The organism is Pseudoalteromonas sp. CO342X (assembly GCF_004208915.1).
Taxonomy (GTDB): Bacteria; Pseudomonadota; Gammaproteobacteria; order Enterobacterales; family Alteromonadaceae; genus Pseudoalteromonas; species Pseudoalteromonas maricaloris.
This window is the reverse complement of record NZ_SGPH01000041.1, coordinates 115344-162668: the sequence shown is the minus strand read 5'-3', so window position 1 is coordinate 162668 and position 47325 is coordinate 115344. Positions and strand designations below refer to the sequence as shown.

Sequence of the window (47325 nt, the reverse complement as noted above, 5' to 3'; positions counted from 1 at the left end):
TGGAAGTGAATTCAACGCAGTTAGCGCTAAAACTGGCTGCTAGAAAGGCATTAATTATCCGCAGCTCAGGTTATTTACTCTCACCTCATTCATTGTTTCGGATCAAATTGCTCCTAGTTATAGCTGCTAAGCTACTCTCGACTCAATCAAGGAGCAAAAAGATGAAAGCAGCGTTAGTGCACCAATTTAAACAACCGTTAGAAATTCAAGAAATTGAGAAACCGCAACTTACTCAAGGAGCGGTCATCGTTGAAATAGCCGCCTGTGGCGTTTGCCACACCGACTTACACGCCTGTCATGGCGACTGGCCAGTTAAGCCTAAATTACCATTAGTGCCTGGTCACGAAGGTGTGGGTACCGTTATCGCAAAAGCTGACGATGTTAAGCACCTAGCCGTTGGTGATAGAGTGGGTGTACCTTGGCTTCATAGCGCCTGCGGTCATTGTGAACACTGCCTAAAAGGCGACGAAAACTTATGTCCAGAGCAGTTAAATAGTGGCTATTCCGTCGACGGCGGTTACGCACAGTACTGTAAAGCCGATGCCAACTACGTGGTAAAAATCCCCGAAGGCTTATCATTTGTCGATGCCGCACCTCTATTCTGCGCGGGTGTCACCACCTATAAAGCACTAAAAGTATCAAAAGCCAAACCTGGTGAATGGGTTGCCATTATTGGTGTAGGTGGCCTTGGTCACTTAGCAGTGCAATACGCCAAAGCAATGGGGCTGAATGTAATTGCAGTTGACACTGGCGAATCAAAGTTAGCACTAGCAAAAGATCTTGGCGCCGATTTATGTATCGACTTTAAGCAGAGCGATCCCGCAAAGTTGATGCAAAATAAGCTTGGTGGAGTCCAAGCCGTGGTTTGTACCGCGGTCTCAAAGCCAGCCTTTACCACATCATTTAACAGCGTAAAGCGCGGCGGTACTTGTGTGCTCGTTGGCTTACCACCTGAAGAAATGCCTATTCCTATATTTGATACCGTTCTTAAAGGTATTAGTGTTGTTGGCAGTATCGTTGGTACTCGTCAAGACCTCACTGAATGCTTACAGTTTGCTGCTGAGGGCAAGGTAAAAGCCATTATTGAAACCAAGCCACTTGAGCAAATCAACGATATATTTGACGATATGCTCAATAGCGACATTAATGGCAGGATCGTACTAACATTCGACTAGACCCATCGAGCAGCCAAATACTTGTTATCCATTTGGCTGCTTTCTCACTTCGGCAAAGTGACAAAAGCCGAGAACGACCAACCAGAACGTGGGATGACAACGGGCCAGAGAACAAATTGTTATTCCGAGCTTAGGTTAACTATACTTTGTGTATTCGAGTCTTAACAACGTTGAATACATGGCAGCCAGTCAAAGCAACATACTTCACCCAAGTCAGTCGTTTAGCTTTAAGTACTTCTACCATATATCAGCGCTCTCCATGCTGCTTTTTTTTCTTTCTGTGGTGTTCACATTTTTGGCATTCGTCAATAAGGAAGCGCAAGAGCAAGAAATAGAAAGAAATTTTAATCTTGTTCGTTTATCCCAAGAGTTGAGACTCAGCTCAGATCAACTCACCATGATGGCTCGGGCTTATGCCGCCACGGGCAACCCCAAATTTAAGCAATTTTTTGATGAGATCTTAACGATCCGTAACGGCACTTCCCCCCGCCCTAAGCATTTGCACCGCGTCTATTGGGACATGTTGCTGGTCAAAGAGGGTCAAGCACCATTTGAAAAAGAAGCACCAAAAGCGCTACTGACATTATTATTAGAAAATGGGGTTTCTACGGATGAATTAACTATGTTGCGAAATGCAGAGGATAAAAGTGAAGCACTCGTGTCACTTGAGCGTGAAGCCTTTGAACTCGTGGCAGCAGGGAAAAATCAGCAAGCCCTAAATACTTTGTACAGCGAGGCTTACCTCCAAAGTAAAGTACAAATAATGACGCACATCAATGCCTTTTTAGAACGCAGAGAGCTGGATTTCAGCTCACTTCTTGCAAGCAGCAATAAAAAGGTAAAGTCCTATTATGGCGCCGCGTTTGTTTGCTTTATCTTGCTATTACTTAGCCTCATCGCGTTGTACAACTCTCGCTCGGCCATCCGTAAAAGTATTATTGATTATCTAAATACGGAGGTAAAAAGCCAAACTGAAGAGTTAATAGAAAAAAACAATGCACTTAATCACGCGATCAGTGAACTCAGTGAGACTCAAAAGCGCCTGATAAACGCCGAAAAGTCAGCAACGCTGGTGCGATTGATCCCAGGACTTGCCCATGAGATTAACACGCCGATTGGCGTCGCGATGACCGCTTCCAGTAACCAACTATTGCTTGTCGAAGGAGTAAGACAAAGGGTCAATAAAAATGAAATCGCCAAGTCTGCTTTATTGCATTCGATAGAAAATATCGAGAGTTGTGCCAAGCTCGTCGTCAATAGTACCGAGCGGATCACAGGTATTATCGACAAGCTCAAAATCATCACTAATACTGGATTTGAAGGAGAAGTAAAGCCTGTTTACTTACAGCCACTTATCACACGATGTGTGAGTGAGCTTGCCAATCAACACCCACATATTGATATTACCTTAGATATTCCCGAAGCACTTGCTATCACCGCGCCTGAAAGGTTGTTACAGCAGGTTTTCCAACCTGTAATAGAAAATGCGTTTTACCACGCCTTTGCTGATAACTCAATGCAAAGCCCATGTGTGATTATATCAGCTCAAGCCTCAAAACTTGGATATACGATTAAAGTCACGGACAACGGCAGCGGTATTCCACATGAAATCAAAGATAAAGTATTTGATCCTTTTGTTGTCGGTAATCGCACCCAAAAAGGCTTGGGTTTAGGGCTAAGTGTTGCACTCGCTATTGTCACTCAGTATTTTAATGGCGTAATTGAGTGTGAAACAGAATCTAATTCCGGAACATGCATCATTATCAAGTTACCGAGCTAGTCGCGCTAACGGACCCAGCCGATACTTTGGTTTACTTTCCATAAATGCACACTTCAAGCTTCCCTATTATTGTGGCAATGCTTTGTAAATAGAATACAGAGGAACAACGCACTGCCACTCTTCCTGAGATATAGAGTACACAGCAAGGTTGAAGCACTCGTTCCGATAAACACCTTCACGACGTAATATGCCGTCAAAGTGCGCACCAAGTTGCTCAACCAACCGGCGTACTAAATCATTACGCTCGTCGACTCTAAATTCAACCAAAGCGAAGCCTAGAGTATTCAAATACTCTGTCACGAATAAACAAAACACCTTGTCGAACAGAGTATCGTGAATAAACCAACTCTCTTCTACCAATACTTTTTTGGCCGCTGAGTCATCGACTGTAATTAAGATCATGCCAAGCATTTCGCGCGTTTGAGTTTGCCGTACACAAATACAGTGCTTTGATTTATCTTCAGCTGCTTGTAAAAAAGGTACTAGCACTCTTTGTTGTCGTAACTTTAATAACTCTTCGGCATCGTACTCTGCACCATATCTAAGCGAAAACAGGTGCTCCAACCGTTGATATTCACCCGCTCTTAACGTTCTCAAAGCAAATGCCGAGTCCGAAAATTCAACACGGATATCACTTATGGGGACGTTGTTTTCATCTGGTGGGGCGATCATTGGCTTTTCTGAGTGACGGTTACATAACTCAGATTATTACATCTATTCAAGTCTAAAAGCTATGCCTGTGACTTCCCATCAACCTCAAACGACAAATAGCCCGTAAAGAACGAGCACAACCAAAGTCAACGCAAAACCAATTCGGATCCGTTTAAGTACGGTCTCATCATTCAGTGTTTTAAAAATCACACCACCTAATACCAGCCACATTGTGTCGATCACTATCGCCACAATGTAGCACACGCTAGCGGCAAGTACCGTAGCAACTAGGTTTGAGCTTGCCGGCACCGAAGCCGTCGCAAAAATAGCGATACAAGCCGCGTAGGCTTTGGGGTTGAGGAGGTTAAGAATAAACCCATCTTTAAAGCTCGGTAGCTGCGCACCTGCACTACCAAGCGCCGCGTTGTTTGCTGCAATTTTGTAGGCAACATAAATTAAGTAGGCGGCTGCAAGCCATTTGAGCACGAGCGTCACTTGGGGATGGCTAACCAGTAACCCTGCAACCCCTGTGGCTGCAAAGATCACCGCAACAAGCAATCCCGCCAAAATACCAGCTAAGAACGGGAAACCTTTTTTAACACCTTGACTCGCCCCCGCCGCAGCCAGTGCAAGTGGCGCAGGACCGGGTGAGCCAAGTAATACCGCGGTTGTGATTGCCACAGAAAGTAAAGCTTCAAACATCATATCGTCCTTATGAATTACAAGTCTGCATGGTGGAAATCAAAGAAGAAGCCGAATGGCAGGCACACCTTCACGACCAAGCAACAACTCGGGAGTTTTCTTATGTAGAGAATAAGGCTCTTGGGAACAGAGCCTTTAATTTAGTATGGAGCTACGCCTCTGGGACGCGAACTCGGCCTTCCATTAGCACGCGAGCGCTGCGGCTCATGACGGCTTTTTTAGCTTGCCAGCGGCCAGACTCTTGTAGCGCTTCCGCGCCAACCTTTAAGGTGCCTGACGGATGTCCAAAGGTCACGGAGTTAAGATCGCCACCACCAGCGGCTTCGTTAACTAGGGTGCCAGGAATTGCCGCCGCGGTTGCTATCGCCACAGCGGCAGTGCCCATCATCGCATGGTGCAGTTTACCCATAGATAAGGCGCGAACGTTTAAGTCGATGGTATTGGCTTCCACCGCTTTACCGCTCGATGCTGCATAAGATTTAGCAGGTGCAACAAAAGCAATCTTTGGGGTATGTTGGCGAACTTTCGCTTCGTCAATATGACCTATTAAACCCATTTTAACTGCGCCATAAGCACGGATCTTTTCAAATCGCTCTAGTGCAGCGGAGTCTCCATTAATCGCTTCTTGTAACTCTGTACCTTCATAACCTAAATCGGAAGCACGGAAGAAAAGCGTTGGGATCCCGGCACTTATCATGGTCACTTCAAAAGTGCCTTCATCAGGCACAGTTAACGTATCGACGAGGTTGCCCGACGGAAACATATCAACGTCTGGGTCGCTTGGATCCATAAACTCAACCACCACTTCTGCTGCAGGGAAAGTTACGCCATCCAGTTCAAAGTCGCCCGTCTCTTGCACTTCTCCATTGCTGATTGGAACATGCGCCACTATGGTTTTTCTAATATTCGCCTGCCAGATTTTAACGACAGCAACACCGTTCTCTGGCACTTTATTCGCGTCGACTAAGCCGTTGCTGATTGCAAATGCCCCCACCGCAGCCGTTAAATTGCCACAGTTTCCGCTCCAATCAATAAATGGTTTGTCGATAGCAACCTGACCAAAAAGATAATTCACGTCATGGTCGGCTTTGTCGCTTTTACTTAAAATCACGGTTTTGCTGGTACTGGAAGTTGCACCGCCCATGCCATCGGTATGTTTACCATAGGGATCTGGGCTGCCAATCACACGTAGCAGCAAGTTATCTCGCGCTTCACCCGGTTGCTGCGCGTACTCGGGTAAATCTGTTAAATTAAAGAACACCCCTTTAGAGGTGCCGCCACGCATATAAGTGGCGGGAATTTTAATTTGCGGCTTAAATTGACTCATGGTTATACGCCTTCCGCTTCGAGGAAGTCTTGAGCAAAGCGTTGTAACACGCCACCTGCAGAGTAAATAGATACTTCTTCAAAGGTATCTAATCGACAAGTCACAGGCACCTCTACACGCTCACCACTTTGACGGTTAATCACGAGAGTTAATGTAGCACCTGGTGCTGGTTCACCCTCAACGTCATAGGTTTCTGTACCATCGAGTTCAAGCGTTTTACGGGTAGTGCCCGCTTTAAACTCAAGCGGTAGTACACCCATACCGATTAAGTTAGTACGGTGAATACGCTCAAACCCTTCTGCTGCGATAACTTCAACTCCAGCCAAACGCACACCTTTTGCAGCCCAGTCACGAGACGAGCCTTGGCCGTAATCTGCGCCAGCAACGATGATCAGCGGCTGTTTACGCTCCATATAGGTTTCGATGGCTTCCCACATTCTGGTGACTTTGCCTTCAGGCTCAACACGCGCCAGTGAACCTTGTACTACTTCACCGTTTTCTACCACCATTTCGTTTAACAGTTTGGGGTTGGCGAATGTCGCACGCTGCGCCGTTAAGTGATCACCTCGGTGTGTCGCGTATGAGTTGAAATCTTCCTCTGGTAAGCCCATTTTGGCCAGATATTCACCCGCCGCACTGGTTGCTAAAATCGCATTCGATGGCGATAAATGGTCAGTCGTGATGTTGTCCCCTAAAATCGCTAATGGACGCATGCCTTTCATGGTACGCTCGCTCGCGAGTGCCCCTTCCCAATAAGGAGGGCGACGAATATAGGTACTCATTGGACGCCACTGATAAAGAGGGTCGTTGTCTTCACCATAGTCTACCGTGAGGTCAAACATTGGCTCATAAACGGCGCGGAACTGCTCTGGTTTTACGCTTTCTTTGATCACCGCATCGATTTCTTCATCGCTTGGCCAGATATCTTTAAGCGTGACTGGATTGCCCTCTTGGTCGCGACCTAAAACACCATTTTCAATATCAAAACGCACGGTGCCTGCAATTGCATAAGCCACAACCAACGGCGGTGAAGCTAAAAAGGCTTGTTTTGCATAAGGGTGAATTCGACCGTCAAAGTTACGGTTACCCGATAATACTGCCGTTGAATATAAATCGCGGTCAATCACTTCTTGTTGAATTTTCGGATCAAGTGCGCCACTCATGCCATTACAAGTCGTACAAGCAAAGGCAACAACACCAAAACCGAGCTGCTCAAGCTCAGGTAGGAGCTTTGCCTCTTCCATATAAGAACGTACCGCTTTTGACCCCGGTGCAAAAGACGTTTTCACCCAAGGTTTACGAGCAAGACCTAATTTATTGGCATTACGCGCCAGTAAGCCTGCGGCAACGACGTTACGTGGGTTACTGGTATTCGTACAGCTGGTGATAGCAGCAATGATCACGGCGCCATCTGGCATCAAACCATCTTTTGGCGCTTCAATCTCTTTAACGATACCTTGATTAGCAAGGTCATTAGTTGCAACACGGCGATGCGGATTTGAAGGACCTGCAATATTACGCGTCACCGTAGACAAATCAAACTTAAGTACACGCTCGTACTGCACGTTTTGTAAAGAATCAGCCCAAAGCCCTGTCAGCTTAGCGTATTTTTCCACCAGCTTGATTTGCTCGTCATCACGGCCTGTGAGCTTCAAATAATCAATGGTTTGCTCATCGATGTAGAACATGGCCGCGGTTGCGCCATACTCTGGTGTCATGTTTGAAATTGTCGCACGGTCACCTAAATTAAGGTCTTGCGTACCTTCACCAAAGAACTCTAAGTAGCTAGAAACAACGCGCTCTTTACGTAAAAACTCAGTGATCGCCAGTACGATATCTGTTGCGGTGATCCCCGGTTGGCGTTTGCCAATGATTTCAACCCCAACAATATCCGGCAATCGCATGTATGAAGCACGGCCAAGCATCACGCTTTCTGCTTCAAGGCCACCCACACCAACGGCAATAACACCAAGTGCATCAACGTGTGGCGTGTGGCTGTCGGTGCCAACAAGCGTATCAGGGAAGGCAACACCGTCGCGCGCTTGAATAACTGGCGACATTTTTTCCAAATTGATTTGGTGCAAAATACCGTTGCCTGGCGGGATCACATCAACGTTTTTAAATGCCGTTTTGGTCCAGTTGATAAAATGAAAACGGTCGTCATTTCGACGGTCTTCAATCGCGCGGTTTTTCTCAAATGCATCTTCTTCATAACCGGCGTGCTCTACAGCCAAGCTGTGATCCACAATCAGTTGAGTCGGTACGACTGGATTGACTTTAGCCGGATCGCCGCCTTTTTCAGCGATAGCATCACGCAAACCCGCAAGGTCGACTAGCGCAGTTTGACCCAAAATATCATGGCAAACCACGCGAGCAGGAAACCACGGAAAGTCTAAATCGCGACGACGCTCGATAATTTGTTCAAGATAATCATTGAGTTTTTCAGGCTCAGCGCGGCGTACTAAGTTTTCAGCAAGGACGCGTGAGGTATAAGGTAAAGTCTCGTAGCTACCAGGTTTGATGGCTTCTACCGCTTCTTTTGTATCGTAATAGCAAAGCTCAGAATCAGGTAAACGTTTACGGAATTGAGTATTCATAACAACTTCCAACAATCGGTGACGGAGAACAGGCGGCCATGGCGACCGCCAGAATAGATTCGAACAGTGTTCGATTAACGCTCAGAAATGGCAGGAACTGGACGTAGCTCCTCGCCGGTGTATTCCGCCGATGGACGAATGATACGGTTATCTGCGCGCTGCTCCATAACGTGTGCAGCCCAACCTGTTAAGCGTGACATAACAAAGATTGGTGTGAACAATTTAGTCGGGATCTTCATGAAGTTATAAGCTGATGCATGGAAGAAATCGGCATTACAGAATAGTTTTTTCTCGCGCCACATGACTTCTTCACAGCGTACAGATACAGGGTAAAGTACTGTATCACCCACATCTGCTGCTAGCTTCTCAGACCAACGTTTTATGATTTCGTTACGAGGGTCACATTCTGAATAGATAGCGTGACCAAAGCCCATGATCTTTTCTTTACGCTCAAGCATACCCATCATTTCTTGCTCTGCGTGATCCGCAGATTCAAAGCGCTCAATCATTTCCATTGCCGCTTCGTTTGCGCCACCGTGAAGTGGACCACGTAGAGAACCAATTGCACCAGTAATACATGAATGCATATCAGAAAGCGTTGACGCACAAACACGCGCTGTAAAGGTTGATGCGTTAAACTCGTGCTCTGCATAAAGAATAAGTGATACGTGCATCACACGCTCATGTAGCTCACTTGGTTTTTCGCCGTGCAATAAGTGTAAGAAATGTGCACCGATTGAGTCGTCATCCGTCTCCACATCGATACGAACGCCATCATGGCTAAAGCGATACCAGTAACAAATAATGCTTGGGAAACTTGCTAGCATGCGATCGGTTACTTTACCTTGCTCATCAAAGCTTGCTTCACCTTCAAGATTGCCAAGCATTGAACAACCCGTGCGTAATACGTCCATTGGGTGTGCATCAGCAGGAATACGTTCTAATACTTCTTTTAACGCCTGCGGCAAACCGCGCATTGCTTTTAGCTCGCTTTTATAAGCGTCCAGTTCAGCTTGATTTGGTAAGTTACCTTTAAGGATAAGGTGAGCAACCTCTTCAAACTGACAACTTTCAGCTAGTTCCTTTACATCGTAACCACGATAAGTCAAACCTGAGCCCGACTTACCTACCGTTGATAGTGCTGTTTTTCCTGCTACTTGACCACGAAGGCCCGCGCCACTTAGTACTTTAGCCATATTATTATCTCCTGAATTTTTTACCTGCTGGGTATTAATATTTTGTGCTGCTGAGCAACCCTGAACAGCTTTAATTTTTACTTATTTTTACCTTCGGCGAATAATGCATCGAGCTTTTGCTCATAATCGTGATAGCCAAGGTAATCATACAAATCCATTCGGGTTTGCATGGTATCGAGTACCGCTTTCTGGTCCCCATTTTCTAAAATAGACTGATACACTAGCTCCGCCGCTTTGTTCATCGCTCTGAACGCACTCAGTGGGTAAAGCACCATATCTACGCCCCACTCACCCAGCTCAGCTTTGTTCCAAAGTTCTGTCTTACCAAACTCAGTGATATTCGCGAGGATGGGCACATCAAGTGCTTCGCTGAATGCGCGATAGTGTTCTTCAGTTTGTACCGCTTCTGCAAAAATGCCATCAGCGCCTGCCGCAACATAAGCTTTTGCACGCTCAATTGCCGCTTCTAGCCCTTCTTGTGCAAAAGAATCTGTTCTTGCCATAATGAAGAAGTCAGGATCGGTGCGTGCATCAACTGCTGCTTTAATACGGTCAACCATTTCTTCGGTCGACACGATTTCTTTATTTGGACGGTGACCACAGCGTTTTTGCGCAACTTGATCTTCCATATGTACCGCAGCTGCACCTGCTTTTTCCATATCTCGGATGGTTTTTGCAATATTGAATGCGCCGCCCCATCCAGTATCAATGTCGACCATTAAAGGTAGATCACAAGCTGAGGTAATGCGACTTACATCTGCAATTACATCATTTAGAGATGTCATTCCTAAGTCAGGTAAACCATAAGATGCATTAGCAACGCCACCACCAGAAAGATAGATAGCTTGATGACCAATTTTCTTTGCCATCATCGCGCTATATGCGTTAATAGTACCGACGATTTGAAGCGGTTTGTTGGCTTTTAATGCTTCACGAAATTTTTTTCCTGCGCTCATGATGATGCTCTCTCTTAAAAATGTGATTGATTGCTTGCTAACTTGGTTGCGATATTATTTTTAGAATATTGAATATGTCGACGCATCAGTATTTCTGCCAGTTCTGGGTCGCGGTTACTGATCGCACGAACGATATGTTTATGCTCGTCAAATGCCGTGGTGACGCGGGGACCGGCCATCCCTAACTGCACACGATACATACGTACCAAGTGGTACAGTCCATTGACTAGCATAGAGATAAGACTCGCATTTTTACTGCCAAGAATAATGCGGTAATGAAAATCGAGATCGCCCGCTTCTTGATAATAAGAATGTTGGTTTTTGACTTCATCGAATTGACTCGACAACAAACCTTCTAAGTCTTGAATTTCAGTGTCAGTCATGTGCTGCGCTGCAAGCCTTGCCGCCATACCTTCTAGTGCTTCACGGATCTGATAAAGCTCCATTAACCCTTCCGGTGTGAGAGTAACAACGCGCGCCCCTACATTGGCTTTACGTTCAACTAGGTGACATGACTCCAAGCGATTAATTGCCTCGCGAACAACCGCTCTGCTGACTTCATACTTTGTCGACAATTCCATTTCGCTGAGCTTAGAACCTGCCGCTATTTCACCTTCTACAATTTCCTTTCGCATACGAAAGAATGCTTTATCAGAAGAAGTAACCGCTTGCTCGTCAAAAAAGCTCATCATTAGTTAGCCAGTCTTAGTAATTTAAGTTGTAGACAATATAGTGCTGGTTGACGCGCACGTCAACCAGCCTCGCCGCAAATTGTCGACAATTTTCAATATAAACAATATTCACCATATTTATAGCTTGTGACAAATAATCACTCTCATGTATTTATCTCGATACGGTATCAGGAAAGGATTAATTGCATCGCTTAAAAATCATGCATATTATGAAGATACCTTTACTTTAGCCTGAAGATTACGATGCGGTGTTTTCAAATAGTAATGCTTTCCCTGCTGCTAATAACCGGCTTAGCACAGGCGAACACCTATACCGTACTGGTCTATCACGGTGCCAATCCTCCTTACTATTTTGAAGAACAGGGAAAACCCAAAGGTATTTTTGTCGACATTTTTCAAGAGTTGGCAAAACTGACTTCACACCAATTTGAGTTTATGCCGCTCTCTGTCGCCAGAGGACAGCGCTATTTCGACCAAGGAAAAATAGATATTGAACCTGGGATCAATAAAGCGTGGCGGGCCGAAGCAGACGTCCCAGGGATTTACAGCATCGACTATGCCTTCTCAACCGAAGTACTGCTTGGGTATCAATCTCGCTGTGTGGGCAAGCATAGGCCCGAGCAGTTTTATGGCGCATTAGTCGGCAAAGTAAGAGGGTATCGTTACGATAATTTTGAAGCGCACTTGGGTGAAGACAAGATAGTAGTTTATGAAAATGTATCGGAGAAAGAACTACTAGCACAGCTTGAACATGAGCGTTTAGACTACATCATGATTGGTTCGGTGACAGCAGACTACTATATTTCACAACAACCAAAGTATCGCAAATTTCAGTCTTGCTATGAAATAAGCCGATTACCCGTACATATGCGCTTGCAGCCTCATCTAACTGAGTTACAAACGGAAATAAATATCGCCTTGCAACGAATGGTTAATGACGGAAAAATAAAATCCATCTATGCTAAATATAGATTAACGCATTAACGTGTGGAGTTGTTTGCTAATGACGAATGCTGTTGTTGGACGTCTACTACTGTTTATTTTACTGATTAGCCCGTTACCTTTATGGGCGAAATTACAGGTTGTTACGGAACTTTCTCCACCCAATCAAACCATAGAAAACCACCAAGTTGCAGGCTCAAGTACCGATCTGGTCAAAGCGATTTTAAAAGCGGCTGAACTCGAGGGACAGTTTTCTATTTACCCTTGGGCTAGAGCTTTTAAATTAGCGCAGCATGACAAACATACCTTGATTTATAGCATCGCAAAGACCCCCACGAGAGAAGACAGCTTTCATTGGATTGGTCCTGTTGCTGTGTTTCATTTAGGGTTTGTTACCAATCGCTATCGTGAGGACATAAAAATCCAATCACTTGAGGATGCCAAACAATACAAAATAGCAGTTCAGCGTGGTGATATCGCCGAAGGCACACTTAAAGCACTCGGGTTTAACTTTGTTCAAACCAGCGACATCGAAAAGTCATATGAATTGCTCGTTGCAAATCGCGTTGATTTAGTGATTGATGATCCGCGTTATATCAAAACCATGGCCACGGAGCTTAACCTTCCAGCCGACCACTTTACCTTTTTATACGATGTGGAAGCACTCTCGGTCAAAGGTTACCTTGCAACGAACAACCAGTTACCTTTAGCGATCGTTGAGAGACTACGTAGTGCATTTACTAAGATTAGTAAAACAGAAGCTTACCGACGCGTTTTAGAGCTGTAGTACAGCATTTATGGGGCTCTCATTTTACTATCTAAACCGTTTAGACAATCAAATACCTCCATACTGGCATTTTCCATATTTGCTAACATAGAGATCAGTGTCTCTTTGTCACCTCGCGCACTAGCTCGCAATGCGCTAATTCCCGATTCATGCACTTTGGCATGAGGTGATTCTAGACGTTTATAATCACCGTAATTAGAAAAATCAGCCTTACCTTCTCCCTCGTAATACCACTTACCTAAGCGGCATTGATGATGATCGGCAAATTTGCTTTCATCCCCCTCCTTACCTTCTCGAATCGCCTTGTAAATGTTTACTTTCCAAACTAAGTGATCAAGCTTCACCGTTTGCACAAACGTGCTCATGCTGGCTGCTGAAATTACATCGGCCATCATTTTTGAGGTTGAAGCCATAGATCCGACGGATTCATTGATTTCTGAGGCTGTATTAGATACTACCAGCGTCTCTTCTGTACTTTGCTTAACATGTTCAAATGCATTATCAGTGTGCTGCGTTGTCACGTTAGTTAAACTAGAGATTTTCTCAGCCGCTTCTGATGAACGACCTGCAAGTGTTCGTACTTCGTCTGCTACTACAGCAAACCCTCGGCCCTGCTCACCGGCTCTGGCTGCTTCAATTGCCGCATTTAAAGCCAGTAGGTTGGTTTGCTCAGCAATACTCTGTACTTGTGAAACAAATGAATTAATTTCTGATGCTGACTGCGATAATTGCTCAAATGACGTGTTTAAACGTGTAGATTGTTCTGTTAAGCCGCACAAGACTTGAACACAATTTGTTAGCCCTTCACTGATCCCCTGAAAATCTTTTAAACTACCCGTTAACCTCGTTTCCTCACCTTTCAGTAGATCAGCCGAAGTAGCCACATCGTGCCTCACAGCATCAAGCATTTCTAAAGATAAAAAGAAGTTTTGTACTATAGTTCGCTCAATTTCAACGGCTTTTGCCACCTCTGCAGCTTCTTCATAGGCAGTATGTAATCTTCGTTCAACATCATCCAAGCGTACTTGAAGTAATGTATTATCATTTTTAACAGAATCCAGTTCTGCCAGCAGCTGTGTTACGTTATCCTTTTTGAAAAACATCAAACACTCCTACAAAAAAAGAGCAAAAGAGAATGGTTTAGTGAAACTGGTTTACTAGTGTAAAGAGTAGCCCATATCTTTGAAAAGGGATAAAATTTCGCTATTAAACCTGCTGATTACAGTAACGATTAGAGAGGAAAAACAGTGATTGAACGAATTGACACCAAACAACGAATGAGCCGCATTGTAAAACACAATGGTACTATTTATTTATGTGGCCAAGTCTGTAAAGACGCCGAGCAAGGAATTAGGGCACAAACTGAAACCATGCTTGAGAAAGTTGATGAGCTACTTATTCAAGCAGGCAGCGACCGCAAACACATTCTTTCTGCGACAATTTATATTAAAGACATGAAGTATTTTGCAGAAATGAACGAAGTGTGGGATGCATGGGTGCCTGAAGGTTATGCACCAGCTCGCGCTTGTGTAGAAGCGAGCATGGCTCGTGATGCATTGCTTGTTGAGATTTCGGTGGTTGCTGCAGAAATCTAGTCTAAAAAAATATAAGCCTAGTTTAAACAAGGCTGACTGTTAATCTGTCAGATTTGGTTTTTAGATATTGATCAAATTTGACAGCCGTATTTGACGCAGCAGTGTCAGGTGGTAATGATATGTACTAGCTCAGACTTGACCTGACAGTTACCCGTTTTTCCGTCATTACCTATGGCTTCTCTGCTTTGCGTGTCTGTGACTCCAGTGACCTTATGAGCGCTAACTTTCGCAGCGGTCAATGGCGCTTTAAAACTCCATAACCTCTGAACACTTATCCACTTAAGTATTTGCTTTTTTCACAAATTTCGCCGTAACCATCATTTCGCCAACACCATCAACTTTGCAGTCAAGTTCATGGTCTTTTTTATCGAGCACGCGCCTTACCAAAGCCTTAGTGCCAATCTTAATGACTTGTGAGCTGCCTTTAATCTTAAGATCTTTAATCACAGTGACTTTATCGCCATCCGCTAATAGTGTGCCATTGGCATCTTTTACTTGAATGTCGTCCTCGGTAGCAGTCACGCTTGGATCCCATTCGTAAGCACATTCAGGGCATACTAGCTGACTTTGATCTTGATAAACATATTCAGAATTGCACTTGGGGCAAGGTGGTAAAGACATAATTAACCGTATCACTTTTAAGACTGTGTATCATGGGCATATGATACTGTAAAAGTGAGTAGGGCGCCCTCTATATTCTTCTTTAACTCGCTATTGAATTAAGAATGGCCACCCAAAATGGTACGGCACGACAATTGCTTAGTTATTAATCTGCATTTCATCATATAAAGGATTACCTATGCTTGTTAGTCAAACCCAAAGGGTTGGATCACCAACAATTTATAGCGGCCATAGCCAGAATCAACCAAAAGAGGCTGAAGCAGTACAGAAAGACACCCAAGTTTCCATTAGCCAAACCGCAAACAATGCCGAACATAATTGGCAAAATATTGCCTCTAAATACAACGTTCACAACATTTCAGCGACAGAAGTACGAGCTATGTCTCAAGAGCTATTCGAGGGAGGATTTATTGATTCAGGCCAAATGATGGCTATCGGCGCGCCGATATCAATGACTGAAAACCCTCACGAAAAGATCAATTTGCTTGGTGATATGAAGCGTACATTTGAAATTTCAGCAGCCAGCGGTGGGCTCAACAAGACATCGCGAGAGATTTATGCTTCTGCGATCAATACGCTTGAACAGCTCGCCAAGACACATAGAAATACCATACCAACTTGAGGGGTTAAATCTGTCTAGCCGTATTATACCAATTTGCCTTAATACTTGCTCAATTAGAGGGAGCAAATAGCAAAATTTTAGCGAAGCTAATATGTTATTTCAGGCACAAAAAAAGCAAGCCTTAGCTTGCTTTTTCTTCATCAATTAAGCGATTAAAGCTTAACGATTTTCTCAGCTTGAGGACCTTTCTGGCCGTCAGTAACTGTGAATTCTACTCTGTCGCCTTCAGCTAGGGTGCGGAAACCGTCACCTGTAATTGCGCTGAAGTGTGCGAACACATCAGGGCCATTTTCTTGAGCGATGAAACCAAAACCTTTAGACTCGTTAAACCACTTAACGGTACCTGTAAGAGTGTTAGACATAATACTAATCCTGATATAAAAACAAAAACCAATGCTGCGCATTGATGAGCTATGCCCATGTGGGCGCATAGACCTAAATTTGTAGAGTGGATAAAACTTCAGGACGGTACTACTACAAGCAAACACTTATACAACAACGTAATGGAGATTTTAAAACACTGACTCAAATTCTGTCTATGAACATCATATAGGGATTCCGCCCTAAGTCAATGTATTTTTAATCATCAATATGACTTGCTAATGACAAATATCAATATTTTTTTGGCGGCTTTTTCAACGCCCTATTTTTAAACACATTATTCCCCTAACCCCGTGTAAATAATAGAGATTGAAATAAAATATTCATAAAACTACAGGGGCTTTTTTGACTCTAACTTTCGAATTAATTGCACCACTTGCTCCACGACCACTTGCGGGGCATTCATAGGTACGGTGTGGTCACTTCCCTTGGCTATAATTAGCTCAGAATCACAATGTGATGCCAACGCTTCTTGTCCTTCTCGCCATGCTTTAACATCGCGCTGAGTTGGATCAAATGGTCTTTGGGCAACGATAACACGACACGGTATATGATCAGGTGCTTGATGCGCCCGAACACTCGCAACGGTTTCACTTAGCGCTTGAGTTTCCCGGCGCAGAGCTTCACCGAAGGTATTTTCTGGCAGAGTACTCAAGGGTTTAAGTAGCTTATCCTGCGCTAAGGCGTGGGTTTTATCGATGAAGTAAACGGTCACAGGGTCAACATACAACAAGCCTGCAACTTGCTCTGGATAATAGGTGATGTAGTTTTGCATTACATAGTATGCGTATGAATGACCGACATAAATAAATGGCGGCCGAATATCAAGCGTTCTCAACACTTCACGAAGATTACGATTATCCGTATCAATACTATAGGCTCTGCGACTAAGCTCGCTTTTGCCATAACCTTCACGGTTATAGGCCACCAATGCATTGGGTACTTGCTGCGCGAGACCCATCATTACTGGAGTCCAATAAATTGCAGGCGCTGCAGAACCACTTTCAAAAACAACGGCAGGTTCATTGCCCGCAACATGATAAACCTGCAAAGATACTTTGTTCGCAACCACGATGTGCTCTTGAATATCACGTTCAAGCGCAATCTGTGCATAAGCACTATTAACGAACAACAACCCCAATAAAGTTAGCGTGCGATACATATCGTTTCCTTGATGTCTATAGTTCGACTCTAAAGTTAGCAGCTAGATGCACCATAAGCTAATGACATTTTTGCTGCATCTCCCCTTTATTTAAACAAAGTAAAAGCGACACTTAAAACTCAAATTCCAATGCGAGTCTAAAGCTATGATCTTTGCCAGATTGGCTGATCTCCGAAATAAAACCCGCTTCCCACTTCAGCTGTTTTTGACCTTCGAATCGATGCAGCCCGATAAACCCTGGGCCAACACCAAAAAAGTCTTCTCCGACATAGACTTCAATTGCGGGCTGAAAAGCACTATACAAGCGGTAGCGCAGTTGCGCTCTAAACTCAGATTCCCATTCATCCTCAATGTCCTTACCCCACTCCCTCACCAAAAATGCATTCATGGTAAGGCTCGTGCGGCCAAATTCCTTCTCAAATAAAAACCCTGCGGTTGCTTCATAGGCATCGAATTTATGGCGTTTTTCAAGCTCAAACAACATACCAATATCCGCCCAGAAGCGCCCTTGCTCTACAAATTGCCACCGTGACTCTAACTCGTAAGCAGCCAAGTCAAAATTGCCCTCATCGTCGCGCTCACCTATCGCGTAACCTTCGATGGTCATCGTTTCGGTGAGGCTCCAACCAAGCCCTAAACGCTGTGCCAACACGTTCCCTTGCTCGGTTTGCCGAGATAGTAGTCGCCATTCCAACTCTCGCTCAAGCGGCATCACATAAGGGTGATAAACTTTATCCACCACCATACCATCCGCCTTTGCACTAAACGCCACAATCCAAAAAAAACTCACCAGCAGCGCGAGTAAAACATTATTTCGCATGCGCTGTTCTCCAATATGTACATCCCAAGAACGTAATCAACGCGCCTCCAAACCCTGCAAGCGTCGCAGCATTTGGTGTTGCCTCATACCCCACTAATACTCTTAGCACTCTACCAACAACACTGTGTTCGTCCACAATCTGTCGCAAGTCTATTTCAAGTCTGGCGGCACTAATTAAGTCCACTTGAAGCGCCAAGTCCAATGCAATCGACACCTTACTCGCACCGTGTAAAGCCAATAACAACAGCAACAACCAAGGTAAGTGCTTACTCTTCAGCCAATCAAGGAAAAAGAAGAGTAGAATAGAAAAGCTCAAACAGATCCCCACACCAAGCGAGGTGCCAATGGCGAGGGTTTGACCATCCGCGGGCTTTGAATAAGAGAACGCAAAGCTTGCCAAATGGTGCAAGTACAATACCACGGCTAGTCCAAAGGCCAAGGCTGCAAGTGCCGTATGTCCGGTGCGTTTTGTTGCAATCATTAAACAAAATAAACTGAGTAGCAGTCCTATTTGCAATAACTCGAACCCGCGATAATCAAAACTCGAGGCTATTTCTCCACCCAAAAACCATATGCCAAAACAGCCGACTAGCCCCGCACTCAACGCGATGAGTGTCGTTTTAAGTGGTAAAGCAGCATTGGTACATTGTGCTAATAGTACCCAAAGTACAGTTACTGGTAATAATTGGTTCACGCTCACCACCACCGCATTAAGAAGCATTGTTTGGCTCCTTCACGATAACGATACCTTGTGCTGTATTTGGTGAAAATTCACCAAAAAAACTATATTCACCGGGTGCTAGCGGGCCGATATAAATCACACTTTTACGGTTCGGAAAAAGCACTTTTTCACGATTAAGATCAAAACTGTCAAACTCTTCAACCTGAGGGTCTTGATTTTCGATGATGAGCTTTACTTTACGATTTGCAGGTACCTCAACGTGTGCTGGTGTAAATAAATGATTTTTAAGAATAATGGTATAACTTTCTTCCGCCCACAAGGCGAAACTACAGGTCGCCAAAGGCAAACCAAGCGCGAAAGACAGCGAAGAGACCTTAGTCCTTAGCATCCAGCCCCCTCGGTAAATTTACACAAACTCTAAGCCCGCCTAAATGACTACGAGCAAAAGAGATATCTGCATGATAAATTGCAATTATATGATTGACTATCGCCATTCCTAAACCTGCCCCTTTTTCCCCTGAAGGGTGTTTATCTCCACCAACGCGATAAAATCTGTCAAAAATTCGTTCTATTTCCGCATCCGACATACCACAACCCGAATCATCGATTTGCCATACAACCCGCAGCGCATGCTGCTGAATTTTTACTTCTATGTCACCTTCAATTGGCGTGTATTTAATCGCATTACCAATTAGATTAGAAAATAATGTGGTTAATGTGAACTCACAGCCCTCTAAGGTCGCTTCTGACGCTTCTAAGCTGATATTTTGTGATTTTTGTTCAATTCTCGGGTAACAGTTAGCAATCAAGTCTTGAGTTAATGCCACTAAGTCTTGCTGCGCAAATTGCTTATGCCACAGTTCTGGCTCTGTACGCGCTAACGTCAGCATTTGTTCAACCACATGGTTTAGCTGCTCAAGCCCTTTTGACATAGCAGTGGCACTGGGATGCTTAGTATCATGCGTTAAATTATGAAGATGAATTTTTAAGCTTGCGATCGGCGTTTTTAACTCATGAGCGGCATCGGAAGCAAAATAACGCTCTTTGAGATACGCGACTTCAACCTTTTGAAAGAGGTCATTTAGTGTCGCGATAACGATTGCCACTTCCGCTTTGTCGCTTTGCACTGCCAGCTGTGTAAAGTCTTTGGGGTTACGTCGTCTAAGCTCTTTAGAAAGATCTCGTAAAGGCTTTAACGCCGTATAAATAATCCATGCAATAAACACCGCAAGAAACGGCATAATCACCACCAATGGCGTCATTGCGGAGACAATCATGCCTTCAGCAAGTGCAAAACGCTTTTGTACCGGCTCAGCCACCAGTATTTGCCTTTCGCCAAACGCTTCACTGAAGGTTCTGAGTCTAGTCGCCCCCACATTTTGGGTGCTAAACCCAGCATGATATTTAAGCTTGTTCTTGTACCTAGCAAGTAGCTCACTACCCGCAACAACTTGATTGTGTTCAAGCACTAAAAAGTAAAATGCGTTGTTACCCGCGCCACTGGGCAAGGTAGTCGCAGTAACTTGAGTATTAACGAGTGTTGCGATGGACTCTAAATGGCTGTCTAATTGTGCTTGTGCCATCGCCATGCTGGAGTGATAACCCCGTAGCAGCGCCATGGATGCAGTCAGCACCAAAGCTGACACTAAAATTAGGGTCAACTTTCTCGTTATTGAAGCACCTCCAAGCGAGCTTTTCGTGCCCACTAAGCCCCCTTGCCAACCACATAGCCAATGCCACGCAGCGTTTTGATAAATCCATCGGGCATTTTCTTGCGGAGGTGGTGAATATGTACCTCAATAGCATTAGAGCCTAAAGCTTCTCCCCAATCATAGAGCTTAGATTCTAACTGAGTTTTAGACAGCACACGGCCGCTGTTTTCCATCAGCGCCTTGAGTAGCATATATTCTTTACGAGGTAATTCTTGAGTGCTACCGCTTACAAGCACCTCGTGACTGGCGAGATCTAACACGACATCGTTGCAGCTCAACGTGCTGCTCACTTGTTTGGTGAAGCGTCGACCAATCACCCGTAAACGCGCAAACAGTTCTTTAGGCTCAAACGGCTTAGCTAAATAGTCATCAGCCCCTAAATCCAATCCTGCAATCTTATCATCAAGACTATTTCTTGCCGTTAGAATGAGCACAGCGGTTTGCGATTTGGTTTTTTTTAACGCCTTGAGTACCGCTAAACCGTCTCCGTCGGGTAGACCTAGGTCAAGCACCACCAGCTCAAATTCACCAGATTCAACAAAACTGATTGCTTGTCTTTGCGTCGGCGCGTGCTCGATGGCATACCCTTCTTTTTTGAGTGATGCGATGAGCCCCTGTGCCAGTAGCTCATCGTCTTCTACAAGTAATAGCCTCATTTATTCCTTCTTTTTAGCTTTTTTTCGACTTTCGCCAATAGCTGTGCCACTTCTTCTTGGCGGTATTCATCGGCTTTTTCTCTACCTGGACGACTTGGCGCATTCTGCGCTTTTTTCAAGTGCGCAAGTGCAGCACTATAATCACGTTCGTCATATAAAAACTGTGCATAGAAATAGTTTACATCAATTCCTGCCGGATTGATCGCTAATGATTCTTGGAACAGCTTTTTCGCCTTTTTATCGCTGCCAAACCCAATTGGCCAGCCTGGGACCTGAGCATAGAGCGTGCCTAAACTCGTTAATGCAGAACCAGACAGTGCGTTTTTATCAAGTTCAATGGCTTTTTCAAATGAGGCTTTCGCATCTTTGGCAAGACCAAGCGCCCCCAAGCCACCTTTCGCTCCTGCAAAGCTCGACTGCACAATACCACGCCAGATGTAAGCTTCAGCGCGATCTGGATATTGTTCAACAAATGCCACGCAATGCTTAACCAATTCTTCAAATGCTTTTTCTTGGGCATCGCCCTCGGTTTCATAATTTACCATTGCCCATTTAGTTTGGACTTGGCTAAGATCATCGTCAAATGCAGCCCAAGCACCTTGACTGAATACCAGTAATGTTGCTGAAACTAACAAGGTTTTTAGTGCGTTCATCGTAATGACTCCTTAGTGGAAAAAATGGTTTGGATGGTTTTCACTTTTTTGATTAATGCGTTATCAACGAGCTCTGGTAACAAGCCATTAAGTCTCGCAAAAAACCTTTCAGGAAAACCAATGGCAGCACGTTTGGTGTTGCTATGGAGCAATTTCATAAAGGCTTGTGCGACGACCTCTGGCGAGTCCATATGATTGCCTAGTGCATGGTTTACAGCTGTCGCGCGGTCGTCATTCATTTCAGTTGTGGTTGCGCGTGGCGCGAGATATTTAACCGCTACTTGGTTATCGAGTTCCCGCGTCAGTGCCTCTGTAAAACCACGCAAACCGAACTTGCTTGCGCAATAACTGCTTTGGTATGGAAAGCCGATAGAACCAAACGCTGAACCTACGTTAACTATGGTGCCATGACTTGAGATCAGTTGTGGTAAACAGGCTTGACTAACTAGCATGGGCGCCAATAAATTCGTCTCCATCTGCTTTTTCAAGTCAGTTGGTAAAATTTCAGCAAACCCAGCCATGGTATTAATGCCCGCGTTGTTGACGAGTAAGTCAACCCCACCCATAGTCGCCGCTTTTCTCGCGATTTGTGTCGCAGCGTCCTCAGCGGTGATATCTAAAGCAAGATAATCGTGTTCTCCGGATAACCCCGCTATCACCTGCTTTAATTTTTCGCTGTCTCGACCAATCAGCAAACAACGCCAATTATGCATGGCCAACTGTTTACTAATGGCTCGGCCGATCCCCCGAGATGCCCCAGTGATAACGGCAAGTTTTGTTGCTTTCATCAACCTACCTCCGCAAATTCAACACCTGCAGGCACCGCTTCAATATTGCGGAATATGTCGCCGTACAAGCGATAAAACTGTTTAGCGCTGTGAATAATGATCGCTTGCTCTTTTTCACAGCTGATCTTGTTCATCAGCCCTGCAAAAAAGTCAATATGCTCAACATCTAACGCGCCATGAGATGTTAAATAGGAAAATGCGCTACGAGGCAGACCAAGTTTATTCGCAATTTGACGAGCTGCATCATCGGCAAGTGCGATGGAAGTGCCCTCAAGCACATTAACCATGCCAAAAAAGCTCAATGGATGTTTACGAGCGATACTGTCGTACGCATAAGACACCATCATTTCAGTTGCGAAGCTTGGCATGCTATGACGTATTACCTCTTTATCCACACCACAGGCGGCAATATCATTAAGGATCCACTCTTGGTGTCCCATTTCTTCTTCGATGTAATGCCCTATCGCTTCTCGCAACCATTCTTTACTGTCATCAAGCCTTGCGCCACACGCCATAAGGAGTGGTACTGTGTGCTTTACGTGATGAAACGCCTGCTGTAAAAATGAAACGTATTGGCCTTTGGTGATCTGACCATGAAAAACATCATGAATAATTGGTGCGCTTAGTAGATATTGGCGCGCTTGTTCCGTTTCTGATTGTAGGGTTTGGTAAAAGTTGCTCATTGTCGTTTTCCTTTTAAACCGAAGCTACGGGCTCTGCCGCTTCGTATTGATTCTGGGAGTAAAGCGCTGAAATTTGCTGCGCGAAATTAGCTAAAATCACGTCGCGTTTAGGTCTACCGTTCGCGGTAAGCATGCCGTTACCTACCGAAAAGGCTTCATCTACGCGCACATAACGTTTTATTTTTGCGTAATCAGGGAGTTGCTGGTTGGCAAGCTCAATGGCGTTGTCAATCACAGCTGCTGTTAGTTGTGTCGGGGTATAAATAAGCGCCGTTAAAAATGGCTTGCCATCACCCACCACAACGCATTGCAGTAAAGGTACATAGGCAAGCAAAACGGACTCCGGCCACTCGGGAGAAATATTGCGTCCAAAGCTATTGATCAGAAGATTTTTTAGCCGGCCTTCAATGACAAAATGCTGCTCACGCTTGGACACTCTATCGCCAGTTTTTAACCACGCATCTTGGGCTATCGCTTCGCCGCCCAAGTAACCTAAAAAGTTATTCCCTTTGATCTCTAATTCATCTGCCACAATACGTGCCTGAATATGAGGCAGTAACTTACCGACGCTACCATCTTGCTCACCAGTATTCAGTGCAACAACAGATCCCGACTCGGAAAGTCCATACCCTTGAAACACAGGTAAGCCCAGCTGTTTAGCTTGCTGTAGCAGTTCAGTGTCAACTTTCGCGCCACCGACTGCAATAAAGCGTAAACTTGCAGGGGGTTGCCATCCTTGCTGCGTGGCACTTAGCAGGCAACGCAGCAGCTCAGGCACTAAAATTAAGCTATTTGGTTGTACTTCACTTATCTTTTGCAGCAACTTTTGTGGATATAGCAACTGGCTGCCCGAAAAGCCTAGCGACGCTAGTTCGGTTACCTCAACCATGCCACCACTCAACAGCGGCGCATACACACCCGCGATGTTTTCTAGCAACACAGGTAGCGGTAATAAACACAAGTGCTTAGGCCGATTAAGTGCGATGGTTTCGCATAAACTGCTCGCCACGACAAGCTGGTTTTCAACCGACAGACATACGCCTTTTGGTGCGCCTGTTGAACCTGAGGTATAAGTGATCTTTTGCGTTTTAGGAAAATAGGTTCCCGTACTTTCGCACCTAGTTTGATATACATAGATTGCTTGACCATAGACATCCAACACCGAAAATTCAGCGCTATTTTCAAGCTTGGTATCGCTGATCAACCAGTTTGCTTTTGACTGCTCAAGGGTGTGTTCAACTTGTGCTGTGGTAAAGAAATGAGGTACTGGAATAGACACTTTATTCGCTTGTAATAGCGCAAAATCTACCAATAACCAAGCGATAGAGTTGTCTAACGAAACCGCAACACTCTCGCCACTCATCACAATAAAGCGCTCTGCCAATGCTTGCGTGTAAGACTTTACCTCAGCAAAAGTGAGACGAGTTTGCCCTTGTTGTAAAATCACATCACTGTCTTGATGTGGCAGTTTTTTTAAGAAATCACACATATAAAAATGCCTCTTTTAAGCTCGCGATTTCCACCTCGAGTCCTTGTAGTAAGTGTTGATACATTTCAGTGTTTGTGATCACCTGCTGGGCTTGATGTAAATCGACCGAACAAACCATCGGAGCACATTGGTAATAGCTGCCATAATCTTTGGCTGAAGCGATAGTGCCGTGTGCCAAAGAAATCTTGTTAACCTCGACTTGGCATAACTTCATCAATGCACGCACTTGTTTGGTTGCCGTAAACACCAAGTAGCGGATGTCACTCTCAAGCAGTGCTTGAGTCAGTACAATAAAGTGGCTTAACGTTGCCATTCGGCCTGTTGAGAACAAATTGCCAAGTTCTGCGATATGATTACGCTCTGAAACCGTTGAGAGACACAGCTCTACCGGACGATTAAGATACTGCTCCACAAATAATGCGTCTTTGGCTGCAAATCTAAGACCTAAAAAGCAATCGCTTTGACGGTAGTTTAAATGGCTTAAAAGGGGATAATACTCATGAATGTCAGCGCCAAAAGCATGGGCAAAACCACTGTGGATAGCGTGCTCCAATTCAGCACGCGCGCCGCAAGTCTTGTTTGCCCATCTAAGACGACTTTGTGAGTTTGTTGCTTGTAGTGCTTCGCCCATCGTTTTCACACCTTTCCTGTTCTGATGTAAAAACTTTAAAAAGCGAAAATTAAGAAAACCTTAAGTTTGAAAAAAGGACGAAAAAATTTTTCGAGATACGCATTCTACTTTTAAAACGCTTGCTTTCGGCTAATCACAAATAAGGCAACGAGCGATACCAAAATAAACAGTGCAGCGAGTAAGAAAGTCAGTGAAAATGCCATATTAAGTTGTGCGGAGCTTGCCAAGGCCGCACTCTTTACCTGCAACAACACACTAAATACACCACCAAGTAATGAGGCTCCGGTCATTAGCCCTAAGTTTTTACATAAATTAATGAGCCCTGACCCCATGCCCTTTTCTTTTTCGGCTACTGTCGTCATCACAAAGGTATGGTGAGCCGCTAGAAACAACTGCCTTCCGGGAGTTAACACAAATAACGCGACAACATAGCCATAAAGTCCAAATAATGAAGGTAGGATTGCAAAGCTAATTGTCCCAATGAGGATCATCAGCAAGCCCAAAAACATGGCAAACGCGATACCAAAATGATCAACCACCTCGCCTGACGGATAACCAGCGACAGCAGCAATACAAGGTCCAATAGACACAATAAGACCAACCGTGACCGGGCTTAGCCCTAACGCATAAGTGAGATAAAAAGGCCCGACAACTAATGTCGACATTGCGATGGCGTCAACTATAAAGCTCACGATTAATGAGGTATTGCGTAACTTGTGTTTCAGAAAAGCCAAACTCACAAGTGGAAACTGAGCACGCTTTTGGCTTTGTACAAAACAGTAGATAAAAGCCACTGAAAATAAGAAAAATACGCTATGCAAGACAAGACTAAACGAACTACTCGATGGCATAGCCAACACATAAAATAGGCATGACGCCGACAGCCACGCACTTCCAATAACATCAAAACGCTGTAGCTCAGGTGGACTTGCGACATCATCAGGCAGAAATCTTGCTATTAAAAAGTAAGCTGCACCTCCAAGCAATATCATCAACCAAAAAGTGAACTGCCATGATAACCACTCTAGCATTGCGCCACTTAGCAATGGCCCCAGTGCCGTGCCAATCGCTGCGGTAGTACCGAGTAGCCCCATTGCAAGTCCAACTTTACGCTTTGGCATCGCAACGCTTGCCAGTGCAAATACTTGAGATAATAACAGCGCAGCGCCAATGCCTTGGAACAGCCTAGCAGCAATCAACATCCAAAGATTTACGCTCAGCCCAGCGACAATGGAGCCCACACAAAAGACGCTGATCCCAATGCGAAGTGCCCTTTTTCGGCCAACGCTATCTCCAACAGCGCCAGCACCAAGAATAAACGCGGTAAGCGAAAGCAAATATGCCACAACGACCCAATTCACCAATGCCTGCCCCACGCCAAACTCCTCAGCAAGTGTTGGCAACAAGACATTGATACTACTCATGCCAAGCGTTGGCAAAATGAGTACCACAGCCAAGCTGAATAACACTCGCTTTTGTCCGGCTCCCAGAGCAGTTTTATCCTCTGTATTTACTGTATCTTCTAACATGCGTTACCACTCCTACCATTGCGCCATGCTAATAAGTGGTGACTGTACTACTTCAAGTGAACTTGAGGTCAAGAGCGTGGTTGGGTTTGAAGCTTGATTGGCTTAACTGGATTAGCAGCAAAGCCTTAGATAGTTTTAGCGAATCGAAAGCCTGTAACTTAACGTGCTGAGCAGCAGTGATTGGCTCTCCGCCACAGCACTTTGATTATTAGCTCCCTAAAACCTTGTCGCTATGTTATTTATCACATTTTGAAACTGTGATTGTTGTCCAAAAACCTCTATTTTATTAATTACTTGCGCTTCAAGAATAAACACTATCCCGTGTGTTTCCTCTTTGTTGTAACTACTAAATATCGTAATTTCTTGAATAGATTTTTGTTGGACATTCTGTATTTGATAGGTGCTTGCGACCTCTTCTGAAAGTATCTGGAGCCAAGCTGGCAATTTCATTCTTGAATCGACCTCAAACAAACTCCGTACAAATTGATGTTCATGCCCAGATAAATCAACAGCAGGTATAAATCTTTTCGGATCTAACGTTTCGTGAAGCAATTTACTGTCTTTAAACGCCAACACTAACGTTTCAGACACATGCGAAATAGTGATAGGTGAGTCAACCTTTAACTTGACGACCTTCGATAAGATAAGCTCTTGAGCGCTAACCTGCGTGCCCCAAAGCAATAGAAAAGTTGCAAATATCATCCTTATCATGCGTTGTTCCTTTCAATTTATTTTATGTGATTGCCGTAAAGCAGTTTAGCTTTCAGAGATCTCCTTGCAAGCAACTCGCTTTTGATTGCATAAACGGCAAATAGCCTAGCCTAGAGCACATAAATTAACTTTACCTTAATGCTGTTACCTCACAAACTTGATTGCACCAGTCAAATTTCTTATCAATCATGTTTCCCAGCTAACTTGCAATATTTTTGGCGTCATAGCATGACAATAACCATTTGTTTTTATTTCTTTTAATCTGGTGAGCATGCAGATATTTTTGAGAGGGAGTGCCGTATGAAAATAGGTACATTTATTGATGCATTGAAAAGAAAGTTTCAGTATGATGATTTATTGGCCACTTTGGAAATAATAACAATATAATAAATAAGGAATAATGATGAAATACCTTGCCATTTTTTTGCTCATGTTTGCCTCTTTTCAGAACTATGCGGTTGTCAAAAGGCATGATGTTGACCCTGACTTGTATAAGGTTAACAGCATCCCGCAGTTTTATGTTGATATGCCATTCCAAGGCGGTTCGGTGTTAATCGATAAGCATTGGTTGTTGGCACCAGCTCACGTCATTTATACGTTTATGTATGACTACCAAGACAAACCAATCATGGTGCATGGTGTTGAAAATCAAATTGCACAAATCATTATTCATCCGGATTACAAAAAGGTAGAAGGTGATTGGAGTGAAGGCGACCCGGCACCACTTATGGAACAGCTAAATAACGCCAAAGACATTGCATTAATTCGCTTAAGCAAGCCAATAACACACATTCAACCCATCGCTATATATGAAGGAAATGAAGAGTTAGGCATGGAAATAACTGGATTTGGTCGCGGCGCTATCGGAACGGGGATAACGGGTGAAGAGCACGACTCTGAGGGACCAAGCCTAACGACCTATGCATGGTATCAAGTCACCAAATTTTTCTCAGATTGGGCATTCACTCAAGACGACTATCAAATGCATGTTTACAACAACGTGATCACAGAAGCAAAAGCACACTGGCTCAGATTTACCTTCGAACAAGGAGCCGATGCGCTACCGTTAGAAGGCACTATAGGCTCAGGAGATAGCGGCGGCGCAGCAATCATTTATCAAGGCTCAACTCCGGTATTGGTTGGATTAGCTGCATGGAGAGAAATTGAAGGCGATTTGGAAAATTATACTTTAGGAAAATACGGTTCAACCGCAGTATTAACGCGTGTATCTTATTACCAAGATTGGATAAATAAGCATATCAATAAAGGCCAGTAGCAGGTAAAGCGCGTCTAAAAAGCAAACCATAAGGCGGTTGCTAAATTAACCCGCGTCTAATCTAGGCTAGTTTTTATTTGCTGTAAATTTCAACCGTTCCTAGCTAGATGCGGAGGTTTTATGGATTACAAAAAATTGTTACCTAGTGAAAATTTATCCTCATTTATCAATTGCTTTTGGACATTGGAAATTACAGCAGATAAAAATGCCGCAAAGCAACGTATTGTCCCCGACGGCTGCATTGAGCTGGCCTTTATATTGGGCGACGATATTAAGCGCTATACATCAGAACATGAATACATACTGCAACCGCGCGCAATGGTACTTGGACAAACCGTTTCGCCTTTTTATATTCAACCAATCGGATATGTTCACACCTTTGCAGCCAGTTTTTTTCCTTATGCCTTTTCCCACTTTATTTCGAAACCGATAAAGAGCTTAAAAAATCAAGAAACATCGATTTACGAGCTATTTAAGCCAGATGAGGCCACAAAGCTTGAAAGTGATATCATCCAAGCGCGAAACACAAGCCAAAGGATTGAGATTTTAGAGGCCTTTTTCCTTTACAAGCTCAGCGACCCGCAGACAATTGAGCACATTGTAAAAACAACGGTAGATATTATTTTTGCACAAAATGGCGATATATCGGTTAATGCAATCACCAAATCAAATCCCAACAAAAGGCGCCAACTAGAGCGGAAGTTTTTAGACCTTGTCGGTATTAGTCCAAAACATTTAAGTAAACTTGTACGCTTGCAAAGCGCTTTAACACTCCTCATAAATCGTGAAGACAATCTCACCAACATCGCGTACAAAAGCAATTATTATGATCAGTCTCACTTTATCAAGGACTTTAAAGCACTCACAGGGGTAAACCCGCGAGCGTTTCTCGATGACGAAGGCATGACGCTTTCACGGCTTTTCTATAAATAGTCCTGTCGCTTTTTTACAATTAATTGTTGTCTCCCCACACTATCTTAAAGTTGAACTCGTTGAGCCTTAAACGAGCCCAGTAAACACCAACCTAGTCACCAATAACTAGCCGACACACAATAAAATAAGGACGATAACATGCACAGCTTTGCATCAATTTTTGAAATTCCAGCAACCGACTTAACCCGCGCCGTAAAGTTCTACAGCCGTATTTTTGCGGTCTCCATGGAAACCATAGATATGTTTGAAATGACAATGGCACTCTTCCCGTACGAAGGGCAATCTACCGTAGGTGTGATTGTTCAAGGTGAAGGTTGCACTCCTTCCAGCACTGGCGTCACTCTGTATTTAAACGCGGGTGAAGACTTACAGCAAGTGCTATCAAAAGTAGAAGAAAGCGGTGGGAAAATACTGACCCCCAAAACCCCACATGCAGACGAAAGCGGTTTTTTCGCGTTATTTTTAGATACAGAAGGCAATCGCTTGGGCCTGCACTCACCAAAGTGAATTCGGTGATATTTTCGCTGTGCACAACCAGACTGCTACGACCGAAAGCGAATAAATTAAGTATCGTCGGCACCGAATGACAGCGGAACTACGAAAGAGTGGCTATATTTGCTTTACGGTGTTTGGTCGAAGCAACCGACAACAAGCATAACCTTGACTCAACTAATTGACTCAGTGTATTCAAGTGCCAATAAGAGTACCGTCAGGATTGGATATTCGAAAGGACGCAAACAAGAACCCACTATAGGAACACGGGATTTTTGGAGGATTTAAAGGTGAATTGGAAACCTTTTAGTGCATTTTTACAAAACGTTTTTATACCTCTTATTACGGTCACAATAGCTGCGATGGTAGCTATTTTAAATTTTTCGGTCTCAAATTTAGATCGAGAGTTAAAGGAGCAGGTTGCTGCCGTAGATATTGCAATTAAAGAGGCGCGCGATGAGCGTGAGAGGATAAATGCCGAACGAGAATTTAATTTCAAAATTTATGATCTCGTTCAGCTATCTTTAGAAGAAAAAAACGAGCGAAAGCAGGAAGTAGCGAAGCAGTTTGTTTTAGTTATGGTGGATGGTGAATTAAGAAGCCGCTTGTTAGGCGTTTTAGAAGCAGGCGGGACACCAATGATCAAGCAAGAAACTGCAAAAATAATTGCAAAAGAGAAAGAATTTCAAATAGAAGAAGATAGTAATTTAAGAACAGACAGAAGCGTTAAACCTACTTTTGATTGGGAAGATTGGGATTATGATATCTTTTGGTGTACGACATCTGGAGCTAGCGCTAAAGAACAAGCAGAGTTTATAAAGCAACAACTTGAGATGGAAGGAGCAAAAGGCAGAGTCAGAGTTAGAGAGCTATTTTCGTCCGTAAATGCTCGATCGGGATACAAAATCTCAGGTTATGCAATTAGACGTAGTGAAAATGAAATAGTCCAAGCTAATGCTTTAGAAACACTGGCCGAAAATGTTCTATTAGAAAAAGGTTATCCTGCAGTGTTCAAGCAGCAACTAACTAGCCAAAAAACAAGGTGGTACATTAGTGCTTTTGTATGCCCATGACATGAAAGTGTAGAAACCACTCACCTAAATTTAAAGCCAAAGTGGCATTAGCCAATGAGAAAGAGGATAAAACGATCGCTCAGTTGAATGATCACAGTAACGTCCAACACTATTTGCGCTTATGCTGGATAAAATAACTTTATAGTTTGTGAGCCCTTTAACTGGACATTGTATAAAGCACCAAGCAATATACTGCTCTTGATTTTTTGAGCACTACCTTACGTAACCGTCTATTCATCAAACGCAACAAAGCCTATAAACGCAAAAATTTGAGAATATTAGCAATTCAAAAATAAGAAGCATCATGGAAATAATTAGAAGCAAAACATTCACAGCTCAACGCGCTTGGGGCGCAAAAGACATCGCCAATATGAATGGTATTACAACCCGCTTGCATTGGACTGATCAGCCTTATAAGTGGCATGTTAATGACGGTGAAGAAGTCTTTGTCGTGTTAGACGGCGAGGTTGACATGTTTTACAAAGAGAATGGCGTTGAGCAATCAGCCCTGTTGCAAACTGGTGATATTTTTTATGCTTCAATTGGCACTGAGCATGTTGCCCATCCTCGTGGCGAAGCGAGAATTTTGGTCATAGAATCAGAAGGTAGCGTATAGGGTTAGGATCGGTGTTAAACACCGATATCCGTTAAACTGGACAAGTCTAAACTTGAACTGTCAGAAGCGGAGATTCATTTAGGGTGCTCATAAAGTCGACCTAGCAGCAAGAGAGCTCAGTGACGCTCGGCATAGCCGCTTCGTCACATTTGAGCCATTAGTTAACTACGCTCTTCTATTTGATCAACATCAGCAAAACAACAATTGCGAATTAGTGGGAAAAATTATTTTGCTTTATCCATTGTATCGCAATATCTAGAGGCTCTGCTTTATTAGTATTGTGGCCTAGCGATGGAAATAATACATATTCAAAAGGCTTGCCTTTAGCTTTCATCCTATTCAGTTGCTCGATACACATTTTGACTGGGACCTGTATGTCCTGCTCTCCGAAGAGCCAGAGCCCAGGTATCGATAAAGAATTCAAAGAAATTTTCGGGTCCGTTGCTTTAAAATCATATCTGTCAGGATCATTTAACGTATGTTCACGCGATTCTTCATCAGTATGAGTTTTCCAAAAGTCTTCTCTACCATTTGTATAAAACTGAAATCTAAGTTGTTCCAGAGTTGTGATTGTAGGGCTACTGAAGAGAACCATAAACTCTACTGATTGATTATTGAGTGCGGCAATTGGAATAATCCAGCCAGCCTGACTCGCACCAATAAGTCCAATCGATAACTCTTTGTCATAGCCATGAACCACATCTACCGCAGCACTTGCATCTTTCGCAAGCAAAGTTAAATTATCAACACTTATATTATTGGTTCCCACCTGAGGCCCTACGTAAACGCCACCAGATTCACCAACCCCACGCTTGTCGTACGTCAAAACTAGTAAGTCTCTCTTAGCCAGTGACTGTGCTAACTTAGTCATTCGTGGGACTGGATCAGAGCCGTGCACTAGTACTACTGCTGCTCGTGCATCTTTAGGTATATACATGCTCCCTGATAATTTTACACCTTCGCTTTCAAAAACGACCTCTTCTACAATAGTAACGTCATTTGATTGGTGTTTTTCTTCGTTGAAAGTGTGACTTTGGTCTCTATTGTTTGTAGTACAACCTGACGCAAAAATTAGTAAAAACAAAAAATATCCGAGGTTTCTCATTTTTTAATCCATAATGAAATTAAAGAAACCTTGAGACAGCAAGGTTTGCGCCAACATAAAAACCAATAATTTCATAATGTTAACATTCTCACTTTCGACTAGATTACTCAATAGAACCACTAATTAGTCATATTGACCACCTATTGAAAACCCGTGTGAAATTGGTCGTTTTTTGAAAATGTAAGCCCATGCCTAAATGAACTACACGAAGGGATATTTTGAATGCCTGTTCATTGCTCAAATCTGACCCTTAGTTCATTTATGTTAACGGATTTTGTAGCATAAATGAGTTAGTTGAACACCTGCTATGCAGCATCGAAGACTCTCCCAAGAAGAGCGCCGACAGTCTCAAATTCGCTCTTAGCAGCCATAACTCCCTTCAAAACGGCATGATTAGATGTCAGCGACGACAATTAAACCCACTATCGCCTTGAATTTTTGCAAACCACTACACCTCACTCAAATACTGGATCATCCGTCCTGAGCGTTTCTCTTCTTTAAAGTCACAACTGGTTAGACGATATTAAACGAAGTTATCTGTTAAACAGCGGGTGTCGTGGATATCGCCAAGTAGAAACACTCGGCAATCGCCGCTTGCTAATTGTGATGGGTGTCAGTTATTTTTGTATGGTTATCTATAAATTTATCGACTAGATAATGATTATCCAATGCCTTTTTCACTGTGAGTGGCAAGTTTTTTACATGCCTTGTTCCGCCAAAATCGCCAAGCAGATTTCCAAAATAAGAATCTGCATTGGGCTGTGCTAAATAATTCAAAGTAGCTACTGTTAAATTTGATGGGACTCTGACCAGATCCTGAGTTCATCTAAAATACTCAGTGCGGTTTTGCCAAAATCGGTTAATTCATAAGTTACAGCGACAGGTCTGTCACTTATCACTTTTCTACGAACCATCCCTTCACTTTCTAGTTCCTTTAGGCGTTGGTCGACCATTTTTTTGCTGGCACCGCCAAGCATACGGGTTAAGTCATTAAACCTTACAGGTTCATCTTTAAGGTGATAAATAATGGAACCTTTCCACTTTCCGCCAATTAAACGCATGCCTTTTTCGATAGCACAGGGTTCAGTGCATGCATTTAAAACTTTTTTTCTACCTTTACTGTCTGTTTTTACGACACTTTCCATCAGTTTTCCTAAAAAACAACTAGGTTACTAAAAGTATACTAATTGATAACTTAAATCAGGTTACTAAAATATACCACACATTGATTGAGTAGGAGAGTGTCTCTCTTACTTATTTTTGCTGAAATTTAGTTTGGAGTTGTTTTATGAGCACTACTGATCTTAAAAACGTATTAATTATTAATGCCCACCAATATTACCCATTCTCTGAAGGTAAGCTAAATGCAGCCTTGATTGATAAGGCAATAACCATGCTGGAAGATAAAGGTTATAACACGCGCGTAGTAACAATGAGTGACGGGTACGATGTGGAGGAGCAATTAGCACTTCATCAATGGGCAGACATTGTATTTTTGCAAACACCAAGCAATTGGATGGGCGTGTCTTGGTCATTCAAAAAGTATATGGATGAAGTATACACAGCAGGCATGGGAGGAGCTTTATGTGTTGGCGACGGTCGCACAGCAGAATCACCAAAGAAAAACTATGGTAAGGGCGGCACGTTAACCAACACCAAATACATGATGTCTCTCACCTTTAATGCGCCGGAAGAAGCCTTTAATGATCCAGAAGAATTCTTCGATGGGAAATCAATCGACGATTTAATGTTCCCTATGCACATGAACTTCAAGTTCTTTGGAATGAAGCCAATGGAAACATTTGCGTGCTTTGATGTGATGAAAAACGCAGATGTTGAAAACGACTTCAAACGTTTCGAAACGCACATTAACAAGCATTTTTAAGGAACAGTCATGAGCATTGATTATACCAATAAGCTTCATGCAGGTTCAGACTTTCCTGCAATTGAAACCAAACTTCTAAATGGTGATATTAAAAAGTTGTCTACGCCTGAAAATGGTTTGGATTGGAAGATGGTTGTTGTTTACCGAGGGCAGCATTGCCCACTTTGTACTCGCTACTTAAACCAGTTAGAAAGTGCGAAAGACCAACTCGCTCAAACAGGCGTAGATTTGATAGCCGTTTCTGGTGACAGTAAAGAACAACTCGAAAGTCATATGGAAAGACTTAATGTGACTTTCCCTATCGCATACGGTCTTACTGTTGAACAAATGCAAGAACTTGGGTTGTTTATATCAGATCCAAGATCGCCTGAAGAAACTGATCATCCATTTGCTGAGCCGGGGCTATTTGTTGTCAATAATGAAGGAAAAGTTCACGTAGTAGATATTTCAAACAACCCGTTTGTAAGACCTGAACTTCAGTCATTGATTAGTGGCTTAGGTTGGATACGAAATCCTGCAAACAACTACCCTATTCGTGGTATGCATAAATAGGAATTCCTATGAAAAAGGTTGTATTTACAGCTGTTACTTCAGTCCTATTGTTTGGAAATGCGTTTGCACAAGACACGAAGGTCGAGGCTGCACACATTGCATCTCCAAACCAATATCAACTACTGCTAGAGAACGAAGAGGTTACCGTACTTAAAATGACACTCAAACCAGGGGAACAGGATAACTGGCATAAACACAATGCTGAGACTGTTTACTTCGAAAAAGGTGGCAAGGCGACGATAACAACGAGTGAAAAAGACATGACCTTGGAGATCCCGGATGGCTACGTGATGTGGCATGACCAATGGGAACATCAAGTTAAAAATGTTGGTGACACAACAATCACCGCAATTATCGTGGAGAAGAAATAATCATGTCAAAGACACAAATCAACATTGATATCGTTTCTGATGTGCTTTGTCTTAGCGTGTAATTGACTATGGTAGCTTAAAAGCAAATCGCTGACACCCACCACTAATTACTATAGTGATGGGGGTCACTTATTTTCTCTTGCTCCCGATAAGGGGGAGGAGTCCATACATCTCCCACAAAGCTATCCGCACTGCTAATTAGGAGGCTATGCTGATAGTTTTTGTAACCTTTGCAAACAGCTTCATCGTAAAAAGCGTAGAAAATCTCACAAGCAACTTATTCCCCCTCCATCACACCCGAAAAGCATAAGCTGATATGCAATGTGCCGACAGGATGTCGGCTAAGTCTTGTCTGGCACACGGACGTGCCATACAAGACGGTTGCACTATATCGGCTTAGGGTTTGAGGATTAAGTGTGATGCTGGGGCGACGTTTTCTTGGTTCGTTCTTTTTCGTCGTTTCAAAAGAATGAACGAGGAGCGCATGGATGCGCTTTGATATTAGCCAAGGAGGGTAAGGCTAATATGTCCTCCTGACAGGTTTCGACGCCCATCCATGGGCTACGACATACTTTTCTTTGATGCCCAAAGAACAAGTATGCAAAAGAAAGGGCACTCCCAACATCACACTGACTCCTCAAGCAAATCGCCAATATGAACGTCACCGCTGTGTAAGGGACATCCCTGTCCCTGTCACAGCTTTTCACGCATCCATGCGTTGAAATGACTCATTGGCAATTTACTTTCGGGTGTGATGAGGGAGGCAAACGGTGCTGAGAGCTTTTTTGGTACTTGCAGGCAAATTTGCTGCTTTTGAGAGAAAAACTAGAACTCGCAGCCAAAACTAATCCCCCCTTAACCACACCAGAAAAGCATAACTTCTCGGCGGGTGAACCGCCTCCCACAAAACTATTTAGACTGTTAATTAGGAGGCTATGCTGATAGCTTTTATAACCCTTGCAAACAGCTTCATCATAAAAATCGTAGAAGATCTTACAAGCAACGTATTCCCCCTCCATCACACCCGAAAAGCATAAGCCGATATGCAATGTGCCGACAGGATGTTGGCTAAGTCTTGTCAGGCACAAGGACGTGCCTTACAAGACGGTTGCACTATATCGGCTTAGGATTTGAGGATTAAGTGTGATGCTGGGGCGACGTTTTCTTGGTTCGTTCTTTTTCGTCGTTTAAAAAGAATGAACGAGAAGCGCATGGATGCGCTTTGATATTAGCCATGGAGGGTAAGGCTAATATGTCCTCCTGACAGGTTTTCGACGCCCATCCATGGGCTACGACATACTTTTCTTTGATGCCCAAAGAACAAGTATGCAAAAGAAAGGGCACTCCCAACATCACACTGACTCCTCAAGCAAATCGCCAATATGAACGTCACCGCTGTGTAAGGGACATCCCTGTCCCTGTCACAGCTTTTCACGCATCCATGCGTTGAAATGACTCATTGGCACTTTACTTTCGGGTGTGATGAGGGAGACACAAGGCGCTGATAAATTCTTGTGGTGCTTGTAAGCGACTTAGCTGCTTCAGGAGATAAAACCAGAACTAACAGACAGCGCGATTTCCCCTCCATCACACCCGAAAAGCATAAGCCGATATGCAATGTGCCGACAGGATGTCGGCTAAGTCTTGTCAGGCACAAGGACGTGCCTTACAAGACGGTTGCACTATATCGGCTCAGGATTTGAGGATTAAGTGTGATGCTGGGGCGACGTTTTCTTGGTTCGCTCGATCGCGTCGTTTAAAAAGAATGAACGAGAAGCGCATGGATGCGCTTTGATATTAGCCAAGGAGGGGATGCTTGATTAGGGATTGTAAATTGCTGACACCCACCACAAATTATTATAGTGAAGGGTGTCACTTGTTTTCTCTTAGAGCTGTTCCGTAGCACCTTGTTAAAGCTGTGTGTTCAGAAACTTGCTTTTATCTTTTGTACAAACTGTTCCACTTTTTGTTTTGATACATTTTCACTTTTATACAAAGATAAATACTTAAAACTACACTTGGGAACACACGCTCCAAGCAAAGCTATTTTGAGTACACGCTTAACAGGCTTCCAAAGTACAAAAGTGTCCACCCACCAAGGGGAGCCTAGCGTCGTCACGACTTTAACTTCTGTTAGTTTACTCAGTCGTGGCTTAATCGCCCCCAAGTCTTTGTCGTGGTCATAAGCATGTCCGGGAGCCCAAACTCTGTCAAACCAACCTTTTAAAATAGCAGGGAAACCGAACCACCATGTTGGAAAAACCAACACCAAAGACTCTGCTTCTGTAAGAAGTACAATATCCTGTTGAACTAAACTGCTATCGAATGAATTATTATAGTAACTCTGCCGCTCTTTGTGTGTTAGAGCAGGCTCAAATTCACGCTGATACAGGTCTAATATACTTATGTCGTACTCTTTTGATTCGAGGTGTTCAACAACCTGAGAACATAAGTAATGACACAAGCTATCTCTAACTGGATGTGCCACTACAACCAAACATTTCATGAAACTACTCCTTTAATTCACGCCTGCTTAAAAGGCAGACAACGCTACTACTTACTTTCCGCTTCACAAAAAACCAACGCATTTGCTATCCCTCTCGCAGCATTTTTTAGCTTTCAAAGCTTTGCTTGAACGCACCATTTTTAGGTCTGCACTATCATTTAAATCAGCTCTAAGCCCGCCAAAATATAGGTCATTGCTAATAGTGAAGGGCGTAATTTATTTTTTCCTACAACAAAGAGATACTCGCTAATAAGCCAACGCATAACTTGACAAGGTAAATTTAGAAAGTACGCCGCACCGTTAAGTTTTGACGCCACTAACGTCTGCCGATGACTTTCAACGTTGTAAATCGGGCTGTTTCTAAGTAAATTCATCATTTTTGTCGGATGGCGTCACCCTACAAAGTTTCATGTTCACGCCTTGAAGATCCGAGTTTGGCACAGAGCCGACCGTCTATTCCTCACTCTTAGCAGCCATAACCCCCCTTCAAAACGCCATGATTAAATATCAGCAACGACAATTAAACCCACTATCGCCTTGAGTTTTGGCAAACCACTACACCTCCCTCAAATACTGGATCATCCGTCCTGAGCGTTTCTCTTCTTTAAAGTCACAACTGGTTAAACGATATTGAACGAAGTTATCTGTTAAACAGCGGGTGTCGTGGATATCGCCGGGTAGAAACACTCGGCAATCGCCGGCTTTGAGCGTGTCTGTTCCTCGGGATACGAGGTGGGTTTCGCCGCTTGCTGTGGTGATGGGTTTGTAAGTTGTCATTTCCATTTCGCCAGATTGCACAGCATAAAATACCCAACCTGCGCCGTGATCATGGGGCGGGCGGTACGTGCCCTTTTCTTCGGCATGGACTAGCAGCATAAAACCATATTCAGGGTCTTGGTAGAGTGTTTTTGATGCCAGTCTTTCACGCATAATGCTCGCAAGCCAAGGCTCGTGCGGTGGAGACTGAGTAAGTTCACTTAACAATTCACGTACAGTTACTGTGGTGCTTGAATTTAGCCCGCTCCAGTTGGCTTTTATATCATTGACGATTTTATCTAAGCTATTTTGCATTGCCTCTACCTCTTATCGTTTGTTCACTGTCATTCGCTTAAGAGGAGCATACAACTTCAAGTTCACTTTAAGTCAAGGAATAGAATTGCTCGAATAATAGCGGTGTCGCTTAAAACTGATAACTTAAAGAAAGTTTGATGGTGCGACCAAAAATGGGTCTAGCGTAAAAGATGGCCTCTTGGTGGCTTAAATCATCCCTAGGATTGCCCTCAGTTAGCCCCAAAGCATTGGTGAGGTTTTTAACCTCTAGCTGTGCGCTGAGCTGTTCATTAATTGCCAACTCGGTAAATAAATCCCATGTTTGATAGGCAGGTAAGGCAAAACGATTAGCGATATCCGAATAGCGCTTACCAACATACGACCAGGTGATAGCCGCGGTAATAGGTCCTGCTTTGTATTCCGGCGTCAGTCGTAGTTGTAACTCCGGCGTTCGCGTTATTTGATTGCCATTAAATTCGCTTTGTGGCAATTGCTTAGGAATGCCATAAAACCCAGCGTCTTGCCACACACCTATCGCTCTAAATTGCAAAGCTGGACTATATTGATAGTCAAATTCGAACTCCAACCCTCGAGTTTGGGTATTGATTGAAACGGCTTGTTGAGTCGTAGCCGCACCGCGATACACCGTGAGCGGGAGCGGATCAAATTTGGTCTCAAATAACGCGCCACTAAACTGCCAATCAGCGGTTTGATAACGCAGTCCAACTTCACCTAAAGCCAAGCGAATGGGTTGACCAAAATCTTGTTGTACGCGCTCTTCTTCACTTTTAGCCCACCCGAGGCCATTGCCGTAATTAATGAGCCGTGGCATTTCAAAGGCGTCGGAATAACGTGCAAATATCGCCATAGCGTCGCCAATTTGGTAATTTGCGCCAATACTGAGCGCATTTTGCGTAAAGGAATCACGTAAAGTGGTAGCCGGGAGGTAGTGAGAATAAGTGGCCTTTGATGAGTATGTGTACGACTTTGCCCCTTCAAGTAGCGTGCTGGTGAGATTCAGATGTTCATCACGAAGTGCCAAATCAACTCTAAGGTTTTCAGTGAGCTGCCAGTCAATATTGGCATACAGCGAATGTGATTGAGACAAGCCGCTACCGCTTAAATAAACGGGACCGGCGTAAGATAAAAAACCTTGCTCGGTAAAATTGGCAATCACATTTTCTTGCCCATCAACCAGTACGATGTCCAGCCGTTCTGGTTGATGCTTTACATCCGTTAGTAACGCGCCAAGCCATTTATCTAGTGGTAACTCGTCGAAATCACTTCGAGCGTAAATATGGCCGAGGGTCAGTGACCACTGCGCGTCGAGATAGTCCACACTAAAATGATTTACCAGCTGCTGTTGCTTGTAACGTGAATATAAAGGATAACTAGCGGTCACGAGACCATTACCATTAAGCGTTGCAGGGTTGGCAACTAAGGTGTTATCTGAATAACGTAAGTATCGAGGGCGCAATGCGCTATTTGCAAAGTGGCGTTTAAATTCGGTGATATCAGCGTGTTGTAATCGGCTTGTGGCGTCGACTATGGTTTGGTTGCCCAAATTCATTAAGGTATACAAATCATTGTTTAGGCTTGAAAATCGCGTACGATTGCTCAGGTTAACGTGTTCAAAAAGCGGCGTATTAAATAGTAAAGTGTAGCTATTTAGGCGTGTTTGCTGAGCGTCTTCTAAGTCACGCTGCACGCGTCCTTCCGGAGTGAAGAAGGTGAGAGACCTGAGATCGTCGCTCAGTAGCGTTCCATCGTCATAAGGCAGGCTCGCCAGCTCTCGAATTTCGCCGCTGTTTTGCATCACTAAAGGCGCGTAAAAGCTGGTTTTATCGTTTAAATGTTTATAGCTAAAATCAAGCTCAAATGCATCGGTTAACCAGCTCAGGCGCGCACTCACTTGGCCGCCTAAGTCGCTTTGATAACCCGGCTCCCGAATACCGTCGGAAGTACGATAAAACCCGCCTACCGTATAAAACCATTCATCATTCAACGCTCCGCTAAACACGCCATCAAAACGAGTGTAGTCATAACTCAATCCCTGACTCACTTTCACTAAATTAAAAGGATTTTCTGAGCCTCGCCTGCCGATATAGTTCACCATTGCCGCAGGCCCGTTCACAGTAAAAATACCGCTACTGCCGCCACGCACCGCTTCAATGGCTTGATGGGTTAAGTCTGGACGTAAAAAAAAGTCCCCCCAAATGCCGTCATAGCTCACGGGCAACCCATCTTCCATCAGGCTGATAAATCTAAACCCCTCGCCGCCTCTGAGTCCCCTTGGCGCAACATTATTGTTAGTTTCGCCACCCGAGTCTTCAACCCAAAAGCCGGTGATATTCTTAAGCGCTTCTGCACTGGAATACGGTGTTTGTTTTTCAAGTTGTAGACTTGCAAGCTGAGTGATTGAAATAGACGAGTTTAAAATGCTACGGTTTTTGCCGCTTACACCCGTTACGATAATGCGCTCAAAGTGTTGTGCAGACTCAAGTTTTTTAGGAGTCACAAAAATACGCTGCTGCTCTGGGTCTAGGGAAAAGTCGTAGGCAGCTTGTTGAAAGCTGGTAAGCAAGACTTGTTCGAGGGTGTAGCGGCCAGTTATCTGTTCAACGCTAATGTTATCTGGAATTTCGGCTGCACTTAACTGCCAGCCACTTTGCGCAGCAATATCGAGTAAACGCTGCTGCAAAGTCGCTTTAGGCAAGTTAAATTGATGATCCGTGGTAGCAAATGCAACGCCACCAAACCATATTAACCACGCTAACAGCGGGATTAATAGCTTGAATAACATAGTTTAAATCAATGTCTTTATTATTGTATAAACTTTGTACCACTTATATTGTGACTTTGCTATGACACTTTTAGCTAATTTGCGATTAGGGTGTATTCCTCGCCTTTTTGCATCACAGTGATTGGATAAATTTTTTCTAAACTATTGAGCCAATCGCCTATTTCAGTGGTTAAAAACGTGCCATTGTAGGTCAGTTTTGCTAGGCGCTGATCGCTTAACTTCACTTTGATTTCGCTATATCGCGACACATCATTAAGCACATTGCCTAATTCTGCGTTTTGATACACTAAGTAGCCTTTTTGCCACGCCATGGTCAACGCTTCACCCTGGGCTTTACTACGGGTAACTTCGCCTTGCTGCGTGACTTCTACCGCTTGCCCTTGGGTCAATTTAATGGCTTGTTGCTGAGTCACAGCCACACGGCCCTCAAGCACATCGACTCTAATTGAAGCCGGATTGGCGCGAACATTAAACACTGTGCCTAGCGCCTCAACTTGGCTGTTTTGGTAGCGCACGATAAACGGTCTCTGCTTGTCTTTACTCACGCTAAACAGCGCCTCACCTTGGTATAACAGCAGTTCTCTTGAAGTGTTGCTGTAGCGTACAGCCAATTGGCTATTGGCCCCTAAATCAACCTGACTATTGTCATCAAGGGTAATGGTGCGGTGCTCATTGACCTTAGTTTGAAAGAACTCGCTGTACACTGTATCGACTGGTGCTGGCTTAGCACTAGCAACCGGTGCTTGCTGTAGTGGCTGCTCCGGTGCCATAAAAGTCACCAAACCAACCAACAGCAAAGTCGCGGCAATCGCAAGATACCAAGGCTGAGCGCGGCGTTTGGACTGTGGCTTGATGTCAGGTGCAGCCGTGGCGTTTTGTGCATCCAGCTGTGCAAGCTGCTGAGTAACATAGCCATCGTCAAGTTGGGCTGAAAGCGTCCAAAGCTCCAACATGTTGTTGAACACATCACTGTGAAGCGGATTTTCAGCTAACCAAGCGTTTAGCGGCTGTGGATAGTGAGTGCTGTCATGAGGTGAGATCTGCTGCTCGTCTAAGACTAATAACCAATCTGCGGCTTGTTCTTCAATTATTGCTAAATCGTCAGATAATGGAGTCATGTTTATATCCTTAACACTCATGATCAAAGCTCATGCTGTAACTGCTGGTAGCAATGACGAACTGCACGTAATACATATTTTCTTACCATACTTGGGGATATCTGTAAGGTCAAAGCTATCTCCTCATAGCTTTGACCACGTATTTTATACAACAAAAAAGCCAGCCTACATTTGTCGGGTAAGCTTGCGAGAGACTTTTCCATTTCTTTAAGTAGCTCTTGGTTGTGGTGGTTTTGTTCAGGGTTAGCACTTGCGTAAGGTTGTGGCATTTGATCGCTATCGTGCTCACGGTCATCAAACGGGCTACGCGCTTTACGCCGCAGCTTATCAATGGCCAAATTGGTTGCAATTTTATACAAGTACGCGGCGATGTAGTTGCTGACATTATCCTGCTCAAGTCCAAGCAATTTCACAAACGCCTCTTGGGCAACGTCTTCCGCCTCACGTTTGTCTAACCCTTTGCCCATAATGTGACGGATCAGCTTTTGCTGTTGTTTTAAAAACAACTCCTCTACCTGCTGACGACGTGCAAGGTCGTCGTTTGCAGCTGCCGTAGTGGTATCAACGGCTTTACGCTTAAAAGATAATAACGGTGGCATGAATACGCATCCTACTCTTCCATTTGTGTTAGCGTGCAGCGAACCCATAAATTAGTAGGTTCGCTGGCGTTGCTTAAATCAATTTGCTTAATTAACTGTCGCGACTCGGCTTACTTTGCCCGAATCACTCACCGTTCTGAGTTGTACTTTAGATGACGCGGTCAATGTCACAGGCCCTTCATAGCGATGCCATGTTGCGCCTTGGTCAACCGAATACTCCGTAGCCATGCCAACAAACCGGGTATTGACGATTAACTTACCGCCTTCAATCGCGCCTCCAGGTAATGGAATACGATAATTTACCCCTACCTGCTGTGGTATTTGAGCATTAATATCGACCACTTGGTAATAGTCCAATAGTGGTAGAGCGTATTGTCCTAAAGTGTTGGTAAAAGTGTGCCAAGCCTCGGTAGTCGCTGCGCCTTGCGCTGGCATATCTTGCACCCATGCACGCTCAGCGGCACCCAGTAATTTCGGGAAAGTCATATAATCAAGAATTTCTGGTGACTTTTGGTTTTCGCCAAATAGTTGCGCCTGAATACCTTGAACATTTTGTTTACCCGCTTCGCTCAGTAACACCCATTTTGGATCCCACGGCACTGGATTGCCCAGCTTGTCACGTTCAGCATTGGCGTAAATATTAAACGGACGATATTCAAACGCCTTTTTGGTATCTGTGTAACCTGCCCAGTGATAGCCTATTTCATCAGGATGTTTGTTATACGCAAGGTCAAGATACAAGTTTGTCGCATGGGCCAGCACGACTTTGTGACCTTGGTTCGCAAATTTGTAGGCCTGATGCTCATTGCCCCAACCCCACACGTTATTCCAAAACACGGGGAATATCTCACCGTAACTAACATTACCCGTACCATTGTGCGACAACACATCGCCCCAAGTTGCCATATCAAAACCATGCTGATTGACTATCTGCTTCCAGCGTAAAAAGAAGTAGTCAAACAGCTCTGCATCGGTTTTGCCCGCTGTAGCTGGGTTTTGATCGACCGCTGGAGATTGCGCCCACCATTCATTCGGACCTAAATGTGGCAGCTCGTCACCACCGCCATGCAGCCGAGTCAATGTCGCATCGGGCACGGCATCATAAATGGCGCGTGTTTCTTTCACTACATGGTTGAGGAAAGTAAAGGTGCTCTCAAGTGCCGGGTTTACAAAGTTGTCGGTATAAAATTGTGGGGTGTAATACTGCGACTGGTCGAGCGGATCAATCAATCTAAAACGATTTGCCTCAACTGGGTCGCTATCTTTATATTTGTTGTAGCGATATTCCATCGCTTTGATTGCTGCGCGCGCATGGGCTGGAAAATCATATTCAATGATCACATCAATATGACGGTCAGCGGCATACTGAAGAATTTCTTTAAAATCATTCACCGTGTAGTAGCCCCAGCCTTTACCGAGAAAGTTTTGCTGAGCAATTTCAAAGCCCTGATAACTAGGTGCGGTGCCTAAGTTTGCCGCTGTTTCATCCGTGGGTTTATTTTCAATCCCATCTCCTGGTGCAAAACCATTGGCAGCTCCCATAAATGTATGCAGCATCGTACTTTCGCTCAGGTCATACCCTCGCTTTGCCCCAAACTCCGTGAGTTCAGGAATACCCGGTATTTCTAGTCGCCAACCTTCATCGTTGGCAAGGTTAATTTCAAATTTGTTTAACTTGTAAAATGCCATTAAGTCCAACAACTTAAATACCGTTTCTTTGCTTTGGAAATTACGCGACACATCCAGCATCATGCCTCGATATTCAAACCGTGGAGCATCCAAAATGGTGCTAGCGGGTAGTACGGCATTGTCGGACAAAATGGCTGAGTTTTTAGCCGTTTTATACACAGCGGTAGGGATCATTTGCCGGAGTGTTTGAATGCCATAAAACACCCCTTGGGCGTCACTTCCAGTAATAGTGATCCCCGAGAATGCATCGACCTCAAGCTTATAACCACTTAAGTCCGGCTGATTGTCTTGATTGGTATCGAGATTTGGGTCTAGCTGCAACTTGATAAGGTTCGGGCCATTTTGCACGGTGCTATTAATCGCAAATGTGCCGCTCAGAATATCACGCAGCGCAGTTTGTAAGAAAGTGGCTTCTTTAGCCAGTGAAGTCGGCGCTGAAATGCTGGTTAATTGGCTCATCAAAGTTAAGAATTCATCATTCGGTGTGACCACTGAATGGGGCTGCGGAACCAAACGATTTTTCAGCGGCAATGTCATGTGCGTCGCGCTGTTTTCGGCGAATCGGATGGCGGACGTTTGCACCGGCATATTATCGTTAACCGCTTGCTTTGTTTGTTTTGGATCGCTAGGGTCCATCATCACGTCCACCAGCACAGCTTCAGGCGCTTGATTATTGTAGCTAATGTGAAAACCCGACGGTGAGTCGTTTTTCAGCATTTGCCAATACTGTGCAACGATTTCAATAGTACGAGATTCACCCGGTTGAATGGGGGCAAAACCCGCTGTGGGCTTAAGTACAAAGTAATCACCACTTTTTGCGTCATCGGCATTTTCTAAACTTAGATTCTGTGCGGCGATATGCTGGCGCGCATACTGACCATTTGGATCTGAGTCTGGTAGTACGCTTGCAGGCGGCCTTACCGAGCTAAAATAAAGCGCCCAGCCAGACTCACCCAATGGCTCAAGACCATTATTAGTAATCGTCAGACTGCCAAGAAAGATATTCTCTCCAATGCCATGATCCACGACTTGCCAGCGTAATGCTAAGTTATCTGGGTGAGGATGTGCGACGCTATAGTGGCTCGCAGTCAACAAGGCTAAGCCTGACAGTGAGGCAGTAATTATCTGTTTTTTTGCAAACATGTTGGCTCCTAAAATATTGTTATTGTTCGGATAGAGCGCGTACTGCTGCCACTCTATCTATGTAAACGTTTGAGCCGAGGAAGTTGGGAATGGAATCATAAATAATGCCCTTGTTAACCTGAGCTTCGGATAATTAATGCCTTTCTAGCAGCCAGTTTTTGCGCTAACTGCGTTGAATTCACTTCCAATAGCCAGCTATTGGTGCGTAAATTCGTCTAGTTATCCCTAAAACTCTCTGGCTAGATAAGGAAATAATTTAATGTATTTTTAAAAACAATTAGTTAGCTCATTCCTTATCCAAACCTCAGGTTAATTACGTATTAGGGCTGGTGTGATTAATATACCGCTATTTCATCGATATACAGGGGAAGTTTGGGGATTTGAATATCGTCAGATTGCTTACTATTAATGGCTACCACCTTTAAAAAACGCACACTTACGGGAGCAAACGACAACACCGACATTGGCCCACGCGGATTATTAACCTCAGCTAACGTTTGCCACTGCTGTTTATCACTAGAACCCAGCACTTGAATATGTGTTGGCGGGTGCAGTTGTCTATGTCGCCCGCTGT

General features: G+C 44.0%; 46 protein-coding genes and 1 pseudogene (1 of these 47 cut by a window edge). 14 read left to right on the top strand and 33 right to left on the bottom strand.

The genetic code is table 11. The features are described from left to right. Positions 1-161 precede the first annotated feature (161 nt). Together adhP and EXT47_RS22030 are read left to right on the top strand one after the other, a co-directional pair. The gene (gene adhP / locus EXT47_RS22035) at positions 162-1175 is read left to right on the top strand and encodes an alcohol dehydrogenase AdhP (protein ID WP_130127590.1); all 1014 of its coding nucleotides are present in this window, start codon (positions 162-164) and stop codon (positions 1173-1175) included. A gap of 178 nt (positions 1176-1353) precedes the next feature. Next, positions 1354-2955, top strand: a complete 1602-nt coding sequence (locus tag EXT47_RS22030; RefSeq protein WP_039496391.1) for a sensor histidine kinase — start codon at positions 1354-1356, stop codon at positions 2953-2955. A 66-nt stretch (positions 2956-3021) separates the two neighbouring features. On the opposite strand, the gene EXT47_RS22025 is transcribed toward EXT47_RS22030, so the two are convergent. The 7 genes from EXT47_RS22025 to EXT47_RS21995 all read right to left on the bottom strand — a co-directional run bounded on the left by EXT47_RS22025 (position 3022) and on the right by EXT47_RS21995 (position 11073). Then, positions 3022-3627, bottom strand: coding sequence for a GNAT family N-acetyltransferase (locus EXT47_RS22025; RefSeq protein ID WP_205991273.1), 606 nt, complete (start codon positions 3625-3627; stop codon positions 3022-3024). An 84-nt stretch (positions 3628-3711) separates the two neighbouring features. Further along, positions 3712-4311 (bottom strand): LysE family translocator, encoded by a 600-nt coding sequence (locus EXT47_RS22020; protein ID WP_240701652.1) that lies wholly within the window; start codon positions 4309-4311, stop codon positions 3712-3714. A 148-nt stretch (positions 4312-4459) separates the two neighbouring features. After that, the gene (prpF, locus tag EXT47_RS22015) at positions 4460-5635 is read right to left on the bottom strand and encodes a 2-methylaconitate cis-trans isomerase PrpF (RefSeq protein WP_039496388.1); all 1176 of its coding nucleotides are present in this window, start codon (positions 5633-5635) and stop codon (positions 4460-4462) included. Between the two features lie 2 nt (positions 5636-5637). Continuing rightward, positions 5638-8232 carry a Fe/S-dependent 2-methylisocitrate dehydratase AcnD gene (gene acnD / locus EXT47_RS22010; protein WP_130127589.1) on the bottom strand — a complete coding sequence of 865 codons (2595 nt, stop codon included), beginning with the start codon at positions 8230-8232 and terminating at the stop codon, positions 5638-5640. 74 nt (positions 8233-8306) lie between these two features. Continuing rightward, entirely contained in the window at positions 8307-9428 is a 1122-nt protein-coding gene (prpC, locus tag EXT47_RS22005; RefSeq protein ID WP_130127588.1) for a 2-methylcitrate synthase, read from the bottom strand. 77 nt (positions 9429-9505) lie between these two features. Then, positions 9506-10384 carry a methylisocitrate lyase gene (gene prpB, locus EXT47_RS22000; RefSeq protein ID WP_010603812.1) on the bottom strand — a complete coding sequence of 293 codons (879 nt, stop codon included), beginning with the start codon at positions 10382-10384 and terminating at the stop codon, positions 9506-9508. Between the two features lie 14 nt (positions 10385-10398). Further along, entirely contained in the window at positions 10399-11073 is a 675-nt protein-coding gene (locus tag EXT47_RS21995; protein ID WP_176474655.1) for a GntR family transcriptional regulator, read from the bottom strand. Between the two features lie 267 nt (positions 11074-11340). Here EXT47_RS21995 and EXT47_RS21990 point away from each other — a divergent pair, with 267 nt between their 5' ends. Together EXT47_RS21990 and EXT47_RS21985 are read left to right on the top strand one after the other, a co-directional pair. Beyond that, the gene (locus EXT47_RS21990) at positions 11341-12060 is read left to right on the top strand and encodes an ABC transporter substrate-binding protein (RefSeq protein ID WP_130127587.1); all 720 of its coding nucleotides are present in this window, start codon (positions 11341-11343) and stop codon (positions 12058-12060) included. Positions 12061-12079: 19 nt separating this feature from the next. Further along, a complete protein-coding gene (locus EXT47_RS21985; RefSeq protein WP_130127586.1) occupies positions 12080-12805 on the top strand; it encodes an ABC transporter substrate-binding protein in 726 nt (241 codons plus the stop codon). Positions 12806-12813: 8 nt separating this feature from the next. Here the strand turns inward: EXT47_RS21985 and EXT47_RS24215 are convergent, their stop codons facing one another. Further along, on the bottom strand, positions 12814-13908 hold the full coding sequence (locus EXT47_RS24215) for a methyl-accepting chemotaxis protein (RefSeq protein WP_052258321.1): 1095 nt from the start codon (positions 13906-13908) through the stop codon (positions 12814-12816). A gap of 144 nt (positions 13909-14052) precedes the next feature. On the opposite strand from EXT47_RS24215, the gene EXT47_RS21975 reads away from it, so the two are divergent. Next, complete coding sequence (locus EXT47_RS21975) at positions 14053-14400, top strand: RidA family protein (protein WP_010603817.1); 348 nt, start codon at positions 14053-14055, stop codon at positions 14398-14400. A 279-nt stretch (positions 14401-14679) separates the two neighbouring features. Here EXT47_RS21975 and EXT47_RS21970 read toward each other — a convergent pair whose 3' ends face one another. Then, positions 14680-15021: a zinc ribbon domain-containing protein YjdM gene (locus tag EXT47_RS21970; protein WP_039496381.1), complete on the bottom strand. Its 342-nt coding sequence runs from the start codon at positions 15019-15021 to the stop codon at positions 14680-14682. A 178-nt stretch (positions 15022-15199) separates the two neighbouring features. On the opposite strand from EXT47_RS21970, the gene EXT47_RS21965 reads away from it, so the two are divergent. Beyond that, positions 15200-15643 carry a hypothetical protein gene (locus EXT47_RS21965; protein WP_039496379.1) on the top strand — a complete coding sequence of 148 codons (444 nt, stop codon included), beginning with the start codon at positions 15200-15202 and terminating at the stop codon, positions 15641-15643. A gap of 152 nt (positions 15644-15795) precedes the next feature. On the opposite strand, the gene EXT47_RS21960 is transcribed toward EXT47_RS21965, so the two are convergent. The 14 genes from EXT47_RS21960 to EXT47_RS21895 form a co-directional block, all read right to left on the bottom strand. Continuing rightward, complete coding sequence (locus tag EXT47_RS21960) at positions 15796-16005, bottom strand: cold-shock protein (RefSeq protein WP_010370225.1); 210 nt, start codon at positions 16003-16005, stop codon at positions 15796-15798. Between the two features lie 350 nt (positions 16006-16355). Further along, the gene (locus EXT47_RS21955) at positions 16356-17186 is read right to left on the bottom strand and encodes an alpha/beta fold hydrolase (protein ID WP_039496378.1); all 831 of its coding nucleotides are present in this window, start codon (positions 17184-17186) and stop codon (positions 16356-16358) included. A 112-nt stretch (positions 17187-17298) separates the two neighbouring features. Beyond that, entirely contained in the window at positions 17299-18006 is a 708-nt protein-coding gene (locus tag EXT47_RS21950) for a hypothetical protein (RefSeq protein ID WP_039496377.1), read from the bottom strand. Continuing rightward, positions 17996-18727, bottom strand: a complete 732-nt coding sequence (locus EXT47_RS21945; protein ID WP_017217753.1) for a hypothetical protein — start codon at positions 18725-18727, stop codon at positions 17996-17998. Before EXT47_RS21945 ends, EXT47_RS21950 begins: the two co-directional genes overlap by 11 nt. Beyond that, the gene (locus tag EXT47_RS21940) at positions 18717-19076 is read right to left on the bottom strand and encodes a cupredoxin domain-containing protein (RefSeq protein ID WP_039496375.1); all 360 of its coding nucleotides are present in this window, start codon (positions 19074-19076) and stop codon (positions 18717-18719) included. The genes EXT47_RS21945 and EXT47_RS21940 overlap by 11 nt, the downstream gene beginning before the upstream one ends. Continuing rightward, positions 19063-20394, bottom strand: a complete 1332-nt coding sequence (locus EXT47_RS21935) for an ATP-binding protein (protein WP_130127585.1) — start codon at positions 20392-20394, stop codon at positions 19063-19065. The genes EXT47_RS21940 and EXT47_RS21935 overlap by 14 nt, the downstream gene beginning before the upstream one ends. Then, positions 20394-21056 carry a response regulator gene (locus EXT47_RS21930; RefSeq protein WP_039496373.1) on the bottom strand — a complete coding sequence of 221 codons (663 nt, stop codon included), beginning with the start codon at positions 21054-21056 and terminating at the stop codon, positions 20394-20396. The genes EXT47_RS21935 and EXT47_RS21930 overlap by 1 nt, the downstream gene beginning before the upstream one ends. Continuing rightward, the gene (locus EXT47_RS21925) at positions 21053-21709 is read right to left on the bottom strand and encodes a hypothetical protein (RefSeq protein WP_039496371.1); all 657 of its coding nucleotides are present in this window, start codon (positions 21707-21709) and stop codon (positions 21053-21055) included. The genes EXT47_RS21930 and EXT47_RS21925 overlap by 4 nt, the downstream gene beginning before the upstream one ends. Next, positions 21706-22497 (bottom strand): SDR family oxidoreductase, encoded by a 792-nt coding sequence (locus EXT47_RS21920; RefSeq protein ID WP_130127584.1) that lies wholly within the window; start codon positions 22495-22497, stop codon positions 21706-21708. Before EXT47_RS21920 ends, EXT47_RS21925 begins: the two co-directional genes overlap by 4 nt. Further along, positions 22497-23180 carry a TenA family transcriptional regulator gene (locus EXT47_RS21915; protein WP_039496368.1) on the bottom strand — a complete coding sequence of 228 codons (684 nt, stop codon included), beginning with the start codon at positions 23178-23180 and terminating at the stop codon, positions 22497-22499. The genes EXT47_RS21920 and EXT47_RS21915 overlap by 1 nt, the downstream gene beginning before the upstream one ends. Before the next feature lie 13 nt (positions 23181-23193). Beyond that, positions 23194-24669: an AMP-binding protein gene (locus EXT47_RS21910; protein ID WP_039496366.1), complete on the bottom strand. Its 1476-nt coding sequence runs from the start codon at positions 24667-24669 to the stop codon at positions 23194-23196. Next, positions 24662-25300 carry a thermostable hemolysin gene (locus EXT47_RS21905; RefSeq protein ID WP_039496364.1) on the bottom strand — a complete coding sequence of 213 codons (639 nt, stop codon included), beginning with the start codon at positions 25298-25300 and terminating at the stop codon, positions 24662-24664. Before EXT47_RS21905 ends, EXT47_RS21910 begins: the two co-directional genes overlap by 8 nt. 110 nt (positions 25301-25410) lie before the next feature. Then, positions 25411-26829: an MFS transporter gene (locus EXT47_RS21900; RefSeq protein ID WP_039496362.1), complete on the bottom strand. Its 1419-nt coding sequence runs from the start codon at positions 26827-26829 to the stop codon at positions 25411-25413. Between the two features lie 216 nt (positions 26830-27045). Continuing rightward, positions 27046-27540 (bottom strand): hypothetical protein, encoded by a 495-nt coding sequence (locus EXT47_RS21895; protein WP_039496361.1) that lies wholly within the window; start codon positions 27538-27540, stop codon positions 27046-27048. 400 nt (positions 27541-27940) lie between these two features. Here EXT47_RS21895 and EXT47_RS21890 point away from each other — a divergent pair, with 400 nt between their 5' ends. The 5 genes from EXT47_RS21890 (at position 27941) to EXT47_RS21870 (ending at position 31930) form a co-directional block, all read left to right on the top strand. After that, positions 27941-28816 carry a trypsin-like serine protease gene (locus EXT47_RS21890; RefSeq protein ID WP_240701651.1) on the top strand — a complete coding sequence of 292 codons (876 nt, stop codon included), beginning with the start codon at positions 27941-27943 and terminating at the stop codon, positions 28814-28816. 120 nt (positions 28817-28936) lie between these two features. Next, positions 28937-29749, top strand: a complete 813-nt coding sequence (locus tag EXT47_RS21885) for a response regulator transcription factor (RefSeq protein ID WP_130127583.1) — start codon at positions 28937-28939, stop codon at positions 29747-29749. 138 nt (positions 29750-29887) lie between these two features. Continuing rightward, a complete protein-coding gene (locus EXT47_RS21880; protein ID WP_130127582.1) occupies positions 29888-30256 on the top strand; it encodes a VOC family protein in 369 nt (122 codons plus the stop codon). Positions 30257-30531: 275 nt separating this feature from the next. Beyond that, the gene (locus EXT47_RS21875; RefSeq protein ID WP_039496350.1) at positions 30532-31314 is read left to right on the top strand and encodes a hypothetical protein; all 783 of its coding nucleotides are present in this window, start codon (positions 30532-30534) and stop codon (positions 31312-31314) included. A 304-nt stretch (positions 31315-31618) separates the two neighbouring features. Continuing rightward, entirely contained in the window at positions 31619-31930 is a 312-nt protein-coding gene (locus tag EXT47_RS21870; RefSeq protein ID WP_039496348.1) for a cupin domain-containing protein, read from the top strand. A gap of 211 nt (positions 31931-32141) precedes the next feature. Here EXT47_RS21870 and EXT47_RS21865 read toward each other — a convergent pair whose 3' ends face one another. The 3 genes and pseudogenes from EXT47_RS21865 to EXT47_RS21855 form a co-directional block, all read right to left on the bottom strand. After that, positions 32142-33035, bottom strand: a complete 894-nt coding sequence (locus EXT47_RS21865) for a S9 family peptidase (RefSeq protein WP_039496346.1) — start codon at positions 33033-33035, stop codon at positions 32142-32144. 627 nt (positions 33036-33662) lie between these two features. Further along, positions 33663-33812: pseudogene (locus tag EXT47_RS24115) on the bottom strand (DUF479 domain-containing protein); the annotation flags it as partial. A gap of 11 nt (positions 33813-33823) precedes the next feature. Further along, positions 33824-34180 carry a helix-turn-helix domain-containing protein gene (locus tag EXT47_RS21855; protein ID WP_017217773.1) on the bottom strand — a complete coding sequence of 119 codons (357 nt, stop codon included), beginning with the start codon at positions 34178-34180 and terminating at the stop codon, positions 33824-33826. Positions 34181-34323: 143 nt separating this feature from the next. Here EXT47_RS21855 and EXT47_RS21850 point away from each other — a divergent pair, with 143 nt between their 5' ends. From EXT47_RS21850 to EXT47_RS21840, 3 genes are read left to right on the top strand one after another with little or no spacing between them, the layout of a single operon-like run. Next, positions 34324-34920: an NAD(P)H-dependent oxidoreductase gene (locus EXT47_RS21850; RefSeq protein ID WP_017217774.1), complete on the top strand. Its 597-nt coding sequence runs from the start codon at positions 34324-34326 to the stop codon at positions 34918-34920. Between the two features lie 9 nt (positions 34921-34929). Then, positions 34930-35472, top strand: coding sequence for a peroxiredoxin-like family protein (locus tag EXT47_RS21845; RefSeq protein WP_017217775.1), 543 nt, complete (start codon positions 34930-34932; stop codon positions 35470-35472). Positions 35473-35480: 8 nt separating this feature from the next. Continuing rightward, positions 35481-35843: a cupin domain-containing protein gene (locus tag EXT47_RS21840; protein WP_039496341.1), complete on the top strand. Its 363-nt coding sequence runs from the start codon at positions 35481-35483 to the stop codon at positions 35841-35843. 1924 nt (positions 35844-37767) lie between these two features. Here EXT47_RS21840 and EXT47_RS21835 read toward each other — a convergent pair. The 7 genes from EXT47_RS21835 to EXT47_RS21805 all read right to left on the bottom strand — a co-directional run. Then, positions 37768-38349: an NAD(P)H-dependent oxidoreductase gene (locus EXT47_RS21835; protein WP_130127581.1), complete on the bottom strand. Its 582-nt coding sequence runs from the start codon at positions 38347-38349 to the stop codon at positions 37768-37770. Positions 38350-38904: 555 nt separating this feature from the next. Further along, a complete protein-coding gene (locus EXT47_RS21830) occupies positions 38905-39420 on the bottom strand; it encodes a hypothetical protein (protein ID WP_039496335.1) in 516 nt (171 codons plus the stop codon). A 109-nt stretch (positions 39421-39529) separates the two neighbouring features. Continuing rightward, positions 39530-42202, bottom strand: coding sequence for a TonB-dependent receptor (locus EXT47_RS21825; RefSeq protein WP_130127580.1), 2673 nt, complete (start codon positions 42200-42202; stop codon positions 39530-39532). A gap of 74 nt (positions 42203-42276) precedes the next feature. Further along, complete coding sequence (locus EXT47_RS21820; RefSeq protein WP_130127579.1) at positions 42277-43320, bottom strand: FecR family protein; 1044 nt, start codon at positions 43318-43320, stop codon at positions 42277-42279. Positions 43321-43343: 23 nt separating this feature from the next. After that, entirely contained in the window at positions 43344-43919 is a 576-nt protein-coding gene (locus EXT47_RS21815; RefSeq protein ID WP_045988918.1) for an RNA polymerase sigma factor, read from the bottom strand. Between the two features lie 87 nt (positions 43920-44006). Further along, a complete protein-coding gene (locus EXT47_RS21810) occupies positions 44007-46751 on the bottom strand; it encodes a family 20 glycosylhydrolase (protein ID WP_130127578.1) in 2745 nt (914 codons plus the stop codon). A gap of 335 nt (positions 46752-47086) precedes the next feature. After that, positions 47087-47325, bottom strand: partial view of a beta-N-acetylhexosaminidase gene (locus tag EXT47_RS21805; RefSeq protein ID WP_130127577.1) — the end only. Its footprint extends 2047 nt past the window's final position; the window shows 239 of its 2286 coding nt (coding positions 2048-2286); its start codon lies beyond the right edge, outside the window — the gene reads right to left on this strand; it ends in the stop codon at positions 47087-47089.

Coding starts and splice junctions, on each gene's coding strand:
- EXT47_RS21850 (WP_017217774.1), top strand. CDS start 34,324: ATGAGCACTACTGATCTTAAAAACGTATTAATTATTAATGCCCACCAA.
- EXT47_RS21830 (WP_039496335.1), bottom strand. CDS start 39,420: ATGCAAAATAGCTTAGATAAAATCGTCAATGATATAAAAGCCAACTGG.
- EXT47_RS21910 (WP_039496366.1), bottom strand. CDS start 24,669: ATGTGTGATTTCTTAAAAAAACTGCCACATCAAGACAGTGATGTGATT.
- EXT47_RS21900 (WP_039496362.1), bottom strand. CDS start 26,829: ATGTTAGAAGATACAGTAAATACAGAGGATAAAACTGCTCTGGGAGCC.
- EXT47_RS21905 (WP_039496364.1), bottom strand. CDS start 25,300: ATGGGCGAAGCACTACAAGCAACAAACTCACAAAGTCGTCTTAGATGG.
- EXT47_RS21945 (WP_017217753.1), bottom strand. CDS start 18,727: ATGCTTCTTAATGCGGTGGTGGTGAGCGTGAACCAATTATTACCAGTA.
- EXT47_RS21835 (WP_130127581.1), bottom strand. CDS start 38,349: ATGAAATGTTTGGTTGTAGTGGCACATCCAGTTAGAGATAGCTTGTGT.
- EXT47_RS21920 (WP_130127584.1), bottom strand. CDS start 22,497: ATGAAAGCAACAAAACTTGCCGTTATCACTGGGGCATCTCGGGGGATC.
- acnD (WP_130127589.1), bottom strand. CDS start 8,232: ATGAATACTCAATTCCGTAAACGTTTACCTGATTCTGAGCTTTGCTAT.
- EXT47_RS22030 (WP_039496391.1), top strand. CDS start 1,354: ATGGCAGCCAGTCAAAGCAACATACTTCACCCAAGTCAGTCGTTTAGC.
- EXT47_RS21855 (WP_017217773.1), bottom strand. CDS start 34,180: ATGGAAAGTGTCGTAAAAACAGACAGTAAAGGTAGAAAAAAAGTTTTA.
- EXT47_RS21930 (WP_039496373.1), bottom strand. CDS start 21,056: ATGAGGCTATTACTTGTAGAAGACGATGAGCTACTGGCACAGGGGCTC.
- prpB (WP_010603812.1), bottom strand. CDS start 10,384: ATGAGCGCAGGAAAAAAATTTCGTGAAGCATTAAAAGCCAACAAACCG.
- EXT47_RS21895 (WP_039496361.1), bottom strand. CDS start 27,540: ATGATAAGGATGATATTTGCAACTTTTCTATTGCTTTGGGGCACGCAG.
- EXT47_RS21950 (WP_039496377.1), bottom strand. CDS start 18,006: ATGCGAAATAATGTTTTACTCGCGCTGCTGGTGAGTTTTTTTTGGATT.
- EXT47_RS21955 (WP_039496378.1), bottom strand. CDS start 17,186: ATGTATCGCACGCTAACTTTATTGGGGTTGTTGTTCGTTAATAGTGCT.
- EXT47_RS21940 (WP_039496375.1), bottom strand. CDS start 19,076: ATGCTAAGGACTAAGGTCTCTTCGCTGTCTTTCGCGCTTGGTTTGCCT.
- EXT47_RS21865 (WP_039496346.1), bottom strand. CDS start 33,035: ATGAGAAACCTCGGATATTTTTTGTTTTTACTAATTTTTGCGTCAGGT.
- EXT47_RS21995 (WP_176474655.1), bottom strand. CDS start 11,073: ATGAGCTTTTTTGACGAGCAAGCGGTTACTTCTTCTGATAAAGCATTC.
- EXT47_RS21870 (WP_039496348.1), top strand. CDS start 31,619: ATGGAAATAATTAGAAGCAAAACATTCACAGCTCAACGCGCTTGGGGC.
- EXT47_RS22020 (WP_240701652.1), bottom strand. CDS start 4,311: ATGATGTTTGAAGCTTTACTTTCTGTGGCAATCACAACCGCGGTATTA.
- EXT47_RS21985 (WP_130127586.1), top strand. CDS start 12,080: ATGACGAATGCTGTTGTTGGACGTCTACTACTGTTTATTTTACTGATT.
- EXT47_RS21925 (WP_039496371.1), bottom strand. CDS start 21,709: ATGAACGCACTAAAAACCTTGTTAGTTTCAGCAACATTACTGGTATTC.
- EXT47_RS21965 (WP_039496379.1), top strand. CDS start 15,200: ATGCTTGTTAGTCAAACCCAAAGGGTTGGATCACCAACAATTTATAGC.
- EXT47_RS21880 (WP_130127582.1), top strand. CDS start 29,888: ATGCACAGCTTTGCATCAATTTTTGAAATTCCAGCAACCGACTTAACC.
- EXT47_RS21825 (WP_130127580.1), bottom strand. CDS start 42,202: ATGTTATTCAAGCTATTAATCCCGCTGTTAGCGTGGTTAATATGGTTT.
- EXT47_RS21810 (WP_130127578.1), bottom strand. CDS start 46,751: ATGTTTGCAAAAAAACAGATAATTACTGCCTCACTGTCAGGCTTAGCC.
- EXT47_RS21960 (WP_010370225.1), bottom strand. CDS start 16,005: ATGTCTAACACTCTTACAGGTACCGTTAAGTGGTTTAACGAGTCTAAA.
- EXT47_RS22025 (WP_205991273.1), bottom strand. CDS start 3,627: ATGATCGCCCCACCAGATGAAAACAACGTCCCCATAAGTGATATCCGT.
- EXT47_RS24215 (WP_052258321.1), bottom strand. CDS start 13,908: ATGTTTTTCAAAAAGGATAACGTAACACAGCTGCTGGCAGAACTGGAT.
- EXT47_RS21885 (WP_130127583.1), top strand. CDS start 28,937: ATGGATTACAAAAAATTGTTACCTAGTGAAAATTTATCCTCATTTATC.
- EXT47_RS21970 (WP_039496381.1), bottom strand. CDS start 15,021: ATGTCTTTACCACCTTGCCCCAAGTGCAATTCTGAATATGTTTATCAA.
- EXT47_RS21840 (WP_039496341.1), top strand. CDS start 35,481: ATGAAAAAGGTTGTATTTACAGCTGTTACTTCAGTCCTATTGTTTGGA.
- adhP (WP_130127590.1), top strand. CDS start 162: ATGAAAGCAGCGTTAGTGCACCAATTTAAACAACCGTTAGAAATTCAA.
- EXT47_RS21820 (WP_130127579.1), bottom strand. CDS start 43,320: ATGACTCCATTATCTGACGATTTAGCAATAATTGAAGAACAAGCCGCA.
- prpF (WP_039496388.1), bottom strand. CDS start 5,635: ATGAGTCAATTTAAGCCGCAAATTAAAATTCCCGCCACTTATATGCGT.
- EXT47_RS21815 (WP_045988918.1), bottom strand. CDS start 43,919: ATGCCACCGTTATTATCTTTTAAGCGTAAAGCCGTTGATACCACTACG.
- EXT47_RS21990 (WP_130127587.1), top strand. CDS start 11,341: ATGCTTTCCCTGCTGCTAATAACCGGCTTAGCACAGGCGAACACCTAT.
- EXT47_RS21915 (WP_039496368.1), bottom strand. CDS start 23,180: ATGAGCAACTTTTACCAAACCCTACAATCAGAAACGGAACAAGCGCGC.
- EXT47_RS21890 (WP_240701651.1), top strand. CDS start 27,941: ATGATGAAATACCTTGCCATTTTTTTGCTCATGTTTGCCTCTTTTCAG.
- EXT47_RS21845 (WP_017217775.1), top strand. CDS start 34,930: ATGAGCATTGATTATACCAATAAGCTTCATGCAGGTTCAGACTTTCCT.
- prpC (WP_130127588.1), bottom strand. CDS start 9,428: ATGGCTAAAGTACTAAGTGGCGCGGGCCTTCGTGGTCAAGTAGCAGGA.